The organism is Zavarzinella formosa DSM 19928, assembly GCF_000255705.1.
Lineage (GTDB): Bacteria > Planctomycetota > Planctomycetia > Gemmatales > Gemmataceae > Zavarzinella > Zavarzinella formosa.
This window is the reverse complement of sequence record NZ_JH636445.1, coordinates 68037-113636: the sequence shown is the minus strand read 5'-3', so window position 1 is coordinate 113636 and position 45600 is coordinate 68037. Positions and strand designations below refer to the sequence as shown.

The 45600-nt window shown below is 58.3% G+C and carries 37 protein-coding genes and 1 pseudogene; 16 read left to right on the top strand and 22 right to left on the bottom strand.

Going from position 1 to position 45600, the window contains the following annotated elements:
* Positions 1 to 108: 108 nt before the first annotated feature.
* From BGIM_RS0132400 to BGIM_RS53575, 10 genes are all read right to left on the bottom strand, one after another.
* Positions 109 to 2244 carry a PPC domain-containing protein gene (locus BGIM_RS0132400; RefSeq protein WP_020473819.1) on the bottom strand — a complete coding sequence of 712 codons (2136 nt, stop codon included), beginning with the start codon at positions 2242 to 2244 and terminating at the stop codon, positions 109 to 111.
* 125 nt (positions 2245 to 2369) lie between these two features.
* Entirely contained in the window at positions 2370 to 3704 is a 1335-nt protein-coding gene (locus tag BGIM_RS0132395; protein ID WP_029631034.1) for a DUF1501 domain-containing protein, read from the bottom strand.
* 182 nt (positions 3705 to 3886) lie between these two features.
* Entirely contained in the window at positions 3887 to 5800 is a 1914-nt protein-coding gene (locus tag BGIM_RS0132390; protein WP_020473817.1) for an acyltransferase family protein, read from the bottom strand.
* A gap of 251 nt (positions 5801 to 6051) precedes the next feature.
* Positions 6052 to 7977: an acyltransferase family protein gene (locus BGIM_RS0132385; protein WP_020473816.1), complete on the bottom strand. Its 1926-nt coding sequence runs from the start codon at positions 7975 to 7977 to the stop codon at positions 6052 to 6054.
* Positions 7978 to 8314: 337 nt separating this feature from the next.
* On the bottom strand, positions 8315 to 8962 hold the full coding sequence (locus BGIM_RS0132380) for a hypothetical protein (RefSeq protein ID WP_020473814.1): 648 nt from the start codon (positions 8960 to 8962) through the stop codon (positions 8315 to 8317).
* Positions 8963 to 9003: 41 nt separating this feature from the next.
* Entirely contained in the window at positions 9004 to 11406 is a 2403-nt protein-coding gene (locus BGIM_RS0132375) for a DUF1549 domain-containing protein (RefSeq protein ID WP_052640092.1), read from the bottom strand.
* A 146-nt stretch (positions 11407 to 11552) separates the two neighbouring features.
* Positions 11553 to 11849: a type II toxin-antitoxin system RelE/ParE family toxin gene (locus BGIM_RS68420; RefSeq protein WP_020473812.1), complete on the bottom strand. Its 297-nt coding sequence runs from the start codon at positions 11847 to 11849 to the stop codon at positions 11553 to 11555.
* Positions 11846 to 12064 (bottom strand): addiction module protein, encoded by a 219-nt coding sequence (locus tag BGIM_RS63630; protein ID WP_162136311.1) that lies wholly within the window; start codon positions 12062 to 12064, stop codon positions 11846 to 11848. The genes BGIM_RS68420 and BGIM_RS63630 overlap by 4 nt, the downstream gene beginning before the upstream one ends.
* 85 nt (positions 12065 to 12149) lie before the next feature.
* Complete coding sequence (locus tag BGIM_RS0132360; protein WP_020473810.1) at positions 12150 to 12596, bottom strand: four-helix bundle copper-binding protein; 447 nt, start codon at positions 12594 to 12596, stop codon at positions 12150 to 12152.
* A 101-nt stretch (positions 12597 to 12697) separates the two neighbouring features.
* The gene (locus BGIM_RS53575) at positions 12698 to 13501 is read right to left on the bottom strand and encodes a hypothetical protein (protein WP_020473809.1); all 804 of its coding nucleotides are present in this window, start codon (positions 13499 to 13501) and stop codon (positions 12698 to 12700) included.
* A 204-nt stretch (positions 13502 to 13705) separates the two neighbouring features.
* Between BGIM_RS53575 and BGIM_RS0132350 the strand changes: the two genes are divergently transcribed.
* The 4 genes from BGIM_RS0132350 (at position 13706) to BGIM_RS0132330 (ending at position 18636) form a co-directional block, all read left to right on the top strand.
* Positions 13706 to 14626 (top strand): tetratricopeptide repeat protein, encoded by a 921-nt coding sequence (locus BGIM_RS0132350; RefSeq protein WP_157369594.1) that lies wholly within the window; start codon positions 13706 to 13708, stop codon positions 14624 to 14626.
* A gap of 206 nt (positions 14627 to 14832) precedes the next feature.
* Positions 14833 to 15738, top strand: a complete 906-nt coding sequence (locus BGIM_RS0132340) for a DUF1559 family PulG-like putative transporter (protein WP_020473806.1) — start codon at positions 14833 to 14835, stop codon at positions 15736 to 15738.
* Positions 15739 to 15760: 22 nt separating this feature from the next.
* Positions 15761 to 16138, top strand: coding sequence for a carboxypeptidase-like regulatory domain-containing protein (locus BGIM_RS0132335; protein WP_020473805.1), 378 nt, complete (start codon positions 15761 to 15763; stop codon positions 16136 to 16138).
* A gap of 176 nt (positions 16139 to 16314) precedes the next feature.
* The gene (locus BGIM_RS0132330; protein WP_020473804.1) at positions 16315 to 18636 is read left to right on the top strand and encodes a BatA domain-containing protein; all 2322 of its coding nucleotides are present in this window, start codon (positions 16315 to 16317) and stop codon (positions 18634 to 18636) included.
* Positions 18637 to 18643: 7 nt separating this feature from the next.
* On the opposite strand, the gene BGIM_RS0132325 is transcribed toward BGIM_RS0132330, so the two are convergent.
* The 4 genes from BGIM_RS0132325 to BGIM_RS0132315 form a co-directional block, all read right to left on the bottom strand.
* Complete coding sequence (locus BGIM_RS0132325) at positions 18644 to 18829, bottom strand: Flp family type IVb pilin (RefSeq protein WP_020473803.1); 186 nt, start codon at positions 18827 to 18829, stop codon at positions 18644 to 18646.
* Between the two features lie 128 nt (positions 18830 to 18957).
* Positions 18958 to 19143, bottom strand: coding sequence for a hypothetical protein (locus BGIM_RS63625; protein ID WP_157369593.1), 186 nt, complete (start codon positions 19141 to 19143; stop codon positions 18958 to 18960).
* 119 nt (positions 19144 to 19262) lie between these two features.
* Positions 19263 to 19448, bottom strand: a complete 186-nt coding sequence (locus BGIM_RS0132320) for a Flp family type IVb pilin (RefSeq protein ID WP_029631027.1) — start codon at positions 19446 to 19448, stop codon at positions 19263 to 19265.
* Between the two features lie 615 nt (positions 19449 to 20063).
* Complete coding sequence (locus tag BGIM_RS0132315) at positions 20064 to 22214, bottom strand: WD40 repeat domain-containing protein (RefSeq protein ID WP_020473801.1); 2151 nt, start codon at positions 22212 to 22214, stop codon at positions 20064 to 20066.
* Between the two features lie 461 nt (positions 22215 to 22675).
* On the opposite strand from BGIM_RS0132315, the gene BGIM_RS53570 reads away from it, so the two are divergent.
* The 4 genes from BGIM_RS53570 (at position 22676) to BGIM_RS58670 (ending at position 26697) form a co-directional block, all read left to right on the top strand.
* Positions 22676 to 24658 carry a hybrid sensor histidine kinase/response regulator gene (locus BGIM_RS53570; RefSeq protein WP_020473798.1) on the top strand — a complete coding sequence of 661 codons (1983 nt, stop codon included), beginning with the start codon at positions 22676 to 22678 and terminating at the stop codon, positions 24656 to 24658.
* Positions 24659 to 24788: 130 nt separating this feature from the next.
* Positions 24789 to 25643 (top strand): tetratricopeptide repeat protein, encoded by an 855-nt coding sequence (locus BGIM_RS58675; RefSeq protein ID WP_020473797.1) that lies wholly within the window; start codon positions 24789 to 24791, stop codon positions 25641 to 25643.
* 149 nt (positions 25644 to 25792) lie between these two features.
* A complete protein-coding gene (locus tag BGIM_RS0132290; RefSeq protein WP_020473795.1) occupies positions 25793 to 26194 on the top strand; it encodes an NUDIX hydrolase in 402 nt (133 codons plus the stop codon).
* Between the two features lie 131 nt (positions 26195 to 26325).
* The gene (locus BGIM_RS58670; protein WP_020473794.1) at positions 26326 to 26697 is read left to right on the top strand and encodes a DUF4190 domain-containing protein; all 372 of its coding nucleotides are present in this window, start codon (positions 26326 to 26328) and stop codon (positions 26695 to 26697) included.
* Between the two features lie 73 nt (positions 26698 to 26770).
* Here BGIM_RS58670 and rplC read toward each other — a convergent pair whose 3' ends face one another.
* From rplC to BGIM_RS0132260, 5 genes are all read right to left on the bottom strand, one after another.
* Positions 26771 to 27469 carry a 50S ribosomal protein L3 gene (rplC, locus tag BGIM_RS0132280; protein ID WP_029631023.1) on the bottom strand — a complete coding sequence of 233 codons (699 nt, stop codon included), beginning with the start codon at positions 27467 to 27469 and terminating at the stop codon, positions 26771 to 26773.
* Between the two features lie 162 nt (positions 27470 to 27631).
* Positions 27632 to 29479, bottom strand: a complete 1848-nt coding sequence (locus tag BGIM_RS0132275; RefSeq protein WP_020473792.1) for a hypothetical protein — start codon at positions 29477 to 29479, stop codon at positions 27632 to 27634.
* A 93-nt stretch (positions 29480 to 29572) separates the two neighbouring features.
* Positions 29573 to 31534 (bottom strand): hypothetical protein, encoded by a 1962-nt coding sequence (locus BGIM_RS0132270; RefSeq protein ID WP_020473791.1) that lies wholly within the window; start codon positions 31532 to 31534, stop codon positions 29573 to 29575.
* A 73-nt stretch (positions 31535 to 31607) separates the two neighbouring features.
* The gene (locus tag BGIM_RS0132265) at positions 31608 to 34406 is read right to left on the bottom strand and encodes a hypothetical protein (RefSeq protein WP_020473790.1); all 2799 of its coding nucleotides are present in this window, start codon (positions 34404 to 34406) and stop codon (positions 31608 to 31610) included.
* Positions 34407 to 34567: 161 nt separating this feature from the next.
* Positions 34568 to 35449 (bottom strand): DUF58 domain-containing protein, encoded by an 882-nt coding sequence (locus BGIM_RS0132260; protein WP_020473789.1) that lies wholly within the window; start codon positions 35447 to 35449, stop codon positions 34568 to 34570.
* 187 nt (positions 35450 to 35636) lie between these two features.
* Between BGIM_RS0132260 and BGIM_RS0132255 the strand changes: the two genes are divergently transcribed.
* From BGIM_RS0132255 to BGIM_RS0132240, 4 genes are all read left to right on the top strand, one after another.
* Positions 35637 to 36320, top strand: a complete 684-nt coding sequence (locus BGIM_RS0132255; protein ID WP_020473788.1) for a DUF4058 family protein — start codon at positions 35637 to 35639, stop codon at positions 36318 to 36320.
* 91 nt (positions 36321 to 36411) lie between these two features.
* Complete coding sequence (locus tag BGIM_RS0132250; RefSeq protein WP_040891151.1) at positions 36412 to 36735, top strand: DUF971 domain-containing protein; 324 nt, start codon at positions 36412 to 36414, stop codon at positions 36733 to 36735.
* Between the two features lie 27 nt (positions 36736 to 36762).
* Positions 36763 to 37572 (top strand): Mrp/NBP35 family ATP-binding protein, encoded by an 810-nt coding sequence (locus BGIM_RS53555; protein ID WP_020473786.1) that lies wholly within the window; start codon positions 36763 to 36765, stop codon positions 37570 to 37572.
* Between the two features lie 14 nt (positions 37573 to 37586).
* Positions 37587 to 37877: a hypothetical protein gene (locus BGIM_RS0132240; protein WP_157369592.1), complete on the top strand. Its 291-nt coding sequence runs from the start codon at positions 37587 to 37589 to the stop codon at positions 37875 to 37877.
* A 5-nt stretch (positions 37878 to 37882) separates the two neighbouring features.
* On the opposite strand, the gene BGIM_RS0132235 is transcribed toward BGIM_RS0132240, so the two are convergent.
* Positions 37883 to 38845 (bottom strand): glycosyltransferase family 2 protein, encoded by a 963-nt coding sequence (locus tag BGIM_RS0132235; RefSeq protein ID WP_020473784.1) that lies wholly within the window; start codon positions 38843 to 38845, stop codon positions 37883 to 37885.
* Between the two features lie 95 nt (positions 38846 to 38940).
* Here BGIM_RS0132235 and BGIM_RS0132230 point away from each other — a divergent pair, with 95 nt between their 5' ends.
* Positions 38941 to 39618, top strand: a complete 678-nt coding sequence (locus BGIM_RS0132230) for a GDSL-type esterase/lipase family protein (RefSeq protein WP_238537775.1) — start codon at positions 38941 to 38943, stop codon at positions 39616 to 39618.
* Positions 39619 to 39642: 24 nt separating this feature from the next.
* Here BGIM_RS0132230 and BGIM_RS0132225 read toward each other — a convergent pair whose 3' ends face one another.
* Positions 39643 to 40173: an NADH-quinone oxidoreductase subunit C gene (locus BGIM_RS0132225; protein WP_020473782.1), complete on the bottom strand. Its 531-nt coding sequence runs from the start codon at positions 40171 to 40173 to the stop codon at positions 39643 to 39645.
* 144 nt (positions 40174 to 40317) lie between these two features.
* Positions 40318 to 41733 (bottom strand): cellulose binding domain-containing protein, encoded by a 1416-nt coding sequence (locus BGIM_RS58665; protein ID WP_052640086.1) that lies wholly within the window; start codon positions 41731 to 41733, stop codon positions 40318 to 40320.
* A 238-nt stretch (positions 41734 to 41971) separates the two neighbouring features.
* Here BGIM_RS58665 and nagB point away from each other — a divergent pair, with 238 nt between their 5' ends.
* The 3 genes and pseudogenes from nagB to BGIM_RS65090 all read left to right on the top strand — a co-directional run.
* Complete coding sequence (nagB, locus tag BGIM_RS0132215) at positions 41972 to 43834, top strand: glucosamine-6-phosphate deaminase (RefSeq protein WP_020473780.1); 1863 nt, start codon at positions 41972 to 41974, stop codon at positions 43832 to 43834.
* Positions 43835 to 44009: 175 nt separating this feature from the next.
* Positions 44010 to 44489: a DUF2203 family protein gene (locus tag BGIM_RS0132210; protein WP_020473779.1), complete on the top strand. Its 480-nt coding sequence runs from the start codon at positions 44010 to 44012 to the stop codon at positions 44487 to 44489.
* A gap of 527 nt (positions 44490 to 45016) precedes the next feature.
* A pseudogene (locus tag BGIM_RS65090) lies at positions 45017 to 45600 on the top strand (hypothetical protein); the annotation flags it as partial.

The window sequence follows — 45600 nt, the reverse complement described above, 5'->3', positions numbered from 1 at the left end:
AAAATCAAGCGACTGGCCTTCCCGCAACTAGCATAACGCCCCAATGAGGAGAGATCGCTCTGCCGCAGAGCCTCCGCATCGCCACGATGTGGAGGCTCATTCATTCATTTATTTCTTCTTCGCACTCTCCAACACCGTCAGCGTGATCGGCTTCGCCGGGGATGACACCAGCGTGTTGCCCCCCTTGTTCTTGGCCTTCGGGTCGCCGCCTTCCTTCACAAACGGAACCTGGCCCTGACCCGCGATCACGACCGTATATTGGCCGGGTCGGGTTCCGTTCTGGATTTCCAGCGTCACCGTTCCTTCGTTCTTGCCCTCGGCGATCACGACGTTGCCCATCTTGATCGGGCCGGGGAAGTTTTGCGGGATCAGCGTGACGGCGTTTTTGAAGTCGGGCCATTTGCGGTCGAGTTGAAGTTTCAACGTCACCTTGCTTCCGGCCTCGGCCTCAATCTTTTCCTTTTCCGGGATCAGCAGAAAAGGCGACGTTTCTCTAACAGACACCATCAGCGATCGCATCGGCCGACTGGAGGCGATGTTTTGGGTGCTGTCGCTCCGGCAATAGGCCCGCACTTCCCGTTTCACTTCCTTCCCCAAACGGGTGCTGATGGCCACCAGTTTGATCGGGCCGGTGAAATCCGGGGCGTCCGCGTCGGCCCAGAAGACCATCGTGCCCCGCGTGTCCGTGTGGATGTAAAGCGGGGCGGTGTGAATGCCCGGCGGCAGGCCCTCGGCGGTGATGGTTACCGGGGCGCTGGTTCCGTCCGCATGTTGGATGATCGCGTCCAAGTGAGCCGTGCCCCCTTTGCGGAGGTTGAGAGCGCCGGGGCCAAGGTTTTGCCCATGAATGACGGCCGCGTAAAAGTTCGGCTCGGGCTTCGAGACAGTCAGCACATATTGATAACGTGCCCCGCCCCGGCTGTAACGATCTTGCACCAGCACGCGATATTTGCGGTTTTTTGAGAGGTTTACCGTGCCGGAGGGGTCGCGCAAATGGCCATCGAAGGCCATCACTCGCGGGCCAAAATCATCGAGTTCTTGCACCCGGTTGTCTTTGTCGTCCATCACCACCAAATACGGGTCAGCCCGCCCGGCGATTCGTTCGCAGTAGACATTGAACACATAGGGGCCGTCTTCGGTGGTCTCAAACTCATACCAGTCGGCGTCACGCGGCTTGTCGAACCGCCCGCTGACGGTCGCCGGGAGTTTGATCTTTTGGGGATTCTTCGGATCATCATTCGGCTCGGCTTCCAGCGTCACCGGCCCGTCGGTCACCAGCATTGGCACCCCGTTGGTGGCGAACCCGTCAATCGTGGCCCGATATTGAAAGCCCGTGAGCGTCGATGTCGCGGCCGTCGGCAAGACGCTGTGATCCGTCGGGTGTTCGTGGAACACATACCGGCCCGTCGCCATCAGGTCGGCGGGCGGCGTGATTGTGTCGGCCCGCTCATCGAGTTTTTGTTCGTCGATACTCCAAGAGGATGGCTTACCGGCCGGGCCAAGGTTTCGACCATACATCATGATGGCGGTTGGCTTGCCTGCCTGCACGGCTCGGGGGAACACATTCTCGATCTGCGGTTTTGTGGAGATGGCCAGTCGATAGTTGAACCCGCCGCGAAACGAGAGGTCGTATACGCTCACCAGATAATCGCCATCGGCCGCAGCCGTGTGGTCGATGAAGGGATCTCGCCCGTTGTAATCGCCATTGGAGGCGAGTTGTTTGCCATCGCCGGAGGATAATGTCAGGGTGGCGTCCATCAGCGATTCGAGTTTGCCGGACTGGCAATCGATGATGACCCGATCCCCCTTCTTCAGCGGGAAGCGATACACGTCTTCTTTGTTGCCATCCGACTGGCCGTTGATGATCGAATTCACGGCCACCACTTGGGCAGTCGTCGGGTCATCGTTCGGCTCTTTCTCGGCCACTTCTGTGAAGCCCTTGGAGACGACGAACAACTTCGGATTGCTCACCCCGTATTTGCCACCCGCCCACACATCGTAAATTCCGGCGGGCACATCGGCGGCCACGGTGATCTTGAACGCCTTGTCTTTGACAAACTCGGCCTTCAATCCCGGTTGATCGAACAGCAGTTGCTTGGTCTCTTCAAGATCCTGGCCTTGGATTTGGACTTCCACCGTGGAACCGGCCCCGCCACCGTTGGGTGTCAGCCGGTCAAAACGCGGAGAGGGAAGCTCGGCAAAGGCGGGAGCGGTCAGGAGGAGAAGCGGGAAGAGGTAACGCATGATGAAAAATCCCTGAAAAACATTTTTTCACCGCAGAGACGCAGAGAGCGCGGAGAAGACATCAAACAGAGATTTTTTCTTCTGTCTTCTCCGCGTTCTCTGCGTCTCTGCGGTGAAAAAATGTTTTATCCGATGAGTTCCCGGATCGGTTCGCCTTCGGCCAGAATCGGCATCGGCCGTTGGGCGTGATCCATGAACACATGCTTGTGGTCGATGCCCAAGAAGTGGTACATCGTCGACAGCACGCAACCGGGGGTGTACGGCTTCGAGGTTGGGTATTCGCCGAGGATGTTGGTGGTGCCGATGGCCTGGCCCATCTTCATGCCGCCACCGGCGTACAGGATGCTCATGGCGCCGGGCCAGTGGTCGCGGCCCGCGTCCTTGTTGATCTTCGGGGTTCGGCCGAATTCGCCGAAGGCCATCACCAGAACGTCGTCCTGCAAGCCCCGGTCGTAGATGTCGTTCACGAGGGCGGCCACCCCGAGATCGAATTGCGGCAAGAGCCGGGTCTTCAGTTGCTTGAAGTTGTCCGCGTGAGAGTCCCAACCGCCGCCGGCTTGAACCGTCACGAACGAGACGCCGGATTCCACCAACCGGCGGGCGAGCAGGCAGCTTTGGCCGAGGTCGTTGCGGCCGTAGCGGTCGCGGGTCTTGACCGATTCCTTGGAGATGTCAAACGCTGTTTGGGCGTGCGGGCTGGTCACCATTTCCATCGCGTCGCGGTAGAAAGTGTCGAGGCCGACGATGTCCCCCTTGGTGTCAATGTCGCGCCGGATCGTGTCGAGATCTTTCAGCAGGTCTTGCCGACGGTTGAGACGGGAGGCATCCACGCGGTTGTTCATTTTGAGGTTGCGAACCTCGAACTTGTCCTGATTCGGGTCAGCCTCCGGCGCGAACGGGTTGTACGACGCCCCGAGATACGCGGCCTTGCCCAGCCCGATGGCTCGCGGCAGGTTCACATAGGCTGGCATGCCGGGTTCGTTGGCCCCGTTCATCTTGGCCACCACGGACCCGGTGGACGGGTAAATGTTATCGCTCACTTCGATGGTCGGCTGATAACCGGTGAGCATCCACTGGGAGCCCATGCCGTGTCCGGCGTTGGTGTGATACGCGGATCTCACCACGGCCAGTTTGTCGAAGATCTTCGCCTGATGCGGCAGGTGTTCGCTGATGCGAATGCCAGAGACGTTGGTGTCGATGGGCTTGAATTCGCCGCGCACTTCGGCGGGGGCGTCCATCTTCAAGTCATACATATCTTGATGGGCCGGGCCGCCCGCCTGCCAGATGAGGATGACCGATTTCTTTGGCCGAGAGAGGCTGCTTTCTTTGGCCTTGGCCGCCTGCATGCGAAGCAGGCCCGGCAGTGTCAGCCCGCCGACGGCGAGGCTGCCGACCGACAGGAACGCCCGGCGGGAAACCCCGTCGCAGGTGCGGGCTTGATTGCGAACGAATTCCAACATGAGAGTCTCCGGTTCTGCGAACACGGCGAAATCGGCCCGGTCCGGCGGGGTGACTTCCGGGCCTGACAAGGAGGGAGGCGATGATGTGTTGTTGGCGAGAACCGCGTCACAAACGGTTCCCAAACATCATGCCCGAGTGCGGTGGATTTATCATACCCCGCTTTTCGACAAATTGAAGAGAATTATGGAGACGCGCGTCCGGCGGACTCAAACACAGGGGCAAACATCGGTTCGACGGTCACCGCCCCGAGCTTGCTCAGATGGACCGGGTCGATGTACAGGGAGCCATCAGACGTGTACGGAAGCAGCAAGCGGGGATTTTCCGGGGATCTCAAGAAAGGCAGAGGGTCCAAAATCGTCACCCCGCGTTCGGTGAGTTTGGGCAGCAGTTCCCCGTACATCTGGTCCATGGAATCTTGGATTTCGGCAGGAAGGGCAAGTTCCTTGAAATCCCGGCCAAGCATGGCGTGGCGGGCCAGCGTCCGGGGGACATCAAACGGATACCGGGGGACTTCCCGCATGAAGCAAATCCGGATGCCCAGCGTGTTCAGGCTGTCAACCGTTTTCAGCAACGCCGCGGCCCCCTCCGGAGCATCAACGTAGAAGCTCCAACGCGCGACCAATATCACGGTCGGGATTTTGGTTTTGCGGAGATAATTCATCACGGCGTCGTTAAATTGCAGGCACCCATAAACATAATCCACCCGGTTCTCCGGGATGAAATCCAGCAGCGGCGGCGTTCCCAGCCGGGTGGCCATGCAACTGTTGACCCCCGTTTTCCGGCTCAACGATTCGATGGCCGGGTTCGTGACCATCGCATAACTATCGCCCCAAACGAGGATCGACGGAGGGGTTGAGCGGTCCCCGTGCCAAATCATGTTGTCCGGGATATCCTGCGCTGTCATGAGGCGCATCCAATCCTTCTCCGGCGCTCCCGTCGCGAGAAACCGGGCGGCTTCCGGAGAAATGCGTTTTTCAAAACCATTGCGGGAGTAAAGGATCACGCCGGTCGCATATAGCGCCAAGACGGCCGTTCCCATCCCCATGAGTAATCGCGGCCGGGTGGCGAGGAAGGTTTTGGTTCGGAAGGGTGTTTCGACAAAGCGCCAAGAGGCCGCTCCGAGGAGCAGGCTGCCGAACACCAGCGAGACGCGATCCAAAATCGGCAGTGGCATCGCCTCGCGATATTGAGCCAACATCATCACCGGCCAGTGCCAGAGATAAAGTGAATACGAGATCATGCCAACAAACACCACCGGACGCCAAGACAAGAACCGATTCACGACAGGACGTCCGCCGGCCCAAATCAGAAGGGCGGCCCCCAGAACCGGCGGCATCGCAGACAGGCCGGGAAACAGGGTTTTCTCGTCGTAAAGACAAACCGGAAGCAGAATCGAAGCAAGTCCCGTCCATGCGGCCAGTTCCCGGCAAAGGGATCGCCCGGTAGTCCGGTCGGGCGGGCAATAGGACAGCAACATGCCGACCAGAAATTCCCATGCCCGCGTGGGCATCAGGTAGAACGTGGCCACCGGGTAACGATGCGTTCCGTAAATACTCGCCCCGAGGCTGACCGCTAACGCCAGCATCAAAAGCCCGACCTGCCACGAAATCCGCCGGACGCGGGCCAGTAAAAGCATCGCAAACGGCACGACGAGGTAAAACTGTTCTTCGACCCCGAGCGACCAAGTGTGCAACAGGGGTTTGGTCACGGCGGCCGCCCCAAAATAGTTGGTGACATACATGAAGTGGATGTTTGGCCGCAGCAGCAGCAGTGATTTGACCGAACGCCCCAAGTTGGCATAATCTTCGGGCAGCATCCAAAACCAGCCTGCCACCAGTGTGGCGGCCACCACCACCAAGAGCGCGGGCGTCAGTCGGCGGATTCTTCTCATCCAAAAATCAATGAGTGAAAATTCCCCCGCCTGCTGGTCTTTGCGGATTAAAGTGGCGATCAGGAAGCCCGAGATGACGAAGAACACATCAACGCCGACAAATCCCCCGGTCAAACCCAATCGGGCATGACAGGCGACCACCGCCATGACGGCCAAGGCGCGCAGCCCGTCAATATCAGGGCGATAACTAATGTGCTGACTCATGACACCCAAATTATTTCATCATCGTGTCGCAGACGGCGTCTTGCCGTCCGGGCTGTCGCTTGTCGAGTCATCGGGAGATTGCATCGCCTCCGAAGGCACAAACGATGGCCGCGAATCACAATGCAATCATCGTGCCGTGACCATTCACCGGACGTTTCATGGGAATAACCAATGCCAGCCGGCACATGGGTGCGCGACTGCGGGAAGCGGCCATAACAAAAATGTCATCTCGGCGGAGTCAGGAAATACCCTCATCTGCACCGATGCGTGATCGAATCAAACATGGGGGCAAACAAAGGTTCAATCGTTTTGGCGCCGTGGGGACTTAAATGGGCCGAATCGCGATAGAGAGAGCCACCGGAATCATAGGGCAGGATGAGGTCCGGGTTGTCGGCCGTCCGGAGATACGGCAATGGGTCCAGAATCGCCACTCCCCGCTCGGTCAATCGGGGGAGAATGCTGGCATAAAATCGTTCTGCAGCCAGGCGGGGCTGGTCGGGGAGCGAAAGTTCGGAGATATCCCGCCCCATCATGTGATAACGGACCAAAGACCGGGGAAGTTCAAAAGGAAAAGTCGGAATTTCCCGCATGAAATAGATGCGGACACCCGCGGCGTTCAGGTCGTCGATGGTTTGCAGGAAGGGGGCGATGGCCTCCGGCTTGTTCAGGTACGAACTCCACACCCCGATCAGCAACACCGCCGGGATTTTGGCTGTCCGGATGTGATTCATCACGGCATTGTTGAACGGGATGGCCCCCTCGTTCCGGCCTTGCTGCCACTCGGGGATGAAATTGACGACGGGAGCCGTCTGCGGTCGCGTGGCGGCGCAAACCGTCACACCCGTTTTTTGGCTCAACGACGCGATGGCCGGCAGGGCGGCCATCGCAAAACTATCCCCCCAAACCAATAATTTGACAGGATTGCTCCGGTCGCCGTAAACAACCAGTTTTCCCGGAATATCCGCAGCCTCAAGTTCATGGACCCACGTTCGGTCCAATTGCCCGGAATCGACGAAGCGACGGGCGTCCGCCGTGAGGCGATCGTCGAAGCCTTTGGTCCGCAACACGGTGATGACGCCAGCGAACAGGACCGCAACCGCCATCAACGTCCCGATAATCAGCCGGGGCGATGAGCCGAGCAGTTTTTTGGTGCGGAAAGGCGTTTCGACAAGCCGCCACGACAGGAACCCGGCCACCAGACTGACGCCGACCAACCCAAGGCGTTCCCAATCAGAAAGCGGATAAATGCTCGCGTATTTGGCATATACGATCAACGGCCAATGCCAGAGGTACAACGAATACGAAATCAACCCGACAAACACCACAGGCCGGGCGGACAGAAATCGATTCACCAACGGCCGCCTGACAGATCGGCCGCCGGCCCAGATCAACAAGCCCGCCCCGGCCACGGGTGGCAGTGCGGCCCAGCCGGGAAACAGCGTCTTCTGATCGTATAGAAACGCGGGCGTGACAATCGCCGCCAAACCCGCGAAGGCCGCCAATTCCCGCCGAAGGGATCCGCCGGGGGATTTGTCCATTGGCCGGTAGGCCAGCAACGTGCCGACCAGCAATTCCCAAGCCCGCGCGGGCATGATGTAAAACGTCGTGACGGGGAACCGGTGTGTTCCGATCACACTCACCGCGAAGCTGGCGATCAATGCCAGCGAGAGGAGAACGACGGCCGGCCGCTCACGCCTCATCTTGACCAATAACATCAGGACCAGCGGCACAACGAGGTAAAATTGTTCCTCGACTGCCAGGGACCACGTGTGTAGCAGGGGCTTTTCCTCGGCCGTTTGCTGAAAATATCCCGTGTCCTGCATGAAATACATGTTGGAGAACATCAGGAGGAGCGCCCTCACCGACCGGGCCAATGAAACATAATCCTGCGGCAACAAGATGAACCAACCCGCCGTTATGGTGGCAGCCGTCACCACCGCCAAAGCCGGCAAAATTCGCCGGATTCGTCGCATCCAGAAATCAACAAGCGAGAATGTTCCCGCTTGCAAATCTTTGCGAATCAGCCCGGCGATTAGATAGCCGGAGATGACGAAGAACACATCGACGCCAACGAAGCCCCCCGGCAAACCGAGTTGGGCATGTCCGATGACCACGCTCAAAACGGCCACGGCTCGCAGCCCGTCAATGTCGGGGCGATAACTAATGTGCTGACTCATGACACCCAAACTGTTTCGTCAATCGTTCAAGGACGGCGCCTTGCGGCCCGGAGGTGTCGCTTGTCGAGTCATCGGGTGATTGCTTCCCAAAGGCGCCAGCGACAGCCGCGAGTCACTTAGCAACCTTTGCGCCGCGACCATTAATCACGGTTTTTGCCGGAAAACAGATGAGAACCGGCACATGGGTGCGCGGCAACGAGAAGGGAAAGGAACAAGATCAAATTGAGATAAAAGACAAGTCAGGAAATGCCCGCGCGTGCTTCGAGAGATAAGGGCCAATGTCAGAAGTGAACAAGAATCTGATTACGCGGAATTTGCGGGCACATGACATCATGCCTCACAACCGGCTCCGCTCGCGGGCGTCTTCGTAGGTGGCTTCCAGATCAAGCATGACATGGCCGAGGCCGCCAAGCGCCAGCGGGAGCGTCGGCAACAGTTCGCCGACTGCCAATGGCCGGATTCGCAATTCGAGCGAGTCGGCGCCGTTCACTCGCACCGGACGATAGGAAACCGCCGTCAAAGGGGGTGTCAGGGGAGGAGTTTGCTCGGGAGCCAGTTGAGCCATCAGTTCGTCGAACGGCCGGGATTGTCGGCTGGTGACAATGTCAATCACGATCAGTCCGATGGCTCGTTGAACGTAAGTGGCGCATTTGGCGGCGAACGCCCGACGGGTCTCCTCACGGTCTTTGTTGCCGGGCGAGACAAGCTCAATCGCGGCGACCGGGGTTGGGCCGCCGGAAGTTTCGTAAACATTCACGCCAAATTCGGGCGGGAACACGGCGGGCAGAGTGAGATCGGCTGTGGTTAGTTGAGTGGCTGAATCGAATTCAATTCGCGGCCATGCGCGCACCTTTGCCTCTGCAAAGTAATCTTCAGGCAAGGTATCGTTTAACGCATCCGTGACACAGGATGCCCAACTGGCATGAAACGATTCCCAATGGCGGCGACCGGCCAACGGCGGGGGAAAGTGATCAAGCAGCGGCACCGGAACTTCTCCTATCCAAGCCCCGCAACCGCATCCTCCGGTCAATGATTAAACATAAACTCTTTGCCGTTCAAGATCGCCCACACCACATCTTCCAACCCCTGTTGTTCGTTCTTGGCTCCGGCGATGTGGGCCAGGTTTCGCTTTAGCTCGAACTCGGTCGGCTTTCGGCCGAGGGCCGCGAGATAGTATTCTTCAATTACGTCTTTCGCGGGTGTTTTCGCCTTCGTCAGTTTTGTCAGCCGGCCTTCGCCGGAGGAGATCTTCCCTTCGATTTCGTCCGAGTTGGAAAGCAGCAACACTTGGGCCAGCGTGGCGCCGGGGGAGCGTTCGCATTCACACACGGTCACCCGTTTGGGGCGGTCGAAGGTGTCGAGGAATGTGGAGCCGAAGCCTTCGTGCGGCAGGTCCACGGCCCGTGAAGTCTGGCTCATGCCGCTGAAGTTCGCCCGATTGCCGGTCACTTGATTCACGGCATCGAAGAACACTTCCGAGTACATCCGACGGGCGTAATACCGGGCGAAGTTCTGCATGTCGTGCTTGTTGAACTCGGTCGGTTCGGAAGAAAGCTGATACACCCGGCTGTTCACGATGATTCGGATGAGATGCTTCACATCAAACTTGTTCTTCATGAAATCTTTGGCCAACGCTTCCAGCAATTCCGGGTTCGACGGCGGGTTGGTTTCCCGCAGGTCGTCCACTTCATGGTAGATGCCGCGACCGAGCAAGTGGCCCCACAACCGGTTGACCATTGCCTTGGCGAAGAACGGGTTTTCGGGTTTCGTCATCCAGTCCACCAAGGCGTGCCGGGGGTCTTCCTCCGGGCTGAATTTTGGGGCGTCGCCATCTAGGAACTTCGGCTCCGGGGCTTTGCCGGTCAGCGGGTTCTTTTCCCCGGTGGTCACGGTTGCGGAAGCATAATACGGCGGCGGTTCGCCAAAGTTCTTGCGCCCCAGCCGGGCAAAGAAACCGGCCAGCCCGTAATAGTCTCCCTGGCCCCAACGTTCGTAGGGGTGATGATGGCACTTGGCGCATTGCAGCCGGACGCCGAGGAAAATCTGGGCGGCATCGGCCGTGGTCTGGTGAAGTTGATCGTCCCGGTTTTGCCAGTACCAGTTGATGGCCGGGGAATCTTGCCATTCCCCGGCGGCCGCCACCACGCCGCGCACGAACTCGTCATACGGACGGTTGCGGGCGATCATGTCCTTGATCCAATTATGGAAGGCATAGGCGGCGTTCGTGGAACCGGCGAGGTTCGAGTTCCGCAGGATGCTGCCCCACCGCATGGCGAAGAACGCCGGATAGTCGCGGGAGTCAAGCAACCGGTCGATTAATTTGGCCCGCTTGTCGGCCGAGTTGTCCGCAAGGAAGGTTTTGGCTTCCTCGGCGGTTGGCAACCGGCCGCATACATCGATGGTCACCCGTCGCAAGAAAGTCGCGTCATTGACGACCGGCGATGGCTTCAACCCAAGTTTCTTCCACTTTGCCAGGGCAAGTTCATCGACATAATTCGCCGGTTTGAATTCGGGAATCTCCGTCAGGGCCGGGCCGTGCGGGACCATCGCCCGAAACACGGCCACATAGCCCATGTGCCGGGCCATGATGGCGGCCTCGCCCCGCTGGACACCGGCCTCGACAAGCCCCTCGTGATCCACGCGGGCCACCACGTCGAGATTGGTGAAGAATTCCGATTGCCGGGTCACGTCCCGCGAGGTGCCGTCGCTATATTCGGCGATGACCGCCAATTGTTGGGACTGGCCGGGCTGCAACACCCGGTCAGTCGGGTTGATCTTGAGTTTCACAACTTGCGGCACGCTCGGAGCCGAGGCCGGAGCACCGGCGGCGATCCATTGACGGATGATCCGGTAATCGTTGCCATCGCGATTTAACTTCTTGCCGCCGCCGTGGGGAACCTGCCCGGCCGCTTTCAACAAGAACATGCTTTGATCCGGGGAAGCCGGAAAGATTCGCCGTCCGCGGGCTTCCTTGGTGATCGCGTCGTAATCGAAAAGCGTGTCGAATCCGAACAAGGAGAGTTTGAACCCGTTCTGGCCGCTGGCCTTGCCGTGACAGCCCCCGGCGTTGCAGCCGAGTTTGCTCATCAGCGGCATCACTTCCGTTCGGAAGTCGATGGCCCGCCCGTCGCCAAAGCCGGTGACCGTCACGGGGATTTCCAACTTCGCCGAGCCGAGTTGAACTTGAATGGAGGTTTTTCCGTTTCCGGTCGGCCGCACATAGCCGTGATCGTCAACCGCCGCCACGGCCGGGGAGACGCTGACATATTTCGCGGCCCGCGTCTGATCGTTGCCGCCATTGGTGAGGAGAAGCTGCCGACCAGCGAACGCATCGGTGAATGCGATGCTCGGGACGTTCGGAACCAACTCCGCACGGGCGGGAGTCGCAAGGCCGACGATGGCCAAAAGAAACAGAAAACCCTGTTTCATGAGAATGCACACATGGAGAGGAATAAGGAGGCCGGGGGCGATATCGGGCCATTTGGCAGGTAATGTGACTTTACCAGCCTTGACGAGATGAAGCAAGTGGGCGCTAATTTGACCTGCGGATTCGATCAACGTACTGAATGAAAAACTTAAAGGCGTGATTGCCAGATTGTGGGATCACGCGAACTGTGGAGAATGGCCAAAATTTCCACTCGATCAGGAAACACCAAGTAATAAACGATGTGGCGAAATTGCTTGGTCTTTGCCGCTCGCACGTCTTGCCAAACCAATCCATATAGTTCCGGCATCAACTCGATCCGGCTCAGAAGCTCGCGAACACGGCCTAGAAATTGCGACCCCAACCCGGCACGAATCAAGTTCAGAGATTCACTTGCTTCTCTGAGGTCATTTGTCGCATCCGGCCGCAAGATGACCGGCTTGCTCACGGCTTTGCTTCCAGTTCATCGAGAACTTCACGCCAAGGCCGCCCCTCGCCCGGACGGGCGAGAGCCTCGGTTCTTCGACGGGCCAGTTCATTCAAATGCCAGTCGGGAATATTCTCTGCCCGAGGTGTTTCTGGCAGGCTGTCCCAAATCTGCTCAATGAGATCCAGCCTGTCTTCCACACTGAGTTGATCAATCCCGAGAGATTTGATTGTCACCGGCACAATGTTCTCCTCATGGCGAAACGAACTTTGATTCTCGCAGGAGGAAGCCAAGATCGCAAGCGTTCTTGTGTTCGGTGCCTTACTTCGATGCCATCGTGTGCTTGGACATTTCCCGGCAGGCTTTTGCACAATCGCGGCACGATTTGGCACAGGCGGCCATGTGTTTGTCGTCGGGGAATTTTTCGCAGGCAGTGGCGCACTCGTCACAACTTTTTGCACAACCTTCGCAGGCGAAACTGGCAAACGGGCTCATACGGGCTGACAGTGATCCGGCCAGTTTGCAGTGTTCCGCGCAGTCCACACAGTTTTGCGCCGTCTTGGCGTGTTCCTTTTTTCCTTCAGTCAGCAGCATCAGGCAATGTTTGAAGCACATGTCGCATTGAAGCTGGCAATCCACACAAGCTTTTGCGCATTGCATGAAATGCTCGGCATGTTTCATCTCATGATCTTCGGCCCGTGCGGTGGCGGCGAGCGGGGACATAGCCAATGTGAAAGCGACTGTCAAAACGCTTAGGAATCGCGTCATGGAAATTCTCCCAATATGAAGGTTATTCGGGCGGGATGTATCCCCGCCGTTCATGGGAGTTGGTTATGCAACTGTTGTTCCATGCGTGCCGATTGCCGGGATTATGCCGTCATGGGGCGATTGGAGGTGGTGTGGCGAAATCGAAGTTGTGCCCGAATCTGATCTGCATACAGGCCGAGAACCAGAAGCCCGACCATCACTCCGGCGGTCAGCGTGCCGTTGGGATTGTCCCATTTTCCATGATTGGCAACCGCCACGCCGATTAGACCCCACACCACGGCATAGGCATAGGATCGCTCCCCGTGACTCCAGATCGTGACAGCGAGACCGAGCAATCCGGCCAGCACGATCAACAACATGGCGAAATCATTCACGGCCAAGCCAAGGCTTCCCGCCCCGCTGGCATTGCACGCTTGGGAGATGTTGGCAAACGCGGCCACCGAAACCCAGCCAGTGAGCAGACCGATCGGGAAGAGGACAAACCCATGTTCTTTCGACGTCAACAGAATGCGCACGCGGACCAGTTCCCGGAAAGCCAGCCCGCTCATGGCCAGGGTGAACAGGATGATCCCCACGGAGAGCCAAGTCATCCCGTGTAATTGACTTTCGATCTCCCACAAGGTGTTTCCGAGAAACGCCGCCGCCGTGAACCAGCCCACTCGGCGCAACAAGCGGTCCCCGCGATGCCGGGGCAAGGCTTGATAAATCGCATACGCCACACAACCGAGGAAAATCACCCCCCAGATGGCGAACGTATAACCGGCCGGAGTGACCGGGGTTTCAAATTTGGCTGACTGTCGGTCAATCGGAAGGCCGAGGCCGGTGATTTGCGAGAAATAGCCAAACATCATTTGACTAATGACAAAGACAATGTTTGCGCCTTGGCGCCAACGATCACTGCTCACGACCGGTCTCCTGATCCACGACATAACCCGGCTCGTCGAGAAGATGACTTCCCACGACAAGTCAATCGGCTGCCCATCCGTCCGGGTTGAGAGCCCCAATCTCTCATGGAGTGGTAAAAATTGCAAGTGGTGTGCCGTGGCGGGCCGGTGTACAATCATTCAAGATTCTCATGGAGTTTGGTCAACCATTCCGGAGACCGTGCCATGTCCGCATCAGGGATGATGTTTCTTCTCGCCAGCGTCGTCATGGCTCCCGCCCCCGCCAAGCCAAAGGACGGGTGGGTCGGCCTTCCCATTTGCGGGCGCGAGTCGGGCATGATTACCTACGAGCGCAAGACCGACGGCACGTTCGAGCCAAAGCCCTTCTACATGCGCTATCTCGATGTCCGGGCCATTGCCGAGGATGGCGAATATGTGCAGGTTCAGCACGATGCCGACACGATTTGGGTGCAAAAAAAGGACATGCTCCGTCCGAAGGATGCCATCCTGTATTACACCCGAATCATGGAGAAAACGCCGGACGATCAACGGGCCATCTCCTGCCGTTGCTGGGCGTATATGGCCGTGAACGATTATGACCGGGCGCTGAAGGATGCCGAGGAGGCTGTCCGGCTAAGCCCCAACAGCCCGGCGTGGAAGAACAACCGGGGCGAGGTCTACATCAAGCGGAAGGAATACGACAAAGCCATCACCGAGTTCACCAACTTGTTGAACGCCGTTCCACAGTATTTTTTCGCCCTGCACAACCGCAGCGAAGCTTATCTGCGAACAAAGCAGTTTGCCAAGGCATTGGATGACATTGACGCCTGCCTGGCGAACGAGGGGAAGGTTCCGATGCTGCATGTGAACAAGGCCCGCATCCTTGCCACCGCCCCGGACCCCAAGATTCGCAACGGCAAAAAAGCCCTCGAATCGGCAACACTGGCCTTGGAACAGATCAAATACCGCGACGGCCGGGCCTTGGAGGCGATGGCCGCCGCCCACGCGGAACTCGGCAACTTTGACAAGGCCGTGGACTACCAGCAACGGGCATTGGACGATTCCGAATATCTCAAGGAAGAGGGGGACGGCCCCCGTCAGCGGTTGAAACTGTACCGCGAGAAGAAACCTTTCCGGGATGAATGAGCCCGGCCGGGAATGATTGGGGAAAAATTATTCTGTCCTCTTTCCCGTCGCGGCCGGATTTTGCTACTATTCATTTCAAGTCTTGATGTGCGCCCACGTCGGAAACTCTCCTGTCCGAATTCCCTCGGCATCAACCAACACGGTCCCTCCGCGATCATGGCTTTTGCCTTGATCCATTTTTTTATCCTTTTCGGGAGAGTGTTTTCATGTCAACCAAACGACGGGGATTTACCCTGATCGAATTGCTGGTGGTCATCGCCATCATCGCCATTCTCATCGGACTGTTGCTTCCGGCCGTGCAGAAGATTCGTGAAGCCGCCAACCGGATGCAATGCACCAACAACCAGAAACAACTGGCGTTGGCCATGCACAACTTCAATGACACCCAGTCAACCTTGCCGCCGCTGTGTTATGCCTTGAACGCGACTGCCAAGGGAAGCGTGATGGTGGCTCTGATGCCGTATGTCGAACAGGACAACCTGTTCCGCCTGTATCAAACCTCCGGCATTTCCGCGGCCGCCAGCCAGCCGGTCATCAAAACCTTCATCTGTCCGACCGACCCGACCGTGATGGGCGGCCGAAACTCGGAGGGATGGGCGGCCTGTTCGTACAACGGCAACGCCGCCTTGTTTTCCACGCCCGGCAGTTCGCTCGACCCGACCGACGGCACTTGGAACTACACCAAATCCCGGTACAGCGTGTCCACGCTGACGGACGGCACCTCGAACACCATCGCCTTTATCGAACGACTCGTCCAAGGCGAAGGCTGCCCGGTGGCCCGCGACGTGGCCGCCGGATACGACACAACCGGCGCCGCCATCACCTCGGGGCAATATTGGGAAGTTTGGAAAACTCCGGCGTTCAGCTTGTATCAAGCCGATTGCCCCGTGAACATGGGCATCTGGGGAAGCTGGCCGTCTTCCTACGCCCCGAAGATCAACCAGACAGCGACCAACTCTTGGCGGTGGCTGCCAAGCTCGGCCCATTCGGGTTTGGTGGTGGCGTGTATGGCCGACGGGAGCGTCCGCAATGTGAATGCCAATGTCACACCGACCACCTTCTGGCGGGCCGCCAACCCCACGGACGGCAATGTGCTTGGAACCGACTGGTAACCCCGAAAGGACCATCTTCCTCATGAAATTGTTTGTCACGCGATTGTCGGCCCTCGGGCTTTTTCTGGCCATCATCGGTTTGGCGGGCTGCGGCGACTCGGCCAAAAAGACGACGCTCAAGGGCAAGGTCACCTATAACGGCCAACCGCTTGCCAACGCGCTCATCGTGGTAAACGGAGCGGACAATGTGTCCATCGGCGGTTCGTCCGACGGACAGGGAAATTACGAAGTCGTCAATCCTCCGCTCGGCGCCGTGAAGATTCAGGTGACCGAACCGCCGGAACGAATGATGAAAGGCCCGCTGAAACCGGGATTGGCCAAGATCGGCAAACCGGGAACCGGCATTCCTTACGACATGAAGGCGGGCGATCAGAAGTTCGACCTAGCCATCACGGATTAGGAATTGGATTTCCGGCCCCGCCGGACCACTCTTTTTCAACCCCCGTCACTCCGGTGACGGGGGTTCCTTTGTCTTTGGACAAGCCAAAGACGTACAACAAATAAGAGGAACCTTGCCGGTATCATTCCGAAGCCGGTTCACATCCGAAACCCGACATCCCCGAAACTGACATTCCCGTGTTGTTTGCCATCACCGGACTTCCCATCCTCCTCACCGGGGCGGCCCTTGTCGGTCTGCCGGTCCTGTTGCATCTCATCATGCGGCAGGAACCCAGACGGCTGCCGTTCCCGGCGTTTCGCTTTCTCAAGCAAAAGCAGCAGATCAACCAACGGAAGATCCGGTTGCGGCATCTGCTGTTGTTGCTCCTCCGCATGGCGTTGATCGCCCTCATCTGCCTGGCATTGTGGCAGCCGGTCACCTCCTCGGGGGGCTTCGGCCTCCGGGCCGACCGGCCCATTGCCGCGATTCTGGTGCTGGACACCAGCCCGAGCATGGGATACGCCCTCGCCGAACGCAGCGGTCTTTCGGAGGAACGCCAGAAGCAATTGAAGCTCCTCGGCGAACCGGCCAGCGGCCCGTGGACGTGCCTCGACGAGGCTCGCGGGCGCATTCTTGAAATCCTCGACGAACTCCCGCCCGAAAGCAAGGTGGCGATTCTCGACACCGGCGACCGGTCCGAACCAATTTGGTCCCTGACTCTTGAGAGCGCCCGGCAGTTGGTTCGCGGCATCAAAAAACCGAAGGCCAACAGCCAGCCGGTGACACGGTTGCTTGAATCGGCATACACAATGTTCGCCCGAGTCGATGGCGAACTCGATCCCGGCCAGGAAGCCCTGCCCCGCTTGCTGGCGGTCTTCTCGGATCGCACGGCCACGAGTTGGGACACCGCGAGGATTGGCGAGTTGCAATCCATGCGTGACCGCGTTCCATTGCCGAGCATCTTTCACGCCTATGTGGATGTCGGCGTGGACAAGCCGGTGAACATGGCCATCACCACCGTGGAAATGAAGCCGCAAATCGTGCCCGCCGGTCAGCCGGTCATCATCAATGTCACCGTGGAGGCCACCGGAACGTCGGAGGCGAATGTGCTGCTTTTCGCCGTCGATGGCGAGGAACCACAGCGAATTCCCGTCAACCCCGGCCCGGACAAGGCCGCCACCCGACAACTTCGCAAGGATGGCCTGAAACCGGGGCTTCATCAGGCGAAACTCAGTCTGTTCACGCCGGACGCTCTGCCATTCGACAACGAGAAGTTCATTACGTTCCGTGTGCGCGAACCCCGGAAAGTGCTGGCGATCATGGATATCGCTCCCCCGAGCGGTTTTCTCGGCCGGGCCCTGGCAATGGCGGGGCAGCCAACGACCGGCCTTGTGTTGTGGAAAACAGCCCTCGAATCGGTCGGCTGGTACACCGTGGATTTGCGGAGCCTCGACGACTTGATGACCGGACGGGCGGACATCAACAAATACGAACTGACAACCCTGTTGGGCGTCCCGCAAATGACCGACGGGGCGTGGAACCGGCTGGCCGAATACGTTTCACAGGGGGGGCGTCTGATCGTCTCCCCCGGCGGGCCGACGATGGATGTGGCGACGTACCACACCGAGGCCGCCGGGAAAGTGCTGCCTCGCCGCTTCGACCACTGGGTTGACATCCCCAACGACAAGCCGGGCATCACCTGGACATGGAACGCCCTGAGCGCCCAGCGACCTTTTCTCTCGCAATTTCGCAAGATCCGCGAGGCCGGGAGCTTTTTCGACGACCTGCCGCCGATTACCCGCGGATATTGGAAAGTCGAAGACGGGGCCAAAGACCGGATCGTGGTCGCCTACAACGATGCCCCGGAACCGGACCAGCGCACCCCCGCCGTGCTTGAAACCAATCTTGGGGCGCGAGGCAAAGTGATGCAGTTCACCGTGCCGCTCGGCGCCGGCGGTGAGAAATACCACAATTACCACGGGGGACTCGGTGCGTGGTTTTACCTGGTGTTGGTGAATGAAGCCGTCCGCTCGCTGACGGGAGACAGTGAAGATCAGATGTTCAACTTCACGAACGGTCAGAACGTGTTGGTGAAGTGGCCGGTCGGGGACGTGAAACCGGAGATGGCATACTACCTGAGCGGCCCGGATGTGACGGCGACAGACGCCACCATTCGACGAGACCCCAAGCAACCGTATTACCGCCTCGGCCCCGAAAAGACCGGCACGGCCGGCACGTTCACATTGGAGGCGGAAGATCGTTCTTGGAAAGACGGGTTCAGCCTGAACCCGCCGGTCGAGGAGAGCAATCTGGAGCGGCTTCCCCCCGCCGAGATCGAAAATCTCTTCAAGGAGAACGCCGTGATCCCGGCCACCAAGCCGCTGCCGTTAAAAGAGATCATGAGCGGCAAGTTCCGCACCGATTTGGAGCTCTTCCCGTTCCTGATGATTATCTTGCTGCTGGTGATGGCTTCGGAGAACCTGCTGGCAAACAAGTTCTACCGCCGGAAAAAGGCATGACACGGTTTCATCGTTGATTCTGGTCGCAAACTTCGATCTGAACCTGATTCGATGATTGGGGCAGGACCGGCGGTTTGAGGGCCATGAAGCAGATCAGCACGACAAGCGCAAGCATGAACGCGCATTCGACGGCGGTGACACCGTCTTCCTGCTTGAGGAAGGAATGGATTTTTCGAGCCAAAAAACGGCTCATGGCAGGCCTCAAATAATGGTTGGACGAACGACGTCACCGGTTCCGGTGGAAACGTCGGGAAATCCTAGCACCAAAATGGAAGTCGGGAGAGCCTGGGTAAACAATTGTCGCGTGCAAAAAGACGACAATCAGTGAGAAGATGAGGGGATGGTGGCAATCGGCCGCATATTCCCCTGCGGATTTCGTTGAATCGTCGCGGTCAATGCCGCCAGACACAAACAAACCAATACCCCGCAGACTACCACCGTTTCAAAGGTGGTGAGATAAGCCTGTCGGGAAATCAACCGCCTGATGCCGGTTAACATCGTGAGCATGCGTTACTCCGGGTAGGAAGTTCGCGTTTTTTACGGTTCATCTTGGATGCTTAACCGTCGCGTTTGACCCATGATACCGCTCGAATCAAGGGTATCATGGGTCAGACAACCATAGCGATTTAATTGCCAACAATCGCAACAGTCGCAGGGGCGTTGGAAGAAAGCACGCTGCCGTTGGAGCCGATCGTGGAGACAACCCCCACGCAGATCGTCACGATCAGGGCGAGGAGAATGGCATACTCGACTGCCGTCGGGCCATCTTCTTTCTTCATAAAATTCACCAGCATCTGAGTCAATTTCCGCACGACTCCCCCTCCTGTTGAACTGACGTGCTGCGCGCGTCCAATGTTACTCGTCTATTGCGGGCGTCAAACTTTCTTCAAATTCCGAATAATCAGGAAATAAGGATTTGCATCTTCGCTCCCCGGCGAAGACACCCAGCCTGTTTTACCTAACTACTTACCAATCAGGCGTTTGTGAAATCAACATCCAATTGGATAAGGTGAAATATAACCACACCTCTCCGAGAACGAAAGCAAAAAAGGAAATTAATTCAGATGAAACAACGATCAACCTCTCACAACGGCTAAATTTTCCGGTAGTGTGGAATATTCAGATCGGAGAGGTAATTTATTTCGTCCAGTGCATATATTTTAATTTGACTGATTGGATTTTGCATCTTTCCTGACTGGCACATTTTTCCACACATCACCACGCCATTTTGGCGGCAAAGCGATCCGACCGCAATGCGAATTTGGTCACTCATTAAAGATGATTTCTTTCTTAGCACCAAAATGGGCAAACGAGGTAGTTTGGATTCCTCTTTGTCAGACACCATGTTTCAGGAAAGACAGGAAAACGATTTTCTCAACCAGTCTTCCCTGACTGGCCGAGTTGACCAGACTGAAAATGAGAGCCAACTATTGTCCGGCCTTCACATTGGCCGGGATGTTCTTGAGGCCGAATTTGGCGGCGAACTCCTTGGGGGTCAGTGTTTGCATGCTGTTCTCGGTCAGCACGACGGCGACCAGCAGCTCTTCTGCGTCGCTGGTCGTCCGGTAGTGGCCGTCCGCGCTGATGAAGATGAGTTGTTCCGTCTCGGCCACGGCCACCGCTTTCACCTTGGCGTTCGCATCCCAGAATCGCACGCAGCGGTCAAGCGAGCCGGTGGCGAAGGTCTTGCCATCCGTGGAATAAGCGGCCGAATGAACGGGGGCGCCGACCGTCACGCTTTGAATTGGGGTCATCATGGCGGTCTTGCCGCTCCAGAGTTGCAGGGTGTGATTGCTTCGACCGCTGAGGATCGTGTTTCCGTCCGGGGAAAACGCCAAGGCGGTCACTTCCGGCGGGCTGCCGAGCGATTCCTGCAAGGCGATCAATTTGCCGGTCGATGCCTGATAAATGCGAATGCGGTCGTCCACCGCCCCGACGGCCAGCCGGTCGCCCGCCGGGGACCACGCCAGCGACCGCACCTCGGCCGGATGCTCTGGGATCACCCGGATCTTTTTGCCGGCCGCCGTCCACAGAATCACGGTGTTGTCCGCGCTGCCGGTCGCCAGGGTGCTTCCGTCCTTCGACCACGCCACGGCCGTCACCGTCTTGGTGTGTTCGCCCAGCGTCACCGGCATATCTGATTTCGCGGGCCAGATCATCGCCTTGTTGTCCGCCGCGCCGCTGGCCACTTTGCCATCGGAAGTGATGCTCAAAGCGGTGATGGCCCCCCGATGTCCTTCCAGCATTCGCAAGTTCTTGCCCGTGGCCGATTCCCACACCCGCACGGTTTTGTCGGCCCCGCCAGTCGCCACGAACTTGCCGGTTCCCGGAAATGCCGCCACCGTCACCGTGTCCGCGTGGCCGTCCAGCGTGCAGAGGAGTTTGCCGCTGTTGGTGTCCCAGAGCGTGGGGGATTTGGAGGTCGTCACCCCGAGGATCATCGGCTGGTTCGCCTGCCAAATTGGCCGAAGCAGGTCGCCGACCCGAATATTCCGTTGTTTCGGCTGGTTGTCGATCTCCCACAAGGTCACCGTCCCGGCGGTCATGGTGACTAGTGTTTTGCCGTCGCGGGAGACCTTCATTTGGGAAGCCACCGTGGGGAGTGTCTTCTCGGCGGTTGTCGCCGTGGGCACCACGAATCCGGTGGCGCCGCCGGCGGTCGAGGCGGCAATCCGGCCGTCCGGCAGATACTCGGCGAAGTAACCGGGCACGGCGATGTTTCGCCGGATTTTGCCTTCCTCCGTCTCGTATTCGATCATTCCGGAATTCGTGCCGACAATTAGCAACTTGTCATCTGCCGAAAACCCCACAGACGTGCCGACGGCCGTCATGTCCTTCAGCGAATGGATGGTTTTCAACGTGGAGGCGTCGGCGATGTAGGTGCCCCCCTTGGAAGCCGACACGCCAAGCTTTTCGCCGTTCTTTGACCAGACCACTTGGGTGATCGGGTTGCCGTACTCGGTTTTCTTGAAGGGTTTTGAGGTGGCGATGTCCCAAATGACCAGTTCGCCGCTGCTGTCCGAGGTGACGGCGAGTCTCTTCCCGTCCGGAGCCCAGGCCACGTTGCCGGTGTAACCCTTATGCTCCCGGAAAATCTTGATGGGCTGGCCGGTCTTCATGTCCCACACGCGGGCGGTGCCGTCCCACATGCCGGCCGAGGCGAGATAGGCCCCGTCCAGCGAGAAATCGAGGCCGCCGACGTAACTGTTGTGCCCGAGCAGGGCCATGAGGTGCTTGCCGGTGTCAACATCCCAAATGTGGATCGACGTGTCGTAGCCGCCGGTGGCCAGTTTCTTGCCGTCGGCGCTGATGGCCATGCTGAGCGGATACCAGCGGTGAATCTTGGTTTCCCACGTCCACGACCGCACCCCCTTGAGGGCCGGGGGGTGTTGGACGAGTGTGAAATCGCTGATGGCCCCGGTCTTGGTGAGGTCAATCGTGTCCGGGGAGATCACCAACCCCTTTTTGGGGGCGACCTTCCCCTTGGGGGTCACCTGCCCGACGGTGGGTTCGTTCCAGCACAAAAGCAAGACCAGGGCCGCACCGACCCCGCCCGCGAATAATCGACGCAAACGCATGATGCCATTCTCCCGGGAGATTGAGGAACAGCTTACCACGGATCATCGGCCGGGAAAACGATTAATTGGTTGACAGAATCAGGATGGAGACGGCCGGTTTTTCTGGCGCCCGCCCGTCGTGGTCGGCGAAGCGCATTCGCATGGCTCGCAACAAGTGTCCAATCGTCGGGAGGGGCGCATCGTCGCCTTCCCCTGTCTGTCTTTTGAATAATGTTTCGGGAGAATTCGCCATCCCGCCCGATGAATTCGCTTGCGACGGGCGGAGTGGTGGCGTACTGTCGTGGAATTGAGTATTGAAAGATAACTTTCAATCTTTATGTGATGATTTGGCGGGAAACCGCCAGACTCTGATCATCGCCTTCTTCGGCCCCATCACATCCCGAGTTCGGCCATTCAGGGTCGCCGGCTTGTTCCGGCTGCGGAATCGCATGTTGCGCAACCTCTGACGCCCCGGGTAATCCATGGAAGACACGACAAACGCCGATCCGCCATTTCTGAGCACGCTCACTCACGCCGCCGCCGACCCGTTTCGGTTGCTGGTGGAGGCGGTGAAGGATTATGGCATCTTCATGCTCGACCCGGCCGGGAATGTTTCCAGTTGGAATCCGGGCGCTGAGAAGAGCAAGGGGTACAAGGCCGAGGAGATCATTGGCAAACACGTTTCTTGTTTCTACACCGCCGATGATGTGGCGGCCGGTATTCCTCAACTTGGTTTGCAGACCGCCTTGGACGAGGGACGATACGAGGCGGAAGGCTTGCGACTGCGGAAAAGCGGCGAGACCTTCTGGGCCGTCGTCACCATCACCAACATCCACGACTCCTTCGGACAGCATGTCGGTTTTGCCAACGTCACCCGGGATATCACCGAACGAAAAAAGGCCGAGGAGGTTCTGCAATGGCGGGACCGGGCCATCCAGTCGCTTGTCCAAGGACTGTGCATCACGGACCCGTCCCTGCCGGACAATCCGATCATCTACGTCAATGACAGTTTCCTGCGAATCACGGGATACGCCCGCGAAGACGTGATCGGCCAAAACTGCCGTCTCTTGCAAGGCCCGAAGACGGCCCCCGAATCGGTAACGATCATCCGCGAGGCGGTGCGTGACAAAAGAACCTGCCTGGTGGAGTTGCAAAACTACCGCAAAGACGGCACGACTTTCTGGAACGGGCTGTCCCTGTCGCCCATTCGTGACACCGCCGGCGCGGTGGCGAACTTTGTGGGTGTGCTCACCGATATCTCCCCGTTGAAACTCATGGAGCAGCAGTTTCAACAGTCCCAGAAGATGGAGGCTGTCGGCCAATTGGCGGGGGGCGTGGCCCATGATTTCAACAACCTCCTGACCGTGATTTCCGGCTACAGCGAGCTGCTGCTCGAAATGCTCCCCCCGGATGATCCGAAACGGGAGGCAGTGGCGGCGATTGGCGAAGCCGGGGAGCGAGCCGCCGGGCTGACCCGCCAGTTGCTTTCCTTCAGCCGCCAGACGGTGCTGGAGACGAAAGTGGCGGACCTCAACGAACTGGTGCGAGAAACAGAGAAACTGTTGCGCCGGATGATCGGCGAGGACATCATCCTAACCACCGTGCTTGACCCGAAGACCAGCCGGATCATGATTGATCCCGGCCAGATGGGGCAGGTTCTGATGAACTTGGCCGTCAACGCCCGCGATGCGATGCCCCAAGGCGGGAAACTCACGATTGAAACGTCGGATGTCGTCTTGGACGAATCTTACACCGCCAACCACTCGGAATGCGCACCGGGTCGGTACGTCAAACTGGCGGTCAGCGACAATGGCTGTGGCATGACCCCGGCCGTGCGGGCGCATGTTTTTGAGCCATTTTTCACCACCAAGGGGCCGGGAAAAGGCTCGGGGCTGGGGCTGGCAACCGTCTACGGCATCATCCGTCAGAGCGGCGGCACCATTGAACTTTACTCCGAACCCGGCCACGGAACGACCTTCAAAATATACCTTCCGGCGGTCGATGAGTCGGTCCTCACCCCCGGACAAGAACTGCGACCGGCGAAGGTGAGAGGCGGCACGGAAACGGTGCTGGTGGTCGAGGACGAGGATGCCGTGCGGGCCATCGCCGTGCTGGCCTTGCAGACCCAAGGCTACAAAGTGCTCCATGCCGACAACGGCCGGCGCGCCTTGGCGCTCGTCGAACGGCACACCGGTGTCATTGACTTGCTGGCGACGGACGTGGTGATGCCCGGAATGAGCGGGCGCGAACTGGCCGAAACCCTCGGTCTCCGGCGGCCGGAACTCAAGGTTCTGTTTCTGAGCGGCTACACCGACGACGCCGTTATCCGGCACGGAATCTTGCAGTCGGAGGTCACTTTTCTCCAAAAGCCATATACTCCGTTGGCGCTGGCCCGAAAAGTCCGCGAGGTTTTGGACAAGCCGCGGATAGCAACCGAACCTGCCGCCGCGGTCGGCGTTGCCTGAGCAGGCGCGGGAACACCGGAGAAGCGCCGCCTGCCTATTCCCTCAAGATCGACACTTCCCCGGTTGAATCCCTTCGCCGGATATGGTTCAATCGTTGCTCTTGGTCATCCCACCCTGGAAGTCACCCCCCATGCGCATCAGCTTTTGCATTCTAGCCCTGACGGCCGTTTCCCTTCCCCTTCACGCGGCCGATGCCGATCCTTTGCTGCGCGAGGCCAGGGCGGCCCTCAAAAGAGGGGATGGCCCCGCCGCTCTCAAGGCCGCCGAAAAGGCCGTCGAGGCGGAACCAAAAAACCATCTCTGTTACTACATTCGGGGCGAGGTGTTTGCCCTTCAACGGCAACCGGTCGAGGCCATCAAGGATTTCAACAAGTCATTTGAACTGGACAAGACATTCGTGATCGCCATCAACCAGCGGGGCGGGGAACAGTTCAAGCTCGGCAAGGTGAAGGAATCCATCGAGGACTTCAACACGTTCCTCAAAGCCAGCCCCAAGGACGAACCGGCCCACTGGCGTCGCGGCATTTCGTTCTACTACGCGGGGAAATACGACGAAGGGGCCAAACAATTTGTGGACGGACAAGTGGCCTACGGCACCGATGTGGAAAATGCCTTCTGGCATTACCTGTGCGTCGCCAAAAAAGAGGGCATCGAAAAAGCCCGCAAGGGAATCCTCCCCATCGAACTGGGCGCCGGGGGCAAATTCCCGGACACCCGCGTGCCCATGAAGGAGATTTACGACCTGATCCGGGCCAAAGGCAAACCAGCCGATGTGATGACGGCGGCCGAGAATGCCAAACTGGAGGGCGAGGAGAAGACCGAGGCCATGTTCTACGCGAACCTGTATGTCGGCCTGAATTATGATGCCGAGGGGAACACCGCCAAATGCCGGGAACACATGACGGCTGCCGTGGACAAATACAAGATTACCCATTACATGTGGGACGTGGCCAATGTTCACCTGAAACTGATGAAGAAACCGTGATGGCAAAATGTGAGTCACATGAATGAATCCGGTTTTTTTGATTTTGCCCTGATTTGGCGGCAGATCAACTTGACGATTCCCCATGAGGGAATGATGATTCAAAAGTGCGTTCGTTTCTTCACAATTCCTTCCGGTGGAGCTGGGAGTTGATGATTCAGGCCCTTCGACAATCTGGCGTTATTCCCGTTTCTAACGGCCGCGTCTGTGTGGTGACCTCCTCAAGCGGCAAACGCTGGATCATCCCCAAGGGAATGATTGATCCCGGCCACACGGCCGGCGAAGGGGCGTTGATCGAAGCATGGGAAGAGGCCGGCCTCGTCGGCGTTCTGCGGCCGGAACCCATCGGCAGTTACCTATACGAGAAGTACGGCCGGACGCATCATGTGACTGTCTTCGTGATGGAAGTGAGCGAAGCCGCCGCTGACTGGCCGGAACGCAGCATTCGACGCCGGGAATGGGTCGCCCCCGAAAAAGCGGCTGATCGCGTGGAAGAAATCGGCTTGAAACTTCTCATTGAAGCCGTGTCCAAAACCGAAGTCGAAGTGGCTTGATCCGCGTTTGAAACGACGACTCGGCAAATTCTTCCGTCAATTACCAATAGAATCATGGCAAGTCGGTGCTGGACTCGCCATGACTGCGCTGGTAACATTTCTAAAACTCGAACCACCCAAGGAACCCACTGATGCCGTCCCCGATTGACGATGAAGACGACGAACGCCCTCGCCCCAGACGGAGACGGCCCTCCGAAGACGACGAAGATGACTATGATGATGGCGAACGGCGAAGCGCTCCTTCTCAATCGACCGGCATGGCAATTACCGCCATGATTTGCGGGATCGTGAGTTTGCCCCTCTCGTGCCTGTGCGGCTTTTTCTCAATGCCCGTTGCCCTGCTGGCCGTCATCTTTGGCTTCATCGGGTTGAAGCAAAGCAAGGGGATGGCCCTGACCGGGATTATTTTGGGATTCATCAGCATGGCGCTGATGGTGGTTTTGTTGATCGTGAATATTGGCCTGATGGCCAACAACAATAATGGCGGTAATTTTTTCCGATGAGATGTCGGGTGTTCAACGCAAAAACGCGGGCTTTTGGCCCGCGTTTTTCGTTTCCTCACATCGTCATTTCAACTTACTTCTTGTTCGTCGGGCGAACCATCACGTAGGCCCCGTTGAAGCCCGGCACGGCTCCCCGGACCAGGATCAGGTTGTTTTCCAAGTCCACGGAGATGACATCCAAGTTGCGGATGGTCACTTGTTCGTTGCCGTAACGACCGGGGAGTTTCTTCCCCTTCTTCGGGCGACCGCTACCGCGGTTGCTCGCCAGCGAGGAGGTCGAGCCGACTTCGCGGTGAACCTTCTTGGCGCCGTGGGCGGCCGGCAACCCGCCGAAGCCCCAACGCTTGATAACACCGGCGAACCCGCGGCCCTTGGTGCGGCCGATCACGTCCACGGCCTTCACGCCCGTGAAGATGTCCGCCACGGTGATCTTGGCGCCGACTTCTTGGGTCGGGGGGGCGTCGAGCCGGAATTCCCGGATCAGCCGTTGCGGTTCCACGTCGGCCTTCTTGGGGATGTCCTGCCCCTGGCGCTTCTTGCGGCGCTTCGATTCCAAGTCGTTGGCGACGTGGCCCCGTTCGGCGCGGATGGAGTTCTTACGAGGCTTGTCCTTGAAGCCGAGTTGGATGGCGTGGTAGCCGTCCCGTTCCGGGGTGCGGATTTGCAGCACCGGGCACGGCCCGAGTTGCAGCACCGTCACCGGGGCAACCTTGCCGTTTTCGTCATAAACTTGGGTCATCCCAACCTTTGTTCCAAGCAATCCAAGCGGCATGATGATCCTCGTGAAATAATGGCGGAGGTCGGGCCGTTTGTCCGACACGCCTTCGTGTGGGCGCGTGTCCGTCAAAAGGGGACGGCGCGCCATGTGGGCGAAGGCAATTAGGTTACGGCTGTCCGGCCTCAAGGCCAGTGTGGCCGGGAGATTTTGAGGGCGTTATTTCTTCATCGACACTTCGCCCGGCGTCGGCCGTCCGGCCGGGTCGAGCAACCGGAACGAATCGAAGAAGCGGGCGGCCAGTTCTTCAGGGATCTTCCCCCCCGGAACGTCGATGCTCAGTTCGTACAACCAGCCGCCGACGGCGAACATGCGGATTCGCCGGTCGGTCGGTGGCCCCTTCCCGGCTGTCTGGGTGTGAAACTCCATGCCCGGATGAACGCCGAGTTTGATCGGCGTCTTCTTGGTGGCGGGGGTTGTCAGACGTTTGGCCCACATCTGTTCCAAAAGCTCCCCGCCAGCCAAGTCCTCACGGTATCGGATGGCCGTCACGACAAAACTGGCGCCGCTGAGATCCAAGACCGAGCGGGCTTCCCATGCGGCCGAGTTATCCAGCGCTTGCTTGGGAGAACTGAAATGAAGACCGCCGGGGAAGTTGGCCGAGAAGTTCCATTCGGCGTTCTTGTACGTCAACCATCCGCCGGTGGTGACCACAAACGGGTCTTTGCCCGCCACGGCGGGATCATTTGCCAGCCGGAACGAATCGAAAAACCGGGCGATGACCGCATCCGGCGTTTTCTCGGGCGATTCGGAAGTGACGCTCAGTTGAAGCAACCGATTGCCCACGGCAATGATCTTTGATCGCACCGCCCGGAGGCGCCCGTCGGTCGTTTTGGAAGCGGTGAATTCGATGCCCAGATAGTTGCCGAATTTGACGGCTCGTTTTTCAACGGCCAGTTTGGCCAGTTCTTTGACTCCAACCTCTTCCAGCAATGCGGCCCCGGTGAGCGGCCCCGCGTGAAACAAAGAGCGAACCAAAAACTCCTTTCCCTTTCCGTCCACGGATCGGGAGGTCACATCCCATTCCAAATCGGAGCCGGGGGATTTTGTCTTCCATTCGGTCGCGCGCCCCGGCATCGCCACGGAGTAATTGCCCGGAACGGACCAACTCTCCCGCCAGATCGTTTGTTGGTCTTTGGAGAGAACCTCGGCAAAATTGCCATTCGGTTCCGCAAGCAGACGAAACGAATCGAGAAACCGATCCTCCCAACCCGCCGGGCCGGTCGCTTTCGGATCGGCCAGGACGCTGACTTCATAGATTCGATTGCCGGCCGCGAAAATCCGAGAGCGGACGAGTCGCAAATCTTCCTCCGGTGTCCCGAAGGTGATGTGTTCAAAGCCAGGGTGACTCCCGAACCGGATATCCTTGCGAGTGAGAGACTCTTTCCCCCGCGAATCCAAGCCCGCCCAATAGAGAAGTTGCGTCTCTGTAAAATTGGTGAAGTAACCCTCGTAACGGATATCCCACGCCACCCCGCCGGGTCCGACGCCATGAACCCGCCCCCTGTCTTTCTCAATGGCGGGCAAAGCGGACATCGGGGCCGCAATCCGCTCGGGGTATTCGATCCGGAAGCCACCCCGATCATCTTGGAATGTCAGCCAGGAGATGTTGTTTTCCGGCGGTTCCGGCGATGGCGAAACCGCCGTTGGTGTCGGCTCTGTTTCGGGTGTTTCCGGACGGGCGATTTGGGGGCCAGGGCCGGGTTGCTCCCGCCATCCGGGAGCAACCACGAAAACACCAAAGACAACTCCTCCGCCGAACAGCAAGAAAGTCATGAAGGATAAAGCCACAAACAACCCGGCTTTGCCCGTTTCCTTCCGTGGCGCCTTGGCGGTGAAGGGAGACGGCATTTGCAACGGAGCGACGACGGACGGCTTGCTTGAACTCTCGCCGCAGGGATCGGGGATGGGTTTGTCGCATTCCACGCACAGTTCCACGTGGCCGGGCCGTTTCTCGGGAAGCAGGTTCAAGACCCCGCACGCGGGACATTTCACGCGAATCCACATGCTGCCGGACCTTCCGAGAAGCGCTCGCACCCCGCGCCTGATGATTTGCTTTTCGAGATGTCGCCGAACGAGAAACCCATTCCCCCAAAAATATTATTCCTTTGGCTTGGGTTCGACGCTCTTGGGGGCCGGGTTTTCGTCAATCAATCGGAATGATTTGAAGAAGCGTTCGGCGGCCTCTTCGGAGACCTTCACATCAGGACGGGCGCTGATGCTCAATTCGTAAACCCGGTCCTTGACGACGAACACCCGTGATCGGATGTTTCTGGCCATCCCGATGAGCGATTTATCGGCGGTGAACTCGATGCCGGAATAATCACCCATTTTCAGCGGCTTCTTCTCGGTGGCAAATTTGGCATATTGTTTGATGGCATTTTCCAGCAAGGCGGCTTCGGGCAGGTTGGAAAATGCCGTGATCGAGCGAAAAACGAATTCGGTGCCTTTGTCATCCACCACTCGCGCCGACGTGGCCACCTGGCCCGTTGACTTGAACTTGCTCACCGACTCCGTCGCCTTTCCCGGAAGTTCGATCAGGTAGTTGCCCGCAGTCGACCGGATTTCTTTCCAATCACCGTCCTCATTGGGGGCCGCCTCGGCGAAGACAGAATCCGGTTCATCAATCAGTCGGAATGACTTGAAGAAATGAGCGACCCATTCTTCCGGGATTTTCTGGTCGGGGGCAGAGACGATGCTGATTTGATAGAGTTTGTTTTTCACCGCAATGATGCGACCCCGGACATTCTTCATCTGGCCGTCATTTGTCTTGTCAGCGGTGAATTCAATGCCGGGATGATCGCCGAAGGTGAGCTCTTTTTTGGAAGTCGCATCACGGGCCAGTATTTTCAGGCCGATGGAATCAAACAGTTCGTTCTCGGTCCGTTCACCCGGATAGGCGTCATAACGAAGGCTGTAAAGCGCGTCTTTGTTTTCCAAAGTGGCGGTGCCGAACTCTTTGCCCGTCTTGGGCGTTTTGGAGCCGGAAGCCCTGGGAGAGCCAGGAAAGGTGATTGAGCAATTCCCAAGTGCGGACTTGTAGGGCTTGAAAACCAGAGCCGCTCCCGTCGGGTTCTTAAAGTCATCGGTTTCCGGGCGCAAATAGACCACTTTGGCCACGGTGGGCGGGGAATCGGGGGCACCTTTCTCCGGATGAGGGAACAGGCTGAGGGTGTCCTCGGTGATAAGGGCCCTCTCGCTTGGTTTGCCATCCGCCCAAGTCATCACCACGAATCCATCCTTGCGAACCAACATCCCTTTTTGTCCCGTGCGGCCATCCGTGGAGGCGGTGACGCTGACCTGCCCGTCCGGTTGAATAAGATAATCCCGCGAGAAGCTGGTTCCCCGGAATATCTCGTAACCCACCCGCCATTTTCCCGCGTACAGCGTGAATTGATTCTTGGAACTGTCATCGCGTTCAACATCCGAGACGCCCAACGACATCCGTCGGGCCACCCTTCTTCGTTCCGCGTCTTTCAAGGATGGAAACGCGAGCCGGTACCAGTGGTGCATGCGACGGAATGCCTGCGATTTCTCGGCTCCCTTCGCTTTGTCGGCCAAATCACTCCAATCATTGCCCAACGTGATCTGGTCGTCCGCATCCGTCGGCGGGGATTGTTCCCGGAGATTTAGGGCGGCGATTTGCGGAGCCAGATTTACTTCCGGTTTTGGCCCAAACTGTCCCGTCGCCGATCCCCCGGACGAAGCCTCCATGATGGTGACACTCGGTTGGGATCGGTCAATCACCAACTTCAACATTGAATACGTGGTTCCCGCTCCGAAGCCAAAAAACACGATCATGGCCGCGAGAACCAACAAGACCTGTTTGAGGGAATTATTCGGATCTGTCTTGCCGGACGGTGTTGGTTCTTCGTCCTCTTCTCGATTCGGGGCCAGACGAGACGGCTTGTCACGACCGGGCGCCGGGGGCGGGCCGCTTTTTTTTGTCCCGGAAAACACGAGCAGCGAGTCGCATTCCACGCAGCGCGCCGGCTCGTCGAGTGACTCGTCAACGGCCGGGTTATCGGCTCCGCAGGCCGGGCAGTTCATGCGGTTCGACATGGGATCGAATTCCTTGCGAGAATATGTGTCGATAGGATATCGTCCCCGCTCCCAAGGGCGACCGGCAATCATGTCAGAACGTCCGGCTGATCACCGTCTTGGGCAGGGCTTTGTGCAATTCCTTGATCTTGGCCTCGGTGATCCCCGGTCGATTGGCGATGCATAGCCGGTGCAGGTGGTTCATTTGCTTGAAGGTGTCCAGCCCCTCGTCCGTGTACGACCCGTGGGAGATCCAAAGCTCGCGCAGGCTGGTCATGGATTTCAACATCGGCATGTCCTCGTCCGCGAACTGGATGCCGCCGAACCACCCCATTTCCAGTTTGCTCAAATCCAGCGATTTCAAACCCTTGGCGGTGAGTTTGTTGGATGTCTGAATCGAAAGAGTCTTCAAATTTTTCAACGGGGCCAGGCTCGCCACCCCCGCGTCGGTGAACTTCGGCTCAGAAGTAAACTGCGGATTAAGGCGGATTTCGGTCAGTTGCGGCATGGTGGCGAGGACGGCCGCATCCGCGTCGGTCATCTCGGCATCAAGCAGTTCCACGCATTCAAGTTTGGGGCATTTCTTCCAATGGGCAAACACCTCGCCGGACACCCGGCCGGCGCCGCCTCGCGTGGAGATTGATCGCAGTTCCGTCAGTTGGCCGATGCCCGCGTAGCCGGCGTTCGTGACCTTGAGATTGATTCCATCAATCTTCAATTGGCGAAGCGACTTGATGGCAAAAATTTTCTTCAAGCCGGCGTCGGTCAGGTCCTTGTGCGCCCGGACCGTCAGTTCCTCCAGTTTGGGGCAGTCTTTCAGATGCTCCAGCCCCGTGTCGCCGTCCGAGATTTCGAGCCTTTTCAAATTTTTGCAATCACCGAGCGGCTTGCGCGCGGCGGGGTCGCCATCGAGGTTCTGCCGGAATTCCAATTGCTCCAGGCCAGGGAGTTTCGCCAGTTCCGGCAGGCTCTTGAGAATGTTCTCGGATTGGTAAAATAGATCGCGGAATTCCACAATGGTGGTCTGCGGCAGGGTCTTCGTCAGTTCCCGCAGGCTCTCGCCGTTGAACCTCGACGAATACGCTTTCGCCCGCAGATGATTGCCATAGGGGTTGATGTAAAACCCCGCCGCGCGGGCCTTGTCCATCGCCCCGGCCAACTCGGCAAATTTCGGGTTGGCCATGTCGTCGACGGCCAGAACATCCACTTCATAGTCCGCGAGGAGGTACGGCGTGCGGACCAGAAACGCCCCGCCGGGGGACATCAGGTAGTTCGTGCAATTTCCGTATTCCTGGCTCCAAAGCTCCTTGCCTGTGGCGGCGTCGAGCAGGCGGGTGACGACTGTCTGTCCGAGGACGGGAGTGTCCGCCAGCAGGTATTTGCCGTCCGGGGTCAGTCGTCCCGCTCCTCCGGGGCTTTGCCCCTTGAAAAGCTTTCGGTCTTCCCCGGTCGTCACATCCACGGCGTGGTATTCGCATTGGTTGTCCGGCGACCAGGCGGTCGTCACCAGCAGCGTGCGATGATCCGTGTTCATCGCCAGATGCAGCACGGGCAGTTTGACCGGCAGGATGCTCCGGTGGCCGTTGAGCAGGTTCCATGCCTCGACCGGCGGGTTGGGTTTGTCGTTCTGGCCAAATTTCCGCGTGGCGACGATCAAATGGTTGCCGTTCGATGTGAAGCACCAACCGCAATTCTGATTCTCCGGGAACGAGATGTGCTTGCGGGTCCAGTCCTTGGTGTTCCACGAGGCGAACGACATGCCGAAGCCGGTTTTCGAGGTCAGGGTCGCCGACAACGTGGACCCGTCCTCCGAGAGAACCGCCTCCATCGTCGGGCCGGGCGTGGGGACATCGCGGATGATCTCGCCGGTTTCCACGTCGATCACCCGGATCGCCTCACGGTTGTGACACAGCAGTTTCTTGCCGTCGGGCGAAAACCGCAATCCCGCGCCGGCCCGGAATCCCGTTTCGCCGAAACCCGGCATCGTTAGCATTGCCCGGCCGGTGGCGACATCCACAACCCATAATTCGTTGATGCCGGAAACCGCGAAACGCCTGCCGTCCGGCGACCACCCGTAGGCTTGCGGATTGAACGGGGTTTTCAACACTCCAAGACATTCGACCCGGCGTTCTGAGGGCTGGGGCAGCGAGCGCATTTGCGGAATCATCGCCCGTTCGGCGGCGGCCATTTTCGGGTCGAACAGGCTTTTGCCAGGAACATATTTTTCATCGACCACCGGCAGCTTAACGACCGGTTCCTCCTTGGGCATCGGGTCGGTCTTCTTGGGGGCAACGGCTTTCGGCACGGCGACCGTCGCCTTGGCTTCTTCGTCGAGCAACCGGAAAGAGTTGAAGAACCGGACGATGTCGTCCTCCGGGACCACCACGTCCGGGTTGGACGTGACGGTGACATGGAACATCATGTTTTTGACGGCGAACACACGGCCTCGCACCGTTTTCTCCGCGCCGTCGGCCGTTTTGACGGCGGAGAACTCGATGCCGGGATGATTGCCGATTTTGATCTCTTTCTTCTCCGTCGCCATCTTGGCGTATACCTTGCCGCCGACCTGTTCGATCAACTGCGCCTCCGTGCGGTCGCCCAGATACAACTGGCACCCCACCGAGTATTGGGTGCCCTTCTTGTCTTGGTGAAAGGCGTTGACCGAATTGACGACCCCGGCGCCCGACCGCCCCACCGACGCTCCCGCGCGGCCGGGAAACTCGGCGGCGAAATTGCCGGCGTCGTTCCGGATTTCCTTCCAGCCTTCCGTCGTTTTTGAGGAGGGCGTTTTTGGGGGAACCTCTTGCCCGACGGTGATGATCGGCGGGAACGAGACGGCCGCCAAGATGGCAATTGTCCGTGCGAATGCGAGATTGAAGTTAAGGAATATCACGCGGGTCTCCAAAGAAAGGCGTGCATCCAAATCGAATTGATCTTACCAGAATAATATCGTCGTAAAATCCGCACGACTGGTTTTGACATCCTTTGAGTCAAAAAGGGCATTCCAACTGCCGCCAAACGGCAAAATGAGGTCAATTTACCAGGCCACGAACTTCATGAACGGCGATTTCGGCCGGTCAAATATTCGGCCAGAGTCAGCCCCAAATCACGGTCTGTTCGTAGTTCCACGTAATCCATCTGATGCAACCGACAGGCGGTTTGCACCTCTGTTCGGAAGGCGTTGAACTCTTGCAGATAGCTTTCTCGCACGCCCAAGGGATCGGTCAGCAGATCGGGGAACTGTTCCAAACCGTGGAAGAGCGTTGACTGTCGGAAGGGGAATTCAATCTCGGCCCCGTCGAGGACGTGGAATACCACGACTTCATGCCGCAGGTATTTCAAGTGCTTTAACCCTTCCAGCAACGTGGCCGGGTCGTCGAACAAATCGCTGAAGACGGCCACCACTCCCCGGCGATTGAACCGCTCGGCGGCCTCGTGCATCACCGCCCCGATGTCGGACTTTTCGGACGATGGCCCCTCGGCCAGAATTCGCAAGATTTCCCGTATTTGCGTAGCCTGCCCGGAGGGTTTGATGAACTGCCGGATCGCCGAGTCGAAGACGCCGAATCCGACGCTGTCCGTTTGCTGGTTGACGAGAAACCCGAGGGCCGCCGCCGCCGTGGCGGCGACATCATGTTTGGTCAGTTCGCCGGAACCGTAACGCATCGAATCGGAGGCGTCCACCAACAGCCAACAAACGAGATTCGTTTCGAGTTCGTATTGCTTGAGGTAGAAGCGTTCTTTGCGACCGTAGACTTTCCAGTCGATGTGGCGGATATCGTCCCCCGGCACATATTCCCGGTGCTGGGCGAATTCGACGGCGAATCCGTGCTGCTTGCTGCGGTGGCCGCCGGTGAGAATCCCCTCAATCGCCCGGCGGGCGCGCAGTTCCAGCGTGCGAATCCGGGACAGGACATCAGGGTCAAGGCCGTTCATTTGTGAACCCTTTCGGGGAGCGGTTCCTCCTGATGTACGCCATCATCCGCCGCCTGCCACGCTTTTCCGGTTGAAACACTAGGCAACCACCACGGCGGACGGGTACAATACGCTTGCTTCAGGACCAGAAGACCACCCGTCTCCGGTTGACCGCCACCGACCCCGCCGAATGAGGGAGACAAACGCCATGTCGTGCCCGTTTCCGGGAATGGACCCGTTCCTTGAGGATCGACGCCTCTGGGGGGCGTTCCATCATCAATTGGTCGCCAGCCTTTACCAGATTTTGCTGCCCGGCTTGGTGGACCGTTACCGGGCCCGCGTGCAGCAACGCTGCTATGTGACCGAGGAACCGCTGTTCACCTCCATCATCAAAGAAAACCGGCAGGAAGAATTCATTGAGATTCGCCATCGTGCGGATGGAAAACTCGTCACGCTGATCGACATTGCCTCCCCCGCCAACAAAATGCTCCCGCAAGGCCGGGCCGCCTATCACGAAACGCGGAAGATCGCGAGGTCCTGTAACGCGGGCATCGTGGAGATTGACCTCGTTCTTCAGGGATTGCCGCTGCTGGATTTCAGCCGGGATGGTTTGCCGGAATGGGATTACGCGGTGACGGTGACCCGCAGCACCCAACCAGACCGCTTCGAGATTTACACGGCCACGCTGGCCAAGCGACTTCCCCGCTTCAAGGTTCCGCTGGCTCCGGACGACCGGGATACGGTGCTGGATTTGCAAGCCGCCTTCGTGCGGACCTACGAACAGGGGAATTTCTGCTCCCAGATTAATTACAAGCAAGAACCTGATGTCCGGCTCAAACCGCAGGACAAAGATTGGATGGACGGCTGGCTCAAGCAGGCCAAGATTCGGTGATTGCCCTTCACATCTTCCGACAAAGCCCTTCTCCCTTCCTCCACATGCCTATGATGAGGGCAACGCAGATTGTTGTGGAGTGATGCCGCTGATGGCTGACGGTGTGACATTGAAACCCCTTTCGCTGAAGCGCGACGGCGACGGCCTCACCATTCATTGGGCTGACGGCGTCGTCTCGCACCTCCCTTTCCGGCTTCTGCGAAAGCAATGCCCCTGCGCGACCTGCAACGAAGAACGGCAGAAACCGCCGGATCCGTTCCGGATCATCACGGACAAGGATATTTTGGCGGCCTCGCCCCAACCCAAACAAATGATCCCCCGCGGCCACTATGCGTACCAGATCGTCTGGAACGACGGCCACGACACCGGCATTTACACGCTCGAATACCTTCGGAAACTGGGCGAACCCGCCTGACCTTTGACCTCTCGGAGATTTTTTCACATGGAATCCGGTTCGACAGCGAATCCCGCCCTCGCGGGCGTTCGGAACATCATCGCGGTGGCCAGCGGCAAGGGGGGCGTCGGCAAGTCCACGGTGGCCGCCAACCTCGCCATCGCCCTTCAGATGCACGGCCAAAAGGTCGGGCTGATGGACGCGGACATCTACGGCCCCAGCGTCCCGATGATGATGGGCGTCGGCCCGGTCGATCCGCAGATCGCCAACTTCCCCATCGAGAAATACGACCTGAAACTCATGTCCCTCGGCTTCCTGCCGGACGCCACCAAAGGCGTGCTGCTGCGGGGGCCGATGGTCGGCAAATGGGTGACCACCTTCTTGACGCAGATCAATTGGGGGGATTTGGATTTCCTCGTGATTGACATGCCCCCCGGCACGGGAGACGCCCAACTGACGCTCTGCCAGGTCGCCAACGTCACCGGAGCGGTGATCGTCACCACGCCACAGGATGTGAGTTTGCTGGACGCCGTGAAAGCCTTGAACATGTTCAACCAACTCCGCACGCCGGTGCTGGGGGTGATCGAGAACATGAGCTATTTCGTCGGCGACGACGGCAAACGCTACGAAATCTTCCGCCACGGCGGCGGCAAGCGACTGGCGGCGGAAGCCAATGTCGCTTTCCTCGGGGAAGTGCCCATCGACCCGCGCGTGGCCGAATGTGGTGACGCGGGCGAGCCGATGATCCGTCGGCACACGGAAAGCCCGGCCGCGAAAGCCTACCTCGCCCTCGCCGGCGCGGTCATGGACGCGGCCGCGAACGCCAAGACAGATGCTCTTCCCGAAGTGGTTCTGTAAGCCGAGGCACTCTCGTGGGAATGACGAAAAGCGTGACGTTTGCCAAGGCTCCCCCCGCATGGCCGGCCGTGCGGGATCGTTTGACGGCCCTTGGTCACCCCCCGCAGATGCGATTGATTGACAATATGCCCGCTTTTCCGGATGAAGATCCTCCGGAAAACTGGCGTGATATTCGCCTTACCTTCGGGGCCGGGATGCTAACCATTCGCAACGACGGTTCCGTCTGGCATATCGTCGTCTGGGGCAATGCGGACGAGGCAACGCTTGCCCACCAAGAGATGCTGGCAAAGGCGTGTTCAGAATAAGCGATTCACGTCCATCGTCGAAGTGAATACCGGGCGAAATCACCCCAGAAATGTGGCGGGTCCGGATCGGGCTTTCGCCGGATTGCCCGTTGAAGTTTCCACAAACTAAAAGCCGTCAAAAACGCCGCGTCGGCCAGCATCGCCCGAGTGCGGCCGTTGCATTTCTCGAAATAACGTGAACGGGAGTCGAACCAATATTTCGGCCGGCGTTTCGGAGCCGTGTGATCCCCAGTGATTCCGGTGCTTTGTCCCGCAATATGCGTCACCCGGCTGTCGGGCACATGCCAGATGTCCCAACCGGTCATCCTCGCTCGCTGGCAATATTCCGTTTCCTCGAAGTAAAGAAAGAACCCCTCATCCATCAGGCCGATGGCGTCCAACACTTCTCGCCGCAGCATGAGACTCGCCCCGCTCACCCAGTCGGCCCGGTGCGGAACCTCGCTTTGCTTCATCGACACGCGGAAATATTCCAACGCCTTGGAGACAAACCCCAACCGCACCCAGTTCTCGAAATCGGCGACGGCGCTCGGAAAACGATACGCCGAGGTCTGGAATGAGCCATCGATATTGAGGAGATGACTTCCGGCGATTCCGACATGCGGGCGGGCATTCAGAAATTCCGCCAGCGAAACCGCCGCCCCCGGTTCCAGCAGTGTGTCCGGGTTCAGGAGCCAGATATAATCGACGGAGGTTGAAGCCAGCGTCCGCAAGGCGACGTTGTTTCCGGCGGCGAAGCCGTTGTTTTTTGTCGCTGTCAGCAGTTCCGCCCAGTCCCAGCCTTCCCGCCGGATGGCTTCGGCCAGCACGGCATACGAGTCGTCCCCCGAGGCATTTTCGACGACAATCGCCCGCAGGCCCGGCAAGCGTTCCCGTTCCGGAACGAGGGTCCGCAAACAGTCGATGGTCAGGCTTGGCGTGCGGTAATTCACGATGACCACGGCCACCGTTGCGGAAAGTGCGTCGCTCATGCGGATTCGCCGGGGATATTTCGTTGCGGTTTGGCCCGTCAGGCGACATGATATGGGCGGGCGTTTCTCCAACCCATGTGCCTCACGGTGGAACCATGATGATGTTGCGTGTTCTCGGATGTTTCTTCGCCTTGTCGGCCGGTTTGCTCTGGGCGCAAGCTCCGAAGGACGGCCCGGCCGCCAAGGGCGCGAAGTGGGAAAAGGAGATTGCCGCGATGGAAAAGCGAATGGCCGAAAAACCGCCCGAAAAAGGGGGCATCCTGTTTGCCGGAAGTTCGAGCATCCGGCTTTGGGATTTGGCGAAGGCGTTTCCCGAATGGAAGCCGATCAACGCCGGGTTTGGCGGGTCGGTCATCGAGGAATCGACGTTGTTCGCCAAACGGATCATCACCAAACACGAGCCGAAAACCATCGTATTTTACGCCGGGGACAATGACATCGCCGGGGGCCGCAAACCGGAGCAATTGCTGGCGGATTTTCAGGCATTCGTGAAAATCGTTCACGCCGATTTGCCGAAGACGAAGATTCACTTCATCGCGGTGAAGCCGAGCATCGCCCGCTGGAAGATGTTCGAGACGCAAAAGAAAGCGAACGACTTGATCCGCGAATATTGCTCGAAAGACGAACGCCTGGGGTACATCGATGTTGTTCCCCTCATGCTTGGCGATGATGGCAAACCGAAGGAAGAATTCTTCGTGAAAGACGGCCTGCACATGACGCCGAAAGGCTACGAAGTGTGGAATCAAGCGGTGCGGCGGGCGTTGAAGCAGTGATCTGTTTTGCTTTCTTCTTCCAGCTTATCGACAACGTATCCCGTGGTATTCCAAGGGGAACTCATAGTCCTTCCGCAGCGGGTGGCCGTCCCAATCCTCGGCCATCAGTATCCGGCGAAGGTCCGGGTGGCCCGTGAACTGAATGCCGCAGAGGTCGAAGGTTTCGCGTTCATGCCAGTCAGCGGTCGGGTATAGATCGGCGATGCTCGGGACTTCGGGGAGTTGGCCCGCCGCATCGTTTTTCCACCGGGGCATGGTCAGTTTGACAGCAAACCGATGCCGATGGGTGAAACTGGAAAAGTGATAGACCACTTCGAGATGCGGCTCAAATCCGGCTTTGGCGAGTTTCTTGGCCTCGGGTTCGAGGTAATCAACCCCCGTCACGCAGTTGAGCAATTCAAATTTCAACCGGGGGTCATCTCTTAGAAACCGGCAAACCTCCCGCAGATTGTCCGGCGAGATGGTGACGACCGGGTCAATCGCCTCCGGTTTGGCCTCGGCAATGGCCGCCCCGAATTGCGCTTGCAGAAGGGTGATGATGTCCGCGCCGGTCATGGAAAATTCCAGAAGAGAAGATCAACCGCCAAGACAAAGAGATCACACGGAGTCACACAGAGAAGATACGAAAAGAGTTTTCTCTTCGTTTCTCCTTGTGAAATTTCGCGAGATCCCCATGCTTTTGCAATCGGACGCTTCTGCTCAGACCGCGACGCCGTTGAGCTTCAGGTTCGAGATGGCAGTGCTTCCGTTCATGGCCTTTTCGGCATTGAACCCGAATTGAATGGTGCCGCCCACCGGAATATTGGTGTTGTAGAAGTTCGGCTTGCTCTTAACGATGTAGTGCGTGCCGCTGCGGGTAAACGTCGCGTTCCAGATGGTGGTGATCACCAGGCTTGAGTCGAATTCCACGGTCCAGCCCTTGATGACGGCTGTTCCGGCGTTGTTGACGTTCACGTCAAAGGTCGCGCCGCTGGCCCATTCGGACCGGATCACCGGCGTGATAATGCCAGCGCCGGAGTCACCGCCATTGTCTCCTCCGTTGCCGTTGCCGCCGGAGCCGGTGTCGTTGCCGTTGCCGCCAGTTCCAGTGTCAGTTCCGGTGCCGGGGGCGCCGATAATGGTGTCGCTTCCGGTGCCGCCGTCGAGCACTTCACCATTGCCGCCGCTGCCAACAACCGTGTCGTCGCCATCGCCGCCGCCGACGATATCGCCGATGGAGTTGGCGAACAAGACATCGTTGCCATCATCCCCGTAGACAAAGTCGCCGCCCGCCCCGCCGGCGACGGTGTCGTCGCCCTCGTCGCCGTGCAGGAAATCGCTTCCATCATCACCATAGATGAGGTCGTTGCCCAAACCGCCGTTGACACTGTCATTGCCGGCGCTGCCGTGGATGGAATCGTTGCCGTCACCGCCGTCAATGGTGTCGTCGCCCGCCCCGCCGTCAATCTTGTCGTTGCCGGACCCGCCGCTGATGGAATCATCCCCGGCGCTGCCGAGAATGGTGTCGTTGTCATCGCCGCCGTCAATGGAGTCGTCGCCGACTCCGCCGTCAATCTTGTCGTTGCCAGCCCCGCCTTGGATGGTGTCGTCGCCAGCATCACCATTGATGGAGTCGTTTCCGTCGCCACCGTCGAGATTGTCATTCCCGTCCCCGCCCGACAAAAAGTCAATGCCGCCGAGGCCTTGGATGATGTCATCGCCGCCTTCGCCGTACAACTTGTCCTTGCCCGCTCCGCCGATGATGGTGTCGTCGCCATCGCGGCCGTAAATGCTGTTTGGCCCGTCGCCACCGGCGATGTAGTCGTTTCCGGCGCCGCCGATGACGGTCAGCGGAATGTTAATTCCGGTGGCGTCGAGAAAATTATTCCCCGCGCCGAGATTCGAGTAAATCGATTTGACGCCCTGAATGTGAAGCCCGGAGTACAGGATGCCGCTGACGTTAATGGACTGTCCGACAACGGAAAGGATGCCGTTGGTGTTGATGAGCTGAAAGCTGTCGTCAGCGGAAGTTCCTATCAGGTTCAGCACACCAGTGGCGTTGCTGAAGGTTGCGGCCGGCACATCACGGGCTTCGAGGGAGGTCAGGCTGAGTTTAAGTTTGTTCAGACGAGGCATGTTGTGCGACACCAAGGAGGGACAATGGTTTGACAAACGGTGTGGTCTGTTTCCAAAACATGAATATACACAATGCAAGTAATTGCTGAATATGGCAATTAGATCGATTTTAATGGTATTTGCAATTTTACTTTGTCGTCTGAATCCTCTTAAAATCCGGACGTTGAACACCTGAGATTCGAGACATAAAACGTCCTCTTGCTCCAACCCGAACAGACCTCAACGGCGTACCAAACCCATGTCGTCTCACTATGTGCCGAATGCCCGCCTGCGAACGCTCGTTTTCAAAACGTCCGGGGAAGCCTCCCGGCACGCCGCTCTGATCGTCGAACGGCTCGTCCGGGAGAATAATTCGGCCGGTCGTCCGACCGTGCTGGGTTTGGCGACCGGATCAACACCGGTCGGCCTGTACCGGGAACTTATTCGGCTCCACCGGGACGAAGGCTTGGATCTTTCCGGGGTCGTCACCTTTAATTTGGACGAATACTTCCCAATGCCGGGGGACGATCCACACTCGTACCGTCGTTGGATGCACGAGACGTTCTTCCAACATGTGAACATCAAACCTCACAACATTCATATTCCTGATGGAACGTTGGAAGCCTCGGAGGTAGAGGATTTCTGCGCCCGCTACGAGTTGGCCATCCGCAAGGCGGGTGGAATTGACATCCAAATCTTGGGGATTGGCCGGACAGGGCACATCGGCTTCAACGAGCCGGGTTCCACCCGGAACAGCCGGACGCGGATCATCACCCTTGATCCTGTCACCCGCCGGGATGCCGCCGGAAGTTTCTTTGGAGAGGAAAACGTCCCCCAACAAGCCATCACAATGGGCGTTGGCACCATCATGGAGGCCCGCAAGGTCGTGATGATGGCCTTCGGGGAACACAAGGCCGGCATCGTTCAAAAGACTGTTGAATTGGCCCCTTCCGAAGCAGTTACCGCAAGTTTTCTGCAAAGTCACCCGGATTCGACGTTCCTTTTGGACGAGTCGGCCGCGAATGAACTGACCGTGTTCCGCCGTCCGTGGGAAGTCACCACGGTGGACTGGACTCCGGCCCGCATCCGCCAGGCGGTTGTCTGGCTGAGTTTGCGGGTCAACAAGGCTCTTTTGAAGTTATCGGACTCTGATTTCCGCGATCACCATCTTTATGATCTGTTGCGGGAACACGGCCCGGCTGAATCACTCGGTGAACAGGTGTTCCAAGATCGGCTGGCGACGATCCAACCCCACCCGGCCGGGAAAGAGTCGAAGACCGTTTTGGTGTTCAGTCCGCACCCTGATGACGATGTCATCAGCATGGGGGGGACGATCATCCGGCTGGTGGAGCAAGGCCACAAAGTTCATGTGGCATACATGACGAGCGGAAATATTGCTGTTTTCGATCACGACGCCCAACGGTTCATTGACTTTGCGGAGTCGTTCAACCGGATCTTTGGCATCGACATGCTGACGACTGTCAAGGTGCGGGAGAGTGTTCACGGATTTTGGGGCACAAAGAAACCGGGCCAACAGGACACCGACGAACTGTTGAAAATCAAGGGATTGATCCGCGAGACCGAAGCTAGGGCGGCCGCCCTGGCTTGCGACATCCCGCCGGAACAACTGGAATTCATGGATTTGCGGTTTTATCGGACGGGGACGATCGCCAAGGCTCCGATTCACCCCGACGATGTGACGGACATCGTAAAACTGTTCGAGCGGATCAGGCCCGCCCAAATTTATGTGGCAGGCGAACTTTCTGATCCGCACGGAACGCACCGCACCTGCGCGGAGGCAATTTATGAAGCGGTGCGACGTTCGAGGCAAAATTCAGTCGATTTTGAGGTATGGTTATATCGCGGGGCTTGGGAAGAATGGGAACCTCATCAAATTGAGATGGCTGTTCCGCTCAGTCCTGAAATTGTGGAGAAGAAAAAGCTCGCGATCTTCCGACATCAATCACAGAAGGACCGGGCGATGTTCCCGGGCGGCAGCGACAAGCGGGAATTCTGGCAGCGGGCCGAGGAACGCAACCGCGAGACGGCTCGCGCCTACGACAACTTGGGATTGCCGGAATTTTATGCCGTCGAGGCGTTTGTTCGATGGAAGGATGTCTGATGAAAGACAACGCGGAAGGGATCGAATAACTTATTGCGAACCTTCTCCAATGGCAGGGCTCTCCAACTGACATCGGTGAACCGCGAATGTGACAGTAATTTGGCGGGAAAACGTATGATACCTATGGGGGAGATCGAAACAGATCACCCCCACAACAATGGGGGGAGAAACAACAATGAGTGACACACCGCGGCGAGCGTTCGGAGCCTCGTCCAAGTCGAAGCGAAGCGATATCAACGTGGATCTGGACACGGCTCGCCATATGTTGCCTTTGGTTCGGAGCATCGTTCAGGACATCGTGACGGTCAAAACTCACCTCAACCAGCTCCACCCGGAGCAGGAAACACTTGAGTCGCACCGCCGGGAGCTGGCTTGGAAGGAACGCGAGCGGCGGTACTCCATTGACGAGGAAATCCGACAGGCCGAGGGTGATTACAAAAAGGCCGTCAGCGAACTCCGCGATCTCGGCATCTCCTTGGTGGACGGCAAGGCCGGGCGCGTGGCCTTCCCGACCCGCATCAACGGACGCCCGGCGGTTTTCACCTGGCAGCCCGAGGAAGAAAATGTGATGTACTGGAGCTATGAGGAGGAAGACCTCCGTCGGCCGATCCCCAGCGAATGGGTCCCCGGCACACCACTCCGGTTGAAGAAGTAACGCATTCCTCGATCCATCCAATCCTAAAGATCTTCCGGGCGTGTGACTCTCCAATGGGTCGCACGCCCGTTGTGTTTTCCTGCCCGTCCCGAACATTTTTCATGCCGGTTTTGATAGGGGCCGGTTGTGCGGATCATTCGGAAAAAACCGACATTTTCAGTTGCACAACCCAAGACCGATTCTAGATATGTGTGTCGCCGGTGACCGACCAAGTCACTGATCGGCAAACTGAAAAGGTGTCGTCCGAAATCAACCTCGGCAGCCTTGTTCGACGCGGAATCGGCCGATGCGGTTTTGCGAGTGACCAACATTGGTCTTTCCTGCTCCGAGGGGGGAGCAGTTTAGGCAGCCGAGCCTATTGATCGGGATGGACGGGACCCGTTAATGAGCTTGGTAGCCGACCGTGGAGGAATCTGCGGTCGGCTTTTTTTACGCGCCGAGCCAGCCTCAAATGGAAGGCCGGGCGTTGACATCCCCAAATTTGTCGGGCATCATGGTCGCATTCCCCCTCATGACCGAAGCCGGACATGAACCACGATCAACGGTTCAAAACGCTCATCCGCATGTTCTTTGCGGAGTTCTTGCAACTCTTCTTTTCCGACTGGCTTGATCTCATTGATCTTTCTGAAGTCGAATGGCTTGAACAAGAAGTCACCCCCGAACCGCCGGGCGGTCCCAAATATGTCCTCGATCTGGTGGCGAAAGTCCGTTCGCGCGAACCGCTGCCGCCGTGGCATCTCGGGGCCGACGCCCCGTTTCTACTGGCGGTGTTGATCGAGATCGAATCACCGGACAACACCGCGTCGATCCGCGTGCGAGTTCCCGAGTACGCCCGTAACCTGAAGCACAAACTCCAGATGCCGGTGCTTCCCATCGTCTTGTTCCTGAAAGTCGGTCTCGAAGGCGTGGGCAAACTGATTTATGAAGAACGCATCCGTGATCTGGTGACGGAATACTCCGAAAGTCTCTATGTGGGATTGCCGCACTTCGATGCGGTACAATATGTGATCGGGAACAACTGGCTCGGCGTGGCCCTTTCGGCCCTGATGCGTATCCCGCCGGACCAAGTCGTCCTCTTGGGAGCCGAAGCACTGCGACGCCTCGCCGGTTC

Coding starts and splice junctions, on each gene's coding strand:
- BGIM_RS58675 (WP_020473797.1), top strand. CDS start 24,789: ATGCGCATCAGCTTTTGCATTCTAGCCCTGACGGCCGTTTCCCTTCCC.
- BGIM_RS0132315 (WP_020473801.1), bottom strand. CDS start 22,214: ATGCGTTTGCGTCGATTATTCGCGGGCGGGGTCGGTGCGGCCCTGGTC.
- BGIM_RS0132275 (WP_020473792.1), bottom strand. CDS start 29,479: ATGTGGATTCGCGTGAAATGTCCCGCGTGCGGGGTCTTGAACCTGCTT.
- BGIM_RS0132350 (WP_157369594.1), top strand. CDS start 13,706: ATGTCCGCATCAGGGATGATGTTTCTTCTCGCCAGCGTCGTCATGGCT.
- BGIM_RS0132400 (WP_020473819.1), bottom strand. CDS start 2,244: ATGCGTTACCTCTTCCCGCTTCTCCTCCTGACCGCTCCCGCCTTTGCC.
- BGIM_RS0132210 (WP_020473779.1), top strand. CDS start 44,010: ATGAGTGACACACCGCGGCGAGCGTTCGGAGCCTCGTCCAAGTCGAAG.
- BGIM_RS0132335 (WP_020473805.1), top strand. CDS start 15,761: ATGAAATTGTTTGTCACGCGATTGTCGGCCCTCGGGCTTTTTCTGGCC.
- BGIM_RS0132235 (WP_020473784.1), bottom strand. CDS start 38,845: ATGAGCGACGCACTTTCCGCAACGGTGGCCGTGGTCATCGTGAATTAC.
- BGIM_RS0132250 (WP_040891151.1), top strand. CDS start 36,412: ATGGCTGACGGTGTGACATTGAAACCCCTTTCGCTGAAGCGCGACGGC.
- BGIM_RS53555 (WP_020473786.1), top strand. CDS start 36,763: ATGGAATCCGGTTCGACAGCGAATCCCGCCCTCGCGGGCGTTCGGAAC.
- BGIM_RS0132390 (WP_020473817.1), bottom strand. CDS start 5,800: ATGAGTCAGCACATTAGTTATCGCCCTGATATTGACGGGCTGCGCGCC.
- rplC (WP_029631023.1), bottom strand. CDS start 27,469: ATGCCGCTTGGATTGCTTGGAACAAAGGTTGGGATGACCCAAGTTTAT.
- BGIM_RS0132260 (WP_020473789.1), bottom strand. CDS start 35,449: ATGAACGGCCTTGACCCTGATGTCCTGTCCCGGATTCGCACGCTGGAA.
- BGIM_RS63625 (WP_157369593.1), bottom strand. CDS start 19,143: ATGCTCACGATGTTAACCGGCATCAGGCGGTTGATTTCCCGACAGGCT.
- BGIM_RS58665 (WP_052640086.1), bottom strand. CDS start 41,733: ATGCCTCGTCTGAACAAACTTAAACTCAGCCTGACCTCCCTCGAAGCC.
- BGIM_RS0132360 (WP_020473810.1), bottom strand. CDS start 12,596: ATGACGCGATTCCTAAGCGTTTTGACAGTCGCTTTCACATTGGCTATG.
- BGIM_RS0132225 (WP_020473782.1), bottom strand. CDS start 40,173: ATGACCGGCGCGGACATCATCACCCTTCTGCAAGCGCAATTCGGGGCG.
- BGIM_RS0132395 (WP_029631034.1), bottom strand. CDS start 3,704: ATGTTGGAATTCGTTCGCAATCAAGCCCGCACCTGCGACGGGGTTTCC.
- BGIM_RS0132325 (WP_020473803.1), bottom strand. CDS start 18,829: ATGAGCCGTTTTTTGGCTCGAAAAATCCATTCCTTCCTCAAGCAGGAA.
- BGIM_RS0132290 (WP_020473795.1), top strand. CDS start 25,793: ATGATTCAGGCCCTTCGACAATCTGGCGTTATTCCCGTTTCTAACGGC.
- nagB (WP_020473780.1), top strand. CDS start 41,972: ATGTCGTCTCACTATGTGCCGAATGCCCGCCTGCGAACGCTCGTTTTC.
- BGIM_RS0132255 (WP_020473788.1), top strand. CDS start 35,637: ATGTCGTGCCCGTTTCCGGGAATGGACCCGTTCCTTGAGGATCGACGC.
- BGIM_RS58670 (WP_020473794.1), top strand. CDS start 26,326: ATGCCGTCCCCGATTGACGATGAAGACGACGAACGCCCTCGCCCCAGA.
- BGIM_RS53570 (WP_020473798.1), top strand. CDS start 22,676: ATGGAAGACACGACAAACGCCGATCCGCCATTTCTGAGCACGCTCACT.
- BGIM_RS0132385 (WP_020473816.1), bottom strand. CDS start 7,977: ATGAGTCAGCACATTAGTTATCGCCCCGACATTGACGGGCTGCGAGCC.
- BGIM_RS0132270 (WP_020473791.1), bottom strand. CDS start 31,534: ATGTCGAACCGCATGAACTGCCCGGCCTGCGGAGCCGATAACCCGGCC.
- BGIM_RS0132375 (WP_052640092.1), bottom strand. CDS start 11,406: ATGAAACAGGGTTTTCTGTTTCTTTTGGCCATCGTCGGCCTTGCGACT.
- BGIM_RS0132230 (WP_238537775.1), top strand. CDS start 38,941: ATGATGATGTTGCGTGTTCTCGGATGTTTCTTCGCCTTGTCGGCCGGT.
- BGIM_RS0132340 (WP_020473806.1), top strand. CDS start 14,833: ATGTCAACCAAACGACGGGGATTTACCCTGATCGAATTGCTGGTGGTC.